Origin of the sequence: Desulfobacula sp. (genome assembly GCF_030145145.1) — a bacterium.
Classification (GTDB): Bacteria; Desulfobacterota; Desulfobacteria; order Desulfobacterales; family Desulfobacteraceae; genus Desulfobacula.
This window is the reverse complement of sequence record NZ_JAQYWD010000006.1, coordinates 115,344-173,014: the sequence shown is the minus strand read 5'-3', so window position 1 is coordinate 173,014 and position 57,671 is coordinate 115,344. Positions and strand designations below refer to the sequence as shown.

54 protein-coding genes and 1 pseudogene (2 of these 55 cut by a window edge) are annotated in these 57,671 nt (G+C 47.4%); 26 read left to right on the top strand and 29 right to left on the bottom strand.

What is annotated here, in order from left to right; all coding sequences use genetic code 11:
- From Q1Q15_RS05005 to Q1Q15_RS04995, 3 genes are all read left to right on the top strand, one after another.
- A protein-coding gene (locus tag Q1Q15_RS05005) for an MIT C-terminal domain-containing protein (RefSeq protein ID WP_300457308.1) crosses the window boundary here: on the top strand, positions 1–325 show its 3' portion. It extends 158 nt beyond the left edge of the window; the window shows 325 of its 483 coding nt (coding positions 159–483); the start codon falls outside the window, past its left edge; the stop codon is at positions 323–325.
- Between the two features lie 586 nt (positions 326–911).
- Positions 912–1,451, top strand: coding sequence for a hypothetical protein (locus Q1Q15_RS05000; RefSeq protein ID WP_300457306.1), 540 nt, complete (start codon positions 912–914; stop codon positions 1,449–1,451).
- A 376-nt stretch (positions 1,452–1,827) separates the two neighbouring features.
- Positions 1,828–2,349: a molybdopterin-dependent oxidoreductase gene (locus Q1Q15_RS04995; RefSeq protein ID WP_300457304.1), complete on the top strand. Its 522-nt coding sequence runs from the start codon at positions 1,828–1,830 to the stop codon at positions 2,347–2,349.
- A gap of 186 nt (positions 2,350–2,535) precedes the next feature.
- On the opposite strand, the gene Q1Q15_RS04990 is transcribed toward Q1Q15_RS04995, so the two are convergent.
- The 9 genes and pseudogenes from Q1Q15_RS04990 to Q1Q15_RS04950 all read right to left on the bottom strand — a co-directional run bounded on the left by Q1Q15_RS04990 (position 2,536) and on the right by Q1Q15_RS04950 (position 13,593).
- A complete protein-coding gene (locus Q1Q15_RS04990) occupies positions 2,536–6,003 on the bottom strand; it encodes a PAS domain S-box protein (protein WP_300457302.1) in 3,468 nt (1,155 codons plus the stop codon).
- A 462-nt stretch (positions 6,004–6,465) separates the two neighbouring features.
- Positions 6,466–6,597: pseudogene (locus tag Q1Q15_RS04985) on the bottom strand (multidrug resistance efflux transporter family protein); the annotation flags it as partial.
- Positions 6,598–6,992: 395 nt separating this feature from the next.
- Positions 6,993–8,315 (bottom strand): hypothetical protein, encoded by a 1,323-nt coding sequence (locus tag Q1Q15_RS04980; protein WP_300457300.1) that lies wholly within the window; start codon positions 8,313–8,315, stop codon positions 6,993–6,995.
- 338 nt (positions 8,316–8,653) lie between these two features.
- Positions 8,654–9,955, bottom strand: a complete 1,302-nt coding sequence (locus tag Q1Q15_RS04975) for a TRAP transporter large permease (protein ID WP_300457298.1) — start codon at positions 9,953–9,955, stop codon at positions 8,654–8,656.
- 232 nt (positions 9,956–10,187) lie between these two features.
- Complete coding sequence (locus Q1Q15_RS04970; protein ID WP_300457296.1) at positions 10,188–10,691, bottom strand: TRAP transporter small permease; 504 nt, start codon at positions 10,689–10,691, stop codon at positions 10,188–10,190.
- A gap of 41 nt (positions 10,692–10,732) precedes the next feature.
- Complete coding sequence (locus Q1Q15_RS04965; protein ID WP_300457294.1) at positions 10,733–11,752, bottom strand: TRAP transporter substrate-binding protein; 1,020 nt, start codon at positions 11,750–11,752, stop codon at positions 10,733–10,735.
- A gap of 81 nt (positions 11,753–11,833) precedes the next feature.
- The gene (locus Q1Q15_RS04960) at positions 11,834–12,409 is read right to left on the bottom strand and encodes a cupin domain-containing protein (RefSeq protein WP_300457292.1); all 576 of its coding nucleotides are present in this window, start codon (positions 12,407–12,409) and stop codon (positions 11,834–11,836) included.
- A 219-nt stretch (positions 12,410–12,628) separates the two neighbouring features.
- Positions 12,629–13,354, bottom strand: a complete 726-nt coding sequence (gene purN, locus Q1Q15_RS04955; RefSeq protein ID WP_300457290.1) for a phosphoribosylglycinamide formyltransferase — start codon at positions 13,352–13,354, stop codon at positions 12,629–12,631.
- 20 nt (positions 13,355–13,374) lie between these two features.
- Positions 13,375–13,593: a hypothetical protein gene (locus Q1Q15_RS04950; protein ID WP_300457288.1), complete on the bottom strand. Its 219-nt coding sequence runs from the start codon at positions 13,591–13,593 to the stop codon at positions 13,375–13,377.
- 88 nt (positions 13,594–13,681) lie between these two features.
- Here Q1Q15_RS04950 and polA point away from each other — a divergent pair, with 88 nt between their 5' ends.
- The 3 genes from polA (at position 13,682) to Q1Q15_RS04935 (ending at position 18,655) form a co-directional block, all read left to right on the top strand.
- Positions 13,682–16,363, top strand: a complete 2,682-nt coding sequence (polA, locus tag Q1Q15_RS04945) for a DNA polymerase I (RefSeq protein ID WP_300457287.1) — start codon at positions 13,682–13,684, stop codon at positions 16,361–16,363.
- 91 nt (positions 16,364–16,454) lie between these two features.
- A complete protein-coding gene (locus Q1Q15_RS04940; RefSeq protein WP_300457285.1) occupies positions 16,455–17,552 on the top strand; it encodes a hypothetical protein in 1,098 nt (365 codons plus the stop codon).
- A gap of 272 nt (positions 17,553–17,824) precedes the next feature.
- Positions 17,825–18,655, top strand: a complete 831-nt coding sequence (locus tag Q1Q15_RS04935) for an NAD(+)/NADH kinase (protein WP_300457283.1) — start codon at positions 17,825–17,827, stop codon at positions 18,653–18,655.
- Between the two features lie 10 nt (positions 18,656–18,665).
- On the opposite strand, the gene leuD is transcribed toward Q1Q15_RS04935, so the two are convergent.
- The 4 genes from leuD to Q1Q15_RS04915 all read right to left on the bottom strand — a co-directional run bounded on the left by leuD (position 18,666) and on the right by Q1Q15_RS04915 (position 21,797).
- Positions 18,666–19,190, bottom strand: coding sequence for a 3-isopropylmalate dehydratase small subunit (gene leuD / locus Q1Q15_RS04930; protein ID WP_300457282.1), 525 nt, complete (start codon positions 19,188–19,190; stop codon positions 18,666–18,668).
- Entirely contained in the window at positions 19,190–20,488 is a 1,299-nt protein-coding gene (locus tag Q1Q15_RS04925; protein WP_300457280.1) for a 3-isopropylmalate dehydratase large subunit, read from the bottom strand. The genes leuD and Q1Q15_RS04925 overlap by 1 nt, the downstream gene beginning before the upstream one ends.
- Positions 20,489–20,504: 16 nt before the next feature.
- Positions 20,505–21,089, bottom strand: a complete 585-nt coding sequence (locus Q1Q15_RS04920; protein WP_300457278.1) for an XRE family transcriptional regulator — start codon at positions 21,087–21,089, stop codon at positions 20,505–20,507.
- A gap of 69 nt (positions 21,090–21,158) precedes the next feature.
- Complete coding sequence (locus Q1Q15_RS04915) at positions 21,159–21,797, bottom strand: YigZ family protein (protein ID WP_300457276.1); 639 nt, start codon at positions 21,795–21,797, stop codon at positions 21,159–21,161.
- A gap of 98 nt (positions 21,798–21,895) precedes the next feature.
- Here Q1Q15_RS04915 and Q1Q15_RS04910 point away from each other — a divergent pair, with 98 nt between their 5' ends.
- On the top strand, positions 21,896–22,723 hold the full coding sequence (locus tag Q1Q15_RS04910) for a purine-nucleoside phosphorylase (protein WP_300457274.1): 828 nt from the start codon (positions 21,896–21,898) through the stop codon (positions 22,721–22,723).
- 103 nt (positions 22,724–22,826) lie between these two features.
- Positions 22,827–23,726 carry an exopolyphosphatase gene (locus Q1Q15_RS04905; RefSeq protein WP_300457272.1) on the top strand — a complete coding sequence of 300 codons (900 nt, stop codon included), beginning with the start codon at positions 22,827–22,829 and terminating at the stop codon, positions 23,724–23,726.
- Here Q1Q15_RS04905 and Q1Q15_RS04900 read toward each other — a convergent pair.
- The 15 genes from Q1Q15_RS04900 to Q1Q15_RS04830 form a co-directional block, all read right to left on the bottom strand.
- The gene (locus Q1Q15_RS04900; protein WP_300457271.1) at positions 23,723–24,019 is read right to left on the bottom strand and encodes an MTH1187 family thiamine-binding protein; all 297 of its coding nucleotides are present in this window, start codon (positions 24,017–24,019) and stop codon (positions 23,723–23,725) included. The two genes, Q1Q15_RS04905 and Q1Q15_RS04900, sit on opposite strands and share 4 nt — an antisense overlap.
- 244 nt (positions 24,020–24,263) lie before the next feature.
- On the bottom strand, positions 24,264–27,269 hold the full coding sequence (locus Q1Q15_RS04895; RefSeq protein WP_300457269.1) for an aminotransferase class III-fold pyridoxal phosphate-dependent enzyme: 3,006 nt from the start codon (positions 27,267–27,269) through the stop codon (positions 24,264–24,266).
- Positions 27,266–28,480: a pyridoxal phosphate-dependent aminotransferase gene (locus tag Q1Q15_RS04890; protein WP_300457267.1), complete on the bottom strand. Its 1,215-nt coding sequence runs from the start codon at positions 28,478–28,480 to the stop codon at positions 27,266–27,268. Before Q1Q15_RS04890 ends, Q1Q15_RS04895 begins: the two co-directional genes overlap by 4 nt.
- A gap of 376 nt (positions 28,481–28,856) precedes the next feature.
- Positions 28,857–29,279 carry a PQQ-dependent sugar dehydrogenase gene (locus Q1Q15_RS04885; RefSeq protein ID WP_300457311.1) on the bottom strand — a complete coding sequence of 141 codons (423 nt, stop codon included), beginning with the start codon at positions 29,277–29,279 and terminating at the stop codon, positions 28,857–28,859.
- Positions 29,245–29,514 (bottom strand): hypothetical protein, encoded by a 270-nt coding sequence (locus Q1Q15_RS04880; protein ID WP_300457266.1) that lies wholly within the window; start codon positions 29,512–29,514, stop codon positions 29,245–29,247. The genes Q1Q15_RS04885 and Q1Q15_RS04880 overlap by 35 nt, the downstream gene beginning before the upstream one ends.
- Before the next feature lie 143 nt (positions 29,515–29,657).
- Positions 29,658–30,017, bottom strand: coding sequence for a hypothetical protein (locus Q1Q15_RS04875; RefSeq protein WP_300457264.1), 360 nt, complete (start codon positions 30,015–30,017; stop codon positions 29,658–29,660).
- Positions 30,018–30,080: 63 nt separating this feature from the next.
- The gene (gene mnhG, locus Q1Q15_RS04870; RefSeq protein ID WP_300457262.1) at positions 30,081–30,416 is read right to left on the bottom strand and encodes a monovalent cation/H(+) antiporter subunit G; all 336 of its coding nucleotides are present in this window, start codon (positions 30,414–30,416) and stop codon (positions 30,081–30,083) included.
- Complete coding sequence (locus Q1Q15_RS04865; protein ID WP_300457260.1) at positions 30,409–30,750, bottom strand: cation:proton antiporter; 342 nt, start codon at positions 30,748–30,750, stop codon at positions 30,409–30,411. Before Q1Q15_RS04865 ends, mnhG begins: the two co-directional genes overlap by 8 nt.
- Entirely contained in the window at positions 30,747–31,223 is a 477-nt protein-coding gene (locus Q1Q15_RS04860) for a Na+/H+ antiporter subunit E (protein WP_300457258.1), read from the bottom strand. The genes Q1Q15_RS04865 and Q1Q15_RS04860 overlap by 4 nt, the downstream gene beginning before the upstream one ends.
- Positions 31,223–32,710: a proton-conducting transporter membrane subunit gene (locus Q1Q15_RS04855; protein ID WP_300457256.1), complete on the bottom strand. Its 1,488-nt coding sequence runs from the start codon at positions 32,708–32,710 to the stop codon at positions 31,223–31,225. Before Q1Q15_RS04855 ends, Q1Q15_RS04860 begins: the two co-directional genes overlap by 1 nt.
- 5 nt (positions 32,711–32,715) lie before the next feature.
- On the bottom strand, positions 32,716–33,117 hold the full coding sequence (locus tag Q1Q15_RS04850) for an NADH-quinone oxidoreductase subunit K (RefSeq protein WP_300457254.1): 402 nt from the start codon (positions 33,115–33,117) through the stop codon (positions 32,716–32,718).
- 1 nt (position 33,118) lies between these two features.
- Entirely contained in the window at positions 33,119–33,517 is a 399-nt protein-coding gene (locus tag Q1Q15_RS04845; RefSeq protein ID WP_300457252.1) for an MnhB domain-containing protein, read from the bottom strand.
- On the bottom strand, positions 33,518–35,791 hold the full coding sequence (gene mbhE, locus Q1Q15_RS04840; RefSeq protein WP_300457251.1) for a hydrogen gas-evolving membrane-bound hydrogenase subunit E: 2,274 nt from the start codon (positions 35,789–35,791) through the stop codon (positions 33,518–33,520).
- A 1-nt stretch (position 35,792) separates the two neighbouring features.
- The gene (locus Q1Q15_RS04835; RefSeq protein ID WP_300457249.1) at positions 35,793–36,623 is read right to left on the bottom strand and encodes a universal stress protein; all 831 of its coding nucleotides are present in this window, start codon (positions 36,621–36,623) and stop codon (positions 35,793–35,795) included.
- 314 nt (positions 36,624–36,937) lie between these two features.
- Positions 36,938–37,801, bottom strand: coding sequence for a cytochrome c3 family protein (locus tag Q1Q15_RS04830; protein ID WP_300457247.1), 864 nt, complete (start codon positions 37,799–37,801; stop codon positions 36,938–36,940).
- Positions 37,802–38,148: 347 nt separating this feature from the next.
- Between Q1Q15_RS04830 and Q1Q15_RS04825 the strand changes: the two genes are divergently transcribed.
- From Q1Q15_RS04825 to Q1Q15_RS04785, 9 genes are all read left to right on the top strand, one after another.
- Positions 38,149–38,784, top strand: a complete 636-nt coding sequence (locus Q1Q15_RS04825; RefSeq protein ID WP_300457245.1) for a flavodoxin family protein — start codon at positions 38,149–38,151, stop codon at positions 38,782–38,784.
- A 243-nt stretch (positions 38,785–39,027) separates the two neighbouring features.
- Positions 39,028–39,534 (top strand): PsbP-related protein, encoded by a 507-nt coding sequence (locus Q1Q15_RS04820; protein ID WP_300457244.1) that lies wholly within the window; start codon positions 39,028–39,030, stop codon positions 39,532–39,534.
- Between the two features lie 301 nt (positions 39,535–39,835).
- On the top strand, positions 39,836–40,090 hold the full coding sequence (locus Q1Q15_RS04815; protein ID WP_300457242.1) for a hypothetical protein: 255 nt from the start codon (positions 39,836–39,838) through the stop codon (positions 40,088–40,090).
- The gene (locus Q1Q15_RS04810; RefSeq protein WP_300457240.1) at positions 40,087–41,802 is read left to right on the top strand and encodes an AarF/ABC1/UbiB kinase family protein; all 1,716 of its coding nucleotides are present in this window, start codon (positions 40,087–40,089) and stop codon (positions 41,800–41,802) included. The genes Q1Q15_RS04815 and Q1Q15_RS04810 overlap by 4 nt, the downstream gene beginning before the upstream one ends.
- Before the next feature lie 236 nt (positions 41,803–42,038).
- Positions 42,039–42,413, top strand: coding sequence for a hypothetical protein (locus Q1Q15_RS04805; protein WP_300457239.1), 375 nt, complete (start codon positions 42,039–42,041; stop codon positions 42,411–42,413).
- Positions 42,414–42,512: 99 nt separating this feature from the next.
- Entirely contained in the window at positions 42,513–43,325 is an 813-nt protein-coding gene (locus tag Q1Q15_RS04800; protein ID WP_300457237.1) for an alpha/beta hydrolase, read from the top strand.
- Between the two features lie 33 nt (positions 43,326–43,358).
- Positions 43,359–44,396 carry a DUF2235 domain-containing protein gene (locus tag Q1Q15_RS04795; RefSeq protein WP_300457236.1) on the top strand — a complete coding sequence of 346 codons (1,038 nt, stop codon included), beginning with the start codon at positions 43,359–43,361 and terminating at the stop codon, positions 44,394–44,396.
- 247 nt (positions 44,397–44,643) lie between these two features.
- Positions 44,644–45,030 (top strand): CGGC domain-containing protein, encoded by a 387-nt coding sequence (locus Q1Q15_RS04790; RefSeq protein ID WP_300457234.1) that lies wholly within the window; start codon positions 44,644–44,646, stop codon positions 45,028–45,030.
- A gap of 161 nt (positions 45,031–45,191) precedes the next feature.
- Positions 45,192–46,769, top strand: a complete 1,578-nt coding sequence (locus Q1Q15_RS04785) for a glycerol-3-phosphate dehydrogenase/oxidase (RefSeq protein ID WP_300457232.1) — start codon at positions 45,192–45,194, stop codon at positions 46,767–46,769.
- A 19-nt stretch (positions 46,770–46,788) separates the two neighbouring features.
- On the opposite strand, the gene Q1Q15_RS04780 is transcribed toward Q1Q15_RS04785, so the two are convergent.
- The gene (locus Q1Q15_RS04780) at positions 46,789–48,483 is read right to left on the bottom strand and encodes an FAD/NAD(P)-binding protein (RefSeq protein WP_300457230.1); all 1,695 of its coding nucleotides are present in this window, start codon (positions 48,481–48,483) and stop codon (positions 46,789–46,791) included.
- A gap of 386 nt (positions 48,484–48,869) precedes the next feature.
- Between Q1Q15_RS04780 and Q1Q15_RS04775 the strand changes: the two genes are divergently transcribed.
- The 9 genes from Q1Q15_RS04775 to Q1Q15_RS04735 all read left to right on the top strand — a co-directional run.
- Positions 48,870–49,715 carry a 3-hydroxyacyl-CoA dehydrogenase family protein gene (locus Q1Q15_RS04775; protein ID WP_300457228.1) on the top strand — a complete coding sequence of 282 codons (846 nt, stop codon included), beginning with the start codon at positions 48,870–48,872 and terminating at the stop codon, positions 49,713–49,715.
- A gap of 13 nt (positions 49,716–49,728) precedes the next feature.
- Complete coding sequence (locus Q1Q15_RS04770; protein WP_300457226.1) at positions 49,729–50,499, top strand: enoyl-CoA hydratase-related protein; 771 nt, start codon at positions 49,729–49,731, stop codon at positions 50,497–50,499.
- Between the two features lie 2 nt (positions 50,500–50,501).
- The gene (locus tag Q1Q15_RS04765) at positions 50,502–51,233 is read left to right on the top strand and encodes an FCD domain-containing protein (RefSeq protein ID WP_300457224.1); all 732 of its coding nucleotides are present in this window, start codon (positions 50,502–50,504) and stop codon (positions 51,231–51,233) included.
- Positions 51,234–51,293: 60 nt separating this feature from the next.
- Entirely contained in the window at positions 51,294–52,853 is a 1,560-nt protein-coding gene (locus Q1Q15_RS04760) for a carboxyl transferase domain-containing protein (protein ID WP_300457223.1), read from the top strand.
- 141 nt (positions 52,854–52,994) lie between these two features.
- Positions 52,995–53,795 carry a methyltransferase domain-containing protein gene (locus tag Q1Q15_RS04755; RefSeq protein ID WP_300457203.1) on the top strand — a complete coding sequence of 267 codons (801 nt, stop codon included), beginning with the start codon at positions 52,995–52,997 and terminating at the stop codon, positions 53,793–53,795.
- A 15-nt stretch (positions 53,796–53,810) separates the two neighbouring features.
- A complete protein-coding gene (locus Q1Q15_RS04750) occupies positions 53,811–54,662 on the top strand; it encodes an HD domain-containing protein (protein WP_300457201.1) in 852 nt (283 codons plus the stop codon).
- A gap of 167 nt (positions 54,663–54,829) precedes the next feature.
- The gene (gene cooS / locus Q1Q15_RS04745; protein ID WP_300457199.1) at positions 54,830–56,710 is read left to right on the top strand and encodes an anaerobic carbon-monoxide dehydrogenase catalytic subunit; all 1,881 of its coding nucleotides are present in this window, start codon (positions 54,830–54,832) and stop codon (positions 56,708–56,710) included.
- Between the two features lie 29 nt (positions 56,711–56,739).
- The gene (locus tag Q1Q15_RS04740; RefSeq protein ID WP_300457197.1) at positions 56,740–57,246 is read left to right on the top strand and encodes a 4Fe-4S dicluster domain-containing protein; all 507 of its coding nucleotides are present in this window, start codon (positions 56,740–56,742) and stop codon (positions 57,244–57,246) included.
- A 1-nt stretch (position 57,247) separates the two neighbouring features.
- Positions 57,248–57,671, top strand: partial view of an FAD-dependent oxidoreductase gene (locus Q1Q15_RS04735; RefSeq protein WP_300457195.1) — the 5' portion only. 827 nt of this gene lie beyond the right edge of the window; 424 of the gene's 1,251 nt are visible here — the first part of the coding sequence; the start codon lies at positions 57,248–57,250; the stop codon falls past the right edge of the window.

The window sequence follows — 57,671 nt, the reverse complement described above, 5'->3', positions numbered from 1 at the left end:
TAGGTTATGCGAGACGATTGTACGACATTCAACAATCCGAAAAATAAATTTGGTAACATCATTTGATGAGAATACGAATGTTTCTGAAATGAGGGACAGTCTTGATGAGCTTAAACAAAGCCTGCTTGAAATTGATATTGTCTTGGACATAAAACTCGATCAAAATCTGCATGATCGTGAAATCAGGCTGGAAAATGGCTGGACAATAAAAATAGGTAGAGGGCTTGATTTCTATCAGAAACCGAATAGTTGGTTTGAATTGGGTGTGAATGATTTGTCATTACGAAAATGTCTTGAAACCAAGGTGGATATTTTTAAAGAGTAAAGACCCAGTATTTTAATTCGTATCCACTTTTAAGATTGCGGGAAAAATGAATTATGGAATTCAAACTCATCGACCACTTTTGGGCAGAAGTTTTTCAAGATATTTTAAAAAGAAATCTCTATAAATAAAAGGTTATCCGCCAAAAGCCGCTAAAGATATCAATGATATCAGATCAAATTATGATAGAATTCCTGAAATTATAGCAGATCAAACTGAGGTAGGTTGAGGCGAGGACTACTTGCAGGACAAGATCCTTTTGTCAGGCGATGAGAACCCAAGACTTTCCCTGTTAAACCTGCCTGATTTGAAATCTTGAGTAGCGACCATGTATACCATCATTGCAGGGATTTTTGATCAACGACAAATATTTTTCCTGCGGGAATTCTATATACCGCTGGTCAGGTTTCAATTTGCTGAATTTTTATTACGATTATTGCATTGAGACGGTGGGTCGTGTAACGTGAATCTGAACTATACATAAAAATTATTTACGATGGTTTCTTTCACTCCTGAATTTGTAAAATATGCATGTATCAAAGATACCATCTGAACAAAACCTTAATTCTTATCAATAAAGGAGGTATCTATGGCCCTGATCAATACCGTGTCACTCGAAAAGGCGGAGGGCAAAATGAAAGAAGCCTATGGCATGTTCATGAAAAATTTAGGTGTTATTCCCAGACCCTTAGAGATGATGAGTGCCAGCCCGGCCATTTTCGATAATCAGTTACAAAGGATAAATTATTATACAAATCATCCTACGCTCAGCTTTGCCCTGCTATCTCATATCCGCTATTTGGTAGCCCATAACTTGAACTACAACTTTTGCATGGACTTCAACAAACATATTTTAAAAAAGCAGGGTTTGGAAGATGAAGATATTCTCAAAATAGAAGCCGATCCAACAAAGAATCTGTTAGAAAAGAAAGATTCAGCTATGTTGGCTTTCGTTGTCAAAGCTGTCAAAGCCCCGAGTTCAATAGATGCTGACGATATTAACCGGCTAAAGGAAATGGGTTGGGAGGACAGGGATTTAGTTGATGCCTTAGCTCATGGGGTCAATATGATCGATCATTCGATCATGATGGAAGTGTTTCAGATGGACCAGAATTGTATGGTCAGTTGATAAAACCAGATACATGGGCGATACCGGATATCATTCATAGGCATCATCAAAAAAAGGTTTCTATAGGCTTTAAAAGTACAGAAGATATAAGGTGATCCTCTCCAAGAAAACTGGCACCAAAGTTAAGTTATTTTTTCCTGGTCAGCCGGATTTGTCCCGATACCTGTCAAACGGTCTTGATTCATCGCGCTGCTTCCGAATTTGCATTTTTTCGTATCCCCTCATCGGGAAAAATGCTTTCAGAGGTCCCCCTTTTCGGACAGCTTGACGGTCTGTGTTTCAGACGTACTTTATAGACAACTGTTTTTTCTAATTTTTTGTCAAACCCATTTTGACTTCTCGATCCCTGCTTAAATCCTCAATTAATGGAGGCCGAATGGAAAACAACAAGTTGTCACGACGTGAATTTATGGCGCTTTCCGGTGGTGCACTGGTTCAGATCGGCCTGCCCGGAACTTTTGTTAAACTCTCGCATGCTGCCAATGATGAGTTGGCCGACCAGTTAAGGCCGGATGGCAGGCCGCGGTTACCACCCGGGCAGATGGCGGTTGAATCCATTCAGCCAATGGGAGGGATCTCAGGCCCGGGCCTTGATCCCAAATGGCAGCTGCAGATTAAAGGGGAGGTGAAAAAGTCCACGATTTTCAAGTGGGACGACCTCATGAAGTTTCCTCAGACCGACCTTATCTGTGATGTCCACTGTGTCACCGGATGGACACTTCTGGATTCCAGGTGGCAGGGCATCAGGTTGAGCCATCTGATGGATGCGGTCGATGTCAGTAAAAAGGGAACAGAATTCTTTTTGCAAAAAAAAGCGAGGACTACCTATCGACTAAGTCCAGTTTTTCAGATGGATAACGACCATAGACTTTCCCTGTCAGTCCGGGTGTTTTTATAAAAACAATTCAAATACAATATGTAATATCGCCCACGGGTTTTCTTAAAGCCCGGACTTTGAATACTAATCTCCTCCGGTAAAATTTTGATTGCGGTCAGCACTGGAAAAAGAAGTCAACGCCTTTTGATTAAGTGCGTACAGCGACTGTAGATAGACAAAATACTCACCGTCAACCTGCCAAATTATCTATGGATTTTCGTATTCATCCAACACTTCCCTGACTTTCGCAGCCAAATCTTGCCTTGAGAATGGTTTTTGGATAAACTGCATATCGTCATCCAATACTCCGTGATGGGCAATCACGTTGGCAGTGTACCCGGACATGAAGAGACATTTAAGATCTGGAAAGTGTTTATACATTTCTTTAGATAGTTCTCGACCATTCATGCCAGGCATTACAACATCGGTAATGAGCAGATGAATCTGTTTGGCATGTGATTTCCCAATTTTTAAGGCCTCCATAGGATTCGATGCCGCAATTACACTATAACCCAAGCGTTCGAGCATCAAGGTCGCCATTTTTAAAATGGCCTCTTCATCCTCCACTAAAAGGATAGTTTTCCAGCCTGTTTCATCAGTTTTTTTTGATACCGGCTTTTCGGCCAGATGTACTTTCCCTGCATGCCTTGGAAAATAGAGTCTGAAAGTTGTTCCTTTGTCCACTTCGCTGTAAACATTGATGAACCCATTGTTTTGTTTTACAATTCCGTATACGGTTGCCAATCCGAGACCTGTTCCTTCGCCAATACCTTTTGTAGTGAAAAACGGTTCGAAAAGGTTTCCTAATATTTCCTTATCCATGCCACACCCATTGTCGCTGAACGCAATCATTACATAATCACCAGGCACAAAACCATTGTATTTGAGGCAATAGTCCATGTCAAAAATTACATTGTCAGTCTCAATCGTAACTTTTCCGACATCTTTTATAGCATCTTTTGCATTAACGCATAAATTGGCCAAAATTTGATCAATCTGGGAAGGATCTATCTTGATCGACCAAAGGTTTATTTTGGGTAGCCAAGCAAGGTTGATGTTCTCACCGATCAACCGTCTCAGCATTTTCAGCATTCTCTCGATAGCTTCATTCAGGTCAAGCTCTTTAGGTGAAATTGTTTGTTTGCGAGCAAAAGCTAATAACTGGCGTGTAAGGTTGGTTGATCGCTCGGCAGCTTTATAAATTTCATGGAGGTTTTTAATAACTGGATTTGTTTTATCTAAATCTTCCAAGATCATTTCAGTATTGCCAAGAATAATACTCAGCATATTATTAAAATCATGCGCAACTCCACCTGCAAGCCTTCCAATCGATTCCATTTTTTGGGCCTGGCGAAGTTGTTCTTCCATTTTTTTCAGATCTGTAATGTCGGTTGCGATTTGGATTCGGACCAAGCGGCCGTCAATCCATTCTATTGCCCGGTCATAATTGACGTACCATTTCCCTGTTTTTGGATTTTTACCCTGCCAAGAAATAACACCTGTCGGGATACCATTTTCATCGATAAGCTTATCATTGTTACAGTGTTTACATGGTTTTGATTCTCCTCTGAAAGCATGCCAACATATTTCACCTGTCAGGTCCAGACCAAAACTATCAATCATGTGCTTGTTCATGAAAAGAATCTCATGAGTTTTCATATCTGCAACATAAATAGTGGCGTCAATACTTTCCAACACAGTAAGGAATCGTTCATGGGATTCCTGCAGTGCCTTCTCTGCCTGCTTACTTTCAGTGATGTCAAGCGCTGTAAAAGTAACACCAGCACTTAAATCATTGATTTCAATAGGTGTTGAACTCATTAAAACGTTAATAAGTTCCCCGTTTTTACGCTTCATTACTGTTTCGACAGTCCCTGTCCCTTTTACCTTTATTTGTTCATATTTCTCCCGACCCACTTTTTCAAATTCATCAACTGAAGGATAAATAAGTACCGACTGCTGACCGATTAACTCATCTCTTGAAAAACCCAGCATTTCACAAAATTTATCATTGACTTGCCTGAATACCCTGTCATGTATGACTCCAATACCCGTCGGCGCAGCTCGGAAGATGCTTCGCATATAAGCTTCACTTTCTTTAAGTGCTGTTTCAGCCCGCCGGCGCTCTGTCAGATCAACACCTAAACATGTAACATCAACGATATTCTCATTAATATCTTTGGTAAGCACATTAGACCAGGACACATTTATGTGTACACCATGTCTATCAAGGATCTCATTTTCATAAGTGGAAAATCCAGTGGTAGTCTTTTGCCTCATTACTTCAAGGAAAAACTTTCTCACCTCTTCTCGAATATGTTCGGGGATGAACATATCAAACCAATCCTGGCCGATAACCTCTTTTTCCTCCCAACCTGTCAATTTCAAAAAATGTGTATTTACAAAAGTTATCTTAGCCTCAGGGTTTAGAGTAATGCCTATTTGAGGTGTGTTAACAAGAACATTTCGCCATTTTAGTTCAGAATTGATCAAGGCTTTTTCTGACTTTTTACGATCTGTTATATCAATGATTGATGTTACCCGGACAACTCCTTTATTTTTATAAGGCATTGTCTTTGCTCGAATGGAAATTGGGAATTTTTGGCCATTTTTACGCATTCCAATTGCATCATAAGTATCAAATTTATTCTTTAGCATGTGGTTTTTGACAATTTCATGGCTTTCCGGGGCAATGATATCTGTCCCAAAAAGCCCTATTAATTCTGAAGGATCTTTGCAGCCAAACATTTCAGCAGCGGCCTTGTTTGCTTCTATGCAGAACCCATCTTTTGTGAAAAAAATTGCTTCCATTGAAGCTTCCGAAAGGTATCGGGTACGCTCTTCACTTTCCTTGAGAGCAAGTTCTGCTATTTTTTGCTTGGTGATGTCCTGGAAGGTTCCCTTCAGCCTGACAGTTTTCCCATCAACGATCTCTGGATGGCATATGCTCCGTGTCCACAGATGTTTTCCTTTGGCGGTGATGAATCGGATCTCCATGTCATAGGACTCACCGTGATCAAGTGCTCGTTTAATGACTTGTTCAAGCTGTGGCCTGTCTTCAGTGTGAAAGAAACTGATCGCTTCCTGTAAAGGTGGATTTTGATCCAATGGAACATCATGAATGCGATAGGTCTCATCAGTCCAAGTCAACTCCATTGTATCTGCATCCAATTCCCATCCTCCCACTCTGGCCATACGGCCGGTGGCGTCGAGGAGCGCTTTGTTTTTTTTCAATGCAGCTTCTTTTTGTTTCCATTCAGTGATGTCGCGGGCAATTGCAAAAGTGACGCCTTTTTTCAGGTCGGGATGAGATACCCAACTCAACCATCGATAACTTCCATCTTTGCACCGATATCGGTTGTCAAAATTGATTACCTTTGCACCACTCTGTAGCTTCTTCTCAACCACCGATAGTGTTGAATCAATGTCATCAGGATGAATAAATTTAAAAAATGACTTTTCTAATAGTTCTTCTTCAGAGTAACCAAGGATATCTGTAAATGCAGGATTGATTCTAAGAAAGGTTGCAGTATTGATTTCAGCGATACAGATCATATCAAGGGACATGGAAAATATCTGCGCAAGTTCTTCCTCAGTCCGCTTATGTTCCAGTTCAACCTGCTCTAATCCTTGGACTCTTTTTTTCAGTTCTTCGTAGGTGGACTTTTTAGACATGATTTTGACCTATAATTATGCTGGAGGACGATTTTTTACATACTTGCATTAGCCATAATCCTTCAAAGGTTCAAGAATTCTACCAGTATCTTTAAGCACGTTTGATCAAATTCACGTTACAATAAATATTATAATAATGCAAAAAACTTCATAGGTTTGAATCGAATTACTCGCGACTATAGATGGTATCATCCGTCATGAGCAAAATTCCAAATAGAGCGACAACTTCCAAAAAAAGAAGTGCTGGGTGCTCAGCATCAGGACGGTGGTGTGGACTTTAACGTGAAATCCGGGTTTTCTATGATAGAAAAGCTACCCAAGACTTTCCCTGTGAGTTCGCGCTTTATCTCAAATTGTTTAAACCACAATATGGAGGCTTTTTCAAATTTCAAGAGTCAATTATTCTTGCAACTATTCATTAACTTTTCAAAGATTCAACCATTCAAACTGTATCCTTAAGGGTCAGGGGATATAACAAATGGTCAACTGCCAGGTGGCTGCTATGATCCATCCAGGCGAATGGTCTGCACTGAAACAGATGAACAAATAAAACATGCCAAACCCGATAGTGCCGACCACCATCCAGAACTGCCAGTTTTTAAAAAAAAAGTATCACACTGCTGGATGATCTGCTGACCAATATGACCAAGCGTAAATTGATCACGTCGGGCAAGCCCGCCTTGGCGGCCATTCTGTTATTCGGTAACCACGGATATTCCATTCATATCGGTAGGTTTAAGGCAAGTAAGGAAATCTGGCAGTACCCTTTGTCCTGACAGGCGATATTGAAAAATATGGCACCGGGTTTATCCGCATCCGGAAAAACCTCAAAAAGATGGGTGTGTTAAAAAGAATCGCCCAGATAAGGGCGGATATTGGGAAGTGCTTGTGAAACCATCTGAGAAGGAAAACCAGGGAGGGGTCTATATCAAGCAGTGCCCCCACCCTGTATTTCACCGTCACTTGTTCACTAAAAATTTATCAGAGCGTTATTTATACACTTTTTTTATGAGTTGTGTTTTATACTGGGCTTTTGGCAGTTCATCCACCAGTTCAACATTGGCTCTGAAAATTAATTTTTCTCGTATTTTTGTCTCAATCAATTTTTTTAATTTTTTTCCATCGCCCGGTTGGTCTCCTGTCTCCACTTTTAATTTCAGCGGTGGCTCCACAACCGGGCCTGGTGCTTCAAGCTGAATTTCAACAGCACCACTGACAAGAGGTTTCAATGATGACACAACATCCAGGATAGCCAGGGGATAAACATTGACACCTAAAATAGTCAGCATATCATCTGTCCGGCCAAGTACTTCAATTTTAAAACCTGTCCGGCCGCAAATACAGGGGGCAGTTGAAAGAATCCTGACATTATCCCGAGACCTGTATCGCATAAGGGGCATACCGCGAGATTCTAGAGAAGTGTACACCAGTTCTCCTTCAGCTCCTGCTTCAATAGGTATGGTTTCAAGTGTTTGTGGATGGATCAGCTCTACATGGACAATTCCCTGAGATAAATAATGCATGCCATTGCCACGATCTTCAAGACATTCTCCAAAAATGATACAGCTCATCTCACCCATTCCCATGCCTTCAATTGCTGTCGCACCGAAGCTTTCTTCAATCAGGGGTCTGATAAGCTTTGTGCCGCCCTCAGCCCCGCCGATAATTCTTCTTAGGCCAAAAGTTTTAGGATTAATATCGAGGCGTTCTAGCTTATCAAGCAGATAAGTCCAAAAAGAAACTGTTGCGTGCAGGGCATCAGCCCCCTGGTACTTGAAGGCGCTTATGACTCTGTCGACATTGAAACCGGTCGGAATGTTTGTTGCCCCGGTTTTTTCAATACCTTCTCTGAAGGTGTCTGCAATAAAGGGCGCCGTCGGGATATTGACCACCCGGCTGTTTGGCCGGATGCCACCGGCCCAGCAAAGCCTTGCTATGGCTTCGGCCTGAACATCATTTATGTCGTTACGGGTTAGACCGATGTAGGTCGGAACCCCTGTGGTGCCGCTGGATGAATACACACGTGATAGTTGATCTTCCGAGCAGGCCCGATGATTGCCTACCGGCGGGTTATATCGCTGTGCTTCCCGCAATTCATGTTTTTTTGTGAAAGGTAGTTTAACGATATCCTCAAGGCGCTTTATGTCTCCCAACTGAATATCTGCCGTTTTAAATTTTTCTTGATAAAGTTTAGAATTTTTGTATAGATATTCTAATTGACTAAGAAATTTTTTCTGGTGATGTCCATATAGCTCATCGTCCGAAAGTGTTTCCATCTTTTCATTAAATATCTTCCTATCGTTTAAATTCATCATTCCTCCATGGGTTTATTATTTTTTTCAACTTTTATGTTAAGCCCTTAATTTTAAAATATCTTTATAGATTACAGGACAATTGATTCTGTTTAATTTTTGATCGGGTACTTTATTCTCATTGCTGAATTTCTTTGATTGTATCCCACCTGATGCGAAGATAGAAGATTGGCAATAAAACTTGTAGGCATGATTCCATTCTCCAATCTTGTATGGCTAATACAAAAAAATGGGATAGTGCTGATGTCCACACCTCAATTTAAAGTTTGATATTCCCATTATTATTCAGGTGCATCAACTCTTTAAGCTACGCAAAGTAAGCGATTTGCTGATGAACCTCAATTCATGAGGTTCGGCAAAAATAGAACGATTTGAGGGAAAAAAATCAACAGAAAATTGCAGACGATCAAGGCCAGCAACATCGGCATCACTCCTCGGAAGATCGTTTGCAGCGAAACGTCTTTGGCAACACCATTGACCACATAAACATTGACACCCACCGGCGGTGTGATGACGCCCATTTCGCAGATCAGAACGATTGTAACACCAAACCAGATAGGGTCGTAACCCAGATTGATGACCACCGGGTAGAAGATAGGAATGGTCAGTAAGATCATTCCCAGCGAATCCATGAAACACCCGCCAGCCAGATAGATAAGGATAATCACCGTCATGATCGCCCATGCCGGAAGCGGAAGGGCCGCCACCCATTCAGCAAGCAAATAAGGAATCTGAGTTACCGCCAGAAAATGGCCAAAAATCGTGGCGCCTGCAACAATAACCATGACCATGCAGGCGGTTCTTACGCTCTCGTTGCCTGCAAGGAAGAATTTTTTCCAACTCAGTTGTCTTCTGATGACCGCCAGCGTCAATGTAATGAAAGCGCCAGCGGCGCCAGCTTCTGTGGGCGTAAAAAAACCGAGAAAAAGCCCACTCATGATCAAAATAAAAATAAACAACATCTCGATAGTCCCCGGAAGGGAGGCTATTTTTTCTTTGAAGGTCGTTTTCGGTCCAGCAGGACCGAGTTCTGGATTCACTCTGGTCACAATGTAAATGGTGATCATGAACATGGCAGATAACATCAGACCGGGCAATATTCCGGCGGCAAAAAGCCTGCCGATGGATTGTTCAGTCATGATTCCGTATATAATGAAGATCACACTGGGCGGAATGAGTATACCAAGGCTGCCCCCCGCGGCAATTGTACCGGTAGCCAGCCCCATGTCGTATTTGTAGCGCTTCATCTCAGGCAGAGCGACTGTAGTCATGGTCGCGGCCGAGGCGGTGGTTGAACCGCAGATAGCGGCAAATCCGGCGCATGCCAAAATGGTGGCCATGGCGAGTCCCCCGTGCAGATGCCCAATAAGTGTGTAGGCGGTATTGTACAGCCGGCGGCTGATGCCGGAATGATAGGATATTTGCCCCATGAAGATAAACAAAGGGACAACGGTCAAATTGTAAGACCCCCACGTGGCGAAGATATCGGATGCTAATACCCGCAATCCGGCTTCAAATGATACGATATATGTATAACCGACAAAACCGACCAGTGCCATCGCGAATCCAACCGGCATTTTTGAAAACAACAAAACAATCAGGACGATCAGACCGATAATACCTACCAATGTTGGATCCATGCATCTATCTCCTATCAATATTTTCCAAACTGAGTACTCTAAATTTCACAGTATTAGGATCAATAAAAACCGCCTGTCTAAAAACATTTGGACGAAACGATATTTTCTCCTGAATTCCAGCCAACTTGCAAATCGTTCAAGACGGTTTTAATCGCTTCTTGACACATTTCAGCCCAATTTTCCAAGGGTTTCAGCTCAATGGGTACTGCTGACTGACTTGGTATGGAACAAATCATTCTTGCCAACTGAACCATGGATCTCTCTTTCCATTTACGACCAGAAGCAGTTCGACAAAAAGAACGAGGCACACAACTCCGGTTGAAAAAGCAATGCCGTAAAGTACCGGGAAATAAGGTATTTTAAGCGTTAAAGAAACCTCGCCGGCTCTTTTCATATCACCGGCGTATCGAATTATTTCAAAGGTGATCAATACAAAAAGGCCCAGACTCAGAAATTGAGTAACCAGAAAAAAGGCTTTCCGAATTGGCTTTGAAAGCTTTTCTATGAGGATCTCTACAGCGACGTGGCTTTTTTGAATCGTGGTCTGGGCCAGAGCAAAACCGACAATGACCGCTCCAAGGAATCCAACAATCTCATAGGTACCCGGGATGGGATGACTAAACATCCGCATCACGATGTCCCCACATGTAAGGAACATCATGAAGATCAGACCAAAGACGGAAATGTGATTTATGGTAGTCGATAAAACCCGTACTTGTTTGATGATATGCCGCATGGGACATTTCTCCTTGGAGTTTCGGTACATTGCCCTAATGTTTAATTGCCAGATTTCAGGTACGCTTTGCAAAACTGCAATACCTCTTGGCCCGGCAGGCCTTGGGCCGATTTTTCCTTGACATAAGTATCCAGGATCGGTGCCAGTCGAGCAGTCCATTTGTCATTCTCAACATCGGACAGATTGATTATCTCTTTTTTCGCTTTAGTGAAGGCCTCTATTGCTCCGGCATCAAGCTGATCCCATAATTTCCATTGTCTGGCCATAAATTCTTTGTTGATTTCTTGAATACTTTTGCGAGTTTCCGGAGAAAAACTTTCCCATTTATTTTTGTTCATGACAACGTAGGCCACATTGACATAAGCCGACTTGAAAATCGTAGCATAATCCACCACATCAATGAGTTTGAATCCTTTAACCGCTTCGAATGGGCCGATATACCCGTTGACCACCCCCCGCTTCAAGGCATCATAGGCATCCGACATGGGCATAGACACGGGCACACCACCTAAAGCTTCCACCACTTTAGCGCTAGTGCCTGTGGTGCGGATCTTAAGCCCTTTAAGGTCGTCCAGATTTCTAACAGGCTTTTTTGTAAAAAGTCGATGAGGAGGTGAGGTGTGAAAATACATCAACTCGACATCGGCTAATTCTTTGGGCATAAATTTTTGAAAATATGCATTGGCCATACCGGTAGCCTGCATTGAGCTCTTGTAGCCCAGAGGCAGGTCAATTACCTCAGTAAGTGGAAATCGGCCGCCAGAATAACTGCAAAAACTAAGGGCCACATCGACAACCCCTTTGATAACGCCGTCAAAAGCTTCGGTCGGCCGCGTGAGGCTGTTTCCTGGAAAATAATGAACCTTTACAGCTCCGTTGGTCCGTTTTTCAACCTCCTTGCACCAGTCTTTTCCAAGCTTGGTGATCGGATGAACCGGTGGAAACATATTGGAATATCTAAGAGTAACGGTTTTTGCCTCAGCATTCCACGTCGAACAGATAAACGAAACAGCGATAATCATAACAAATTGCATACAGATGGTTAACAAAATACGTTTCATTTGACACTCTCCCTTTTTGGATTTCTGTTATTAAGTGAACGATCTCTGATGGCTCACCCTTTGTTTTTTTAATACCTCTATTTAAAACCGTTTATAATTATAAATAACTGCAAGAAGCAACGTCTTCTTTCCTCCGATAGCCTTTCCAGTATGGGGTACGCCTGCATCGAAATAGACGCTGTCACCTTCTTCCATAACATAGCTCTGGCCATCGTAAATCATTTCGTGTTTCCCCTCTAGGACATAGATAAATTCTTCTCCTTCGTGCTGAAACACCCCTTTTTCGTCAGCAGCCGGTTCAATCAAATACGGAATCATGTTTTTTCCGGCTTTGTTGTGTCCAAGTGATTTGTATTTATACCCATGGTGGGAATCTAGGGTTTTGACAACTTTGTCATCGTTTTTTTTGTCGAAAGATATCCTCAAATCTCTGGGAGATTCAGATTGCTTTTCTCTGTCAACGAAAAAGACTGTCAAATCAACACCAAACGCCATGGCGATTCGATTCACAGTCGAAAAAGGAGGCGCCGTTTTAGACCGCTCGACTTTGGAAAGATACCCCTTGGTCAGGCCTGTTAAATCTGCCAGCGCCTGGATTGTCATCTTATTCTGCTTTCTGATGCGGCGGATGTTTTCGGCTATAACTTCTTCTCTCATAATTTGTCATCCCATAATAATATTTAAAAGTCATTTTTAAGTGGCGCCCAAAAGGATTCCCTTAAAACGTGACCCTCAAATGTTTCTTATTGGGATACAAATTATCGTTCTATAAGTCAACAAAAAAATTATTCTGTTCGGTCCTGAGGGTGTTTGGTGCACCCGAGCATTTGATCTTTGACCGGGATTCCATCTTTTCAGCCCGCCGGCCGGCAGGTATCAGGCAAAGGACTCGGCAAATTTCTGGATACAGTGGGGGTAAAGCGCCCACTCTTTTTCAAGGCCTTTTCGCTTCACATCATCCAGGGTATCTGTGTCTTCAATTTCAAATGCCTTTTGCCCGATAATGGGACCCGTGTCTTCACCGTAATCGATAAAATGAACCGTACAGCCACCAATTTTACAGCCATATCGAAAGGTGTCCCCATATCCGTCCGTGCCCGGAAAAGCCGGCAGCAGGGCGGGATGAATGTTCATGATTTTGTGCTGCCCCGGCTCCGTGTTGATTCGGTCAATAAAATAGGGTGTCATCACCCGCATAAATCCGGCCAGGACCAGCAGATCCATCTCATAAGCAAGGACGAGATCCAGCAGTTTTCTTTCTGCAATGGCCCGGCTTTTTAAGAAAAACGCCACCTGTTCTTTTGATGCATCCGTGACCATCAATCGCTGTTTGGACACCATCTCTTCCAGATCAAAATCTTCGGGAAGATCCGTGTCTTTTATGCCGTGTTGTTTACAGTCCTTGATGATTCGGGCATAATCCACCACAAACGTATCAATCTGCGCCTTTTTTGCCCGTTCAAGCCCTTTAACACAAGGGGTGTCAGAGCCGGTAAAACAAATCTCGGCATCGATCCGGTTCTCCTGACAGGCATCAATAATTGCCTGGAGGTTCGTCCCTCCGCCGGATATCAACGTGCCAACAATGATTTTCCTTGCCATGTTCTCCTCCTTTAAACTGCCTATTGATTGCCGTAGCCGTTCTGTTCTCCGCAATCAGGACATTGCCAGGTAATCCCGTTGCAGGTCATGCCCCATTGATTCTCATACATGCAGTCCTGGCACATGGCAAACCCGCATCGGCAATTCCAGCAGAACATAACGGTTTGACCACAGCAATGACAGGTGTTTGATTTTTTATCCCGTCGTTTTTCTTTTCGGGTTCTGGCTTTCTGGTTCATGCTGCGAATATACTTCTCCTTTAATAAAAAAGATAGTATATATGCCGGTATTAAAAAAAAATTCAACCATAAAAAAAAGGGTGTACCCATGGCGGATCCAAAAAAAATATTTCTCATTGACGGCAGTGCTTTCCTGTACCGTGCATTTCACGCCATCAGAAGCCTGAACACATCAAAAGGCCACCCCACCAACGCAACCTTCGGGTTTGTCCGGATCCTGTTAAAACTATTAAAGGAAAACACACCGGAATATGTGGCCGTGATGTTTGATGTGAAAGGGCCCACGTTCCGGCATCAGCTGTATGATCAATATAAAGCCAACCGCCCCCCCATGCCCGAAGAACTCATTGTCCAGATTCCGGATATCAAACGGGTGATTGCGGCATTCAATCTCTGCATTGTGGAAAAACAGGGATTTGAAGCGGATGACCTGGTGGGCACGTATGCACGACTGGCCCAGGAAAAAGGATTTGAGGTGGTCATGGTCACCGGGGACAAAGACTTTATCCAACTGGTCACCGACCGTTGCACCCTTTGGGACCCCATGAAAGACACGATAACGGACATGGATAAAATCCAACAGGACATGGGGATCAACCCCTTACAATTCATTGATCTCCTTGGACTTGCCGGAGATACCTCGGACAATATTCCCGGGGTCCAGGGCGTTGGGCCCAAAACCGCCCTGAAGCTGATTGCCGAATATGGGTCCATTGAGACCCTTTATGAAAACCTTGATGCCCTTAAAAAAAAGAAAAAATTACATGAAAATCTGTCCGCCAGCAGGGACATTGTTTTTTTAAGCCGTGATCTGGCCACCATTGATACTGCTGTCGAAGTCGATACACCACTTGAAGCATTCAAAATACAGGCCTTTGATACAAAAAAGGCCTTTGAGTTGTTCCAGGAACTTGAGTTTAAAACCCTTGCCACGGAATTTGCTCAAGAAGCAGATCCCTCTGAAAAAACATATCAACTGGTCACAGAGACCAAGGCCCTGGAACATCTGGCCCATGTGCTTGAAACCCAAAAAATATTTGCCATTGATACGGAAACCACTTCCAAGAATCCCACCGAGGCCAATCTTGTGGGGATTTCCTTTTCGTTCAAGAGACACCAGGGATTTTATATCCCCGTCGGCCACACGGTTCCAGGGGATATCAAACAGGCCGGCAAAGAAGAAATATTAAGGATATTCAGGCCGATCCTTGAAAATCCGGAGATCAAAAAAGTGGGACAGAACATCAAGTATGACTATATTGTTCTGTCCAGGTTCGGCATCACGCTCCAGGGAATTGCCTTTGATACCATGATTGCCTCATATCTTTTAAATCCTTCCATAAGGGGTCACAGCCTTGACCGGATTGCCATGAACCTGTTCGGACATAAAACCATTTCCTACGAAGAGGTGACCGGTAAGGGCAAAAACCAGATTGGATTTCAGGACGTCCCCATTGACCAGGCCGTCGCCTATGCTGCTGAAGACGCTGACCTGACCTTTATGGCCTACCAGCACTTTCAACGCGCCATAACGGATCAAAACCTGTCCGATCTGATGGAAACCATCGAGACCCCCCTGATCACGGTTCTGGCAGACATGGAAATGGCCGGTATCAAAGTGGATGAACCGGCATTAAAAACGCTTTCCAACACCTTTGACGTGGAGTTAAAACATCTGGAAACACAAATCTATGCCCTTGCAGGAGAGGAATTTAATATCAATTCATCTCAACAATTAGGGGTCATCCTGTTTGAAAAACTCAACTTGAAAACCATCAAAAAAACAAAAAAGAAAACCGGATATTCCACCGATGTAGACGTGTTGACCAAGCTGGCCCAAACCCATGAACTGCCGGAACGGCTGCTGCGATACCGAACCCTTGGCAAGCTGAAGTCAACCTATGTCGATGCCCTGCCCCAGCTCATCAACCCGGAAACCGGCAGGATTCATACCTCGTTTAACCAGACCATTACCGTTACCGGTCGGTTGAGCAGCTCCCATCCAAATCTTCAAAACATTCCCATCCGGAAAGAAGAAGGAAAAAAAATCCGGGAAGCCTTTGTTCCTGAAAAAGGCCGTATCCTGATTTCAGCAGACTATTCCCAGATAGAACTCCGCATCCTGGCCCATTTTGCAGAGGATGAAATCCTCATTGAAGCGTTTAACAAGGGGGAGGATATTCATACCCGAACCGCCCTGGAAGTTTTCCAGGTGCTGCCCGAATTTGTTACCCAGGATTTAAGAAGCCAGGCCAAGGCCATCAATTTTGGCATTGTCTATGGCATGAGTGGATTCAAGCTGGCCAATGACCTGAATATCAGCCGGAAAATGGCCAATGCATATATTGATAATTATTTTAAGCGGTATTCCGGCGTGAAAAAATTCATTGATACCACCATAGAAGACACCCGGAAAACCTGCGAGGTCTCAACCCTTTTCGGCAGAAAGCGGCGCCTGGATGATATCAATTCTTCCAATGTCAATCTTCGGAATTTCGCCCAGAGAGCCGCCATTAACACCCCCATACAGGGCAGTGCCGCCGATTTAATAAAACTGGCCATGATCAAAATGGCCGCCGCATTAAAGGCGCACAACCTGGCATCCAAAATGATCCTGTCCGTCCATGATGAGATCATTTTTGAAAGTCCGCTGGCAGAAAAACAGGCCTTGATTGACCTGGCAAAACAAGTGATGGAGCAGGTGTATCCTTTGAAAGTTCCCTTAACGGTGAATTTCGGGACGGGTGAAAACTGGGCCCAGGCCCACTAATAACGAAAGCCTTGTTTGTTAAGGCACAGGAGAGCAGCATCATGCCGGGGCCAATTGTCTAACTATCCCTTTCCACGGAGTAATATAAAAAATGATCATCAATGAAATTTTAATTTTAATTATTGAAGCAATGGCAGTATATTTTCTGGTTCTCTGGGCGCATTCATTGCGCCATCGTTTCGGCTATGTGCTGTTTTATGCATTGATGGGGGGTGTCACGGCCATCATGTCATGGGTTACTGATGCAGGAACGGCCGTTCAGGTTGGCGGAATAACCTTTGTCATCGGTTCCACGGTATTTTACACATCATTGCTGTTGAGTGTTTTTGTTGTTTATGTGTTTGACGGTCCAAGAGATACGAGGATTGCTATATCTACAATCGTTGGCGTTTCGGCAATCGTTCCCATTATCGCTGCCGTTTTGCACATCCAGATGGACTTGATTGGCAATGCCAGAATCGCTTATGTCCCTTTACCAAGCCTTCGCATTAATCTATCTTCGGTTTTGGCTGCGCTGGTTGATTTAATATTCCTGGCCATGACATGGGAGTTTCTTGGAAAACCAAATCTTAACCTGAAATTGTGGTCCCGGGCTTTTTTAACATTGCTCGGGGTGATGTGGCTGGATGTATTTCTTTTTGCCACCATGGCCTTTGCAGGCACACCTTCATATCTAAGTATAATGAAAGGCAGCTTAATCAGCCGATTTGTCATCTCCTTGTTCGCATTTCCATTTCTTTGCGGTTATTTGTATTGGCAAAACAAAAGAACAGGGGTTGTAATTGAAAATCGACCGGTATTGGCAATTTTAAAACAAGTCGCAGAAATTGAAATTGAACTTTCCCAAGCACAACAGGAAATCGAGAGACGTAAGCGGGTGGAAAAGGAACGCGACGCGATCATTCAAGAACTGAAAAAAACTCTGTCTGAGGTAAAGACCCTGCGAGGCCTGCTTCCAATCTGCTCACATTGTAAAAAAATAAGAGATGATAACGGATATTGGAATCAGATTGAAGCGTATATCCAGAAGCATTCAGATGCAGAGTTCAGTCATGGTATCTGTCAAGATTGTGTCAAAAGATATTATCCTGACCTATATGACGATATATATGAGCCTGAAAAGGTTGAGATTAAACCGCCCTTTTCGAGTATTACGGATAACGTGTCTTGCGCCAAGACAACAGATTAAATCTGTTGTTGTTTTTAAAGATGGTAATGCCCTCGATATTTAACCGTGAATAAATTGGGCATTAAAGTTTATAAAGCGTCAAAAGGGACGGTGCAAGACACCGTATCAAATTGTTTAAAACCAACACAATGCCTGAAATGACGTTAAAGCAGACCTGTGGTGGTCATGCCGGTGGATGTGGACATTTGTAAGCTCAACCTTTAATCTTGACTTTCTGATGGATTTACGGCAATAAAAGTTGCAAATCACATGACGGAGGCGATGAACAAATCATGAGTGCAAAACGGATCGGGCTGGTCATTAAAAATGATGAACCGGCTGAAAAAAAGGCCCGGGAGCTTGAAAAATGGCTGGGTAACCAATGTATTGTCATCGATATCCAGCGCTCTGATCTGAGTGACATTCCGGATGATCTGCTGTGCCTTGTCATTCTGGGGGGAGACGGCACGTTTTTGAGTGTTGCACGATTCATCGAAGACCGGAACATTCCCCTGATGGGGGTTAAATTCGGGGAAGTCGGGTTTCTGGCAGAAACCACCGAAGACAATCTTTACCAGGCCGTCACGTCCGTAATGGAAGGCAAACATTTCATTGAAAACAGGACCCGCCTGGATGTGAAAGTGATGCGCGACAATGAGCAGATTGTGGATGTGGATGTTCTCAATGATGCGGTGATTAACAAATCCGCCCTGTCAAGGCTGGCATCGTGCGCGGTATATCTGGATTCAACCTATTTGACAACCTACAGGGGGGACGGTCTGATTATCGGAACACCCACCGGATCCACCGCATATTCTCTGGCCGCCGGGGGACCGGTTGTCCACCCGTCTGTTCCCTCCATTATCCTGACCCCCATCTGCCCGTTCACACTGACCAACAGGCCCTTGCTCATTCCCGACACAACAAAAATAGAAATCCGACTGGAAGGCAGCCCTGAAGATATGATTCTCACCCTGGACGGCCAGGAGGGATTTGAAATGGATCCCGGGGACAAAATTTACATCAAAAAAAGCAGGAATGATATCCAAATGATATCATTTGAAGATCAATCCTACTATAAAGTGTTAAAAACCCGCCTGAAATGGAGTGGCGGCAGAAGCTGATGGCAGGACTTTAATACTGTGTATCAGCATACTCCACCCATCCGCCGGTCCGGACAAGGGCTTTATCAAATTCTGAAAGGTTAAACTCAATTTTTTCCATTTGTGCCGCCCCTTGAATCGTGATCAAGGATGCGTCGATATCCACCACAATCTGGGCACTGACTTTTCCAAACGTGTCGAAAACGGCACAGATCTGATCCGGGGAAAGTTCAATGGCCAGCATACCGCAATTGAACATGTTCTGCCTGAATATTCTGGCAAAACTGGGGGCAATCACCACATGGATATTGTTTTCCTCCAGGGCCCAGGGCGCATGTTCCCGGGAAGAGCCGCAGCCAAAATTTTCCCGGGTAACAATGACCGATTTGCCGGCAAGATCGGTTGCGGGATCAAACCCCTCAAGTTTTAAATCTTCGAGCAAATGCGGCTTCATGGCTGATTTTTCTATTTCTGTCAGGTATTTGGCCGGAATAATTTCATCAGTGTTGATATCTGAACGATCCAGAAACAATACATTTCCTTTAAATTCTTTCATTAGTTGCTTCCTTGTTCACAAAATAGATTGGCGTTTGCGATTTCACCTTTAATGGCGCTGGCGGCTGCTGTGGCCGGGCTCATCAAATGAACCATGCCCCCCTTGCCCATGCGGCCGTTAAAATTTCGATTGGTTGTGGATGCTGCCACCTCACCATCCGCCAGTACCCCGTTGCTCATCCCCAGACAGGCCCCGCAGGTGGGGTTTGTCACACAAAAGCCGGCATCCATAAAGATTTTGATAATGCCTTCCGCCAGGGCCTGGGAAAATATTTTGGGCGTGGCAGGAGACACAATTCCCCGGACATGGTCGCTGATGGTATGGCCTTCCAATACGGTTGCGGCAATTCTCAAATCTTCAAGCCGCCCGTTGGTGCAGGAACCGATATACACCTGGTCGATCCGTGTTCCCTTCATCTGGGATACCGGCTTGACATTGTCCGGCTTATATCCAAAGGTGGTTAACGGTTCAAGGTTGCTGACATCAATAGTTTTGAGCTTGGCATATATGGCATCTTCATCCGAATTAAACCTTGAAAAAGCTTCCAGGGCTGCGGACTTGTCAGCATACTCGTCTTTGATAAACGCCCAGAGATAGTCCACCGTTGTCATGTCAGGAAGACAGATCCCGCTGGTGGCACCTGCTTCCACAGCCATGTTGGAAAGGGTCATCCGCTGGTCCATGGTCATTTCATCCACAATATTTCCCCGAAATTCAATGACCATATTGGTGGCCCCGTTGACGGTTATCTCTTGAATCACTTTAAGAATAATATCTTTGGCATACACCCCGTTTGGCAGGGTTCCCACAATGTCCATCCGATAGGTGTCCGGTTTTTTAAAGGTACACACGCCTTTTAAAATACCCACTTCCAGATCGGTTGTCCCCACCCCGGCGGCAAATGCGCCAAATGCCCCGTGGGTACAGGTATGGGAATCTCCCATGATAATGGTGAACCCGGGCTGAACAAATCCCTTCTCCGGAAAAATGACATGACACACACCGTTATGGCCGATGTCAAAAAAATCCTTAATCCCGTGCCGGTTTGCCCAGTCCCGGAGAATCTTCCCCTGCAGGGCGGTTTTAGAATCCTTGGCAGGGGTGACATGATCAATCACTGCTTTAATTTTATCCGGATCAAACACCCGATCCTTTCCCCGTGCCACAAGATCCTGAATGGCCGTGGGGGTTGTAATCTCATGACAAAAAACCCGGTCCAGTTTTAACACACTGACATCGCCAAAGGGTTCGTCCACCAAATGTGTTTCAAAAATTTTTTCTGCAATGGTTTTTCCCATTTGTTTCTCCAAATATTTAGGTTGTTTTCTCGCCAAAATAGTCTTCCCCATCTGCGGGTGTCACCACCCAATAGGCCTGGAATACCTGATCAGATGAATTTTGAATCACATGGGGGATCTGTGAAAAAAAAGACACGGCATCGCCTTTATGAATTTCGTATGACTCTTCACCAAAAACAAGCTGTGCCGATCCTTTAACCACAATGCCCAACTCCCGTCCCAGATGCCCGTTCTTTGCATCCCCTCTCAACTGGCCAGGTGCCAGCTCCAGAAAAAAAGCATTAAAAGAATGGTTCCCTTTGGCCTGGCTGTCACCGCAAAGTTTTTCATATTTAAACCCTTTTCGTTGATACACCTTTCGATCCCCCCTCCGGATAATTTCAACCCGGGAGCGGGTGGCATAGTCTTTGAAAAATTTATCCGGCGGAACACCATACACCTCTAATACCTGGAGCAAGGTGTCCAATGAAGGAGATATCCGGTTCCTTTCAATTTGTGACAGCAGGCTTGAACTGACACCGGCTTTTCCTGCAACTTCTTTAATGGTAAGGTGCCGTGAATTTCGAATTGCCCTGAGAAGTGCACCAAGTTTTGTTTTCATGGAACCTCTTTTTTAAGTATACTTAATTTATATTTAATAATACTTAAAAAAAGTCCCTTGTCAACCTTTTTAAAGAATGTTTTTTCCCGGAGGGATCATATAAAATTTTAATTTCCCCCGGGATTGATATTCTGACAGCAGCGGGTCCACCCTGGTGGTATAATCGTTAATACAAATGTCAACCTGGTGAACGATTTTATCCGTATAGGCCGTATCAATGATCCGGTTTACATCCGTTATGAGCTGATTGAGCAGGGTATCATTAAACCCATAGGACACCTCAATGACAATGCGCACGGTCTGGACCTGCCGGGTTAATTTTTTCAGGGCCAGGGTATTTTCCACCGCTGTGGAATAAGCGTCAATCAACCCCCGGATGCCGAGCTTGACACCGCCAAAATGCCGGGTCACCACCGCTGCAATATGGGTCATGTGATGACCCTGCAGGGTGTTGAGCATGGGTTTTCCCGCAGTCCCGGCAGGCTCGCCGGCATCAGAACAATGAAACACCTCCCCTTTTTCTCCCAGGATATAGGCCCAACAGTTATGGGTAGCGGTTTTATTCTCCCTGGCAATTTGGGAAATAAATGTTTTGGCTCGGTCAATGGAGTCTACATATTCCAGGGTACAAAGAAAAACAGATCGTTTGATTTTTGTTGTGGCTGTCCGTCGATGTCCAATTGAGTACAAATAGGTTTCATCTGTCATTTTTTCATTCCTGCCCCCGACTGAACATCTCCCCTGAATTGACCTTCTGGTTCGCATATAGTATAAATTCACTGAAAAGAAAAGAGGGCCTATAAAATATGAAGACAGACCGACAACAGGTCAGTGAAACCGCTGATTTTTTAACCCCTTACCTGACAGAGTTGCCCGTCATCGGGATCTTAACCGGCACCGGGCTCTCCGAGACCCTGGAGACCCTTGATGTGTCCTCCGAATTTGACTATTCACAACTGCCGAATTTTCCGGTCTCCACTGTGGAAAGCCATAAGGGCCGATTGATATACGGCAAAATTGCCCAGACCCCCCTCCTGATGATGCAGGGCAGATTCCACCTGTATGAAGGATATTCACCCGCCCAGGTCACTTTTCCAGTGCGGGTCATGCAGGAACTGGGCATCCGGATATTGATTTTAACCAATGCGGCCGGGGGGATCAACCTGACGTTTTCTTGCGGGGATATCATGCTCATCACCGATCACATCAACCTCACCGGCCAAAACCCCTTGACCGGAACCAACGAGGACGCCTGGGGCATACGGTTTCCGGATATGACGCAGGTGTATGACCCTTCCCTCATGGACCTGGTGCAAACCACCGCCCGAAACCACCAGATTGCCCTCCAGGCCGGTGTGTATGCAGGCCTTTCGGGCCCCAGCCTTGAAACACCGGCTGAAACCCGGTTCCTGAAAACAATCGGCGGTGATGCCGTGGGGTTCTCTACGGTGATGGAGGCCATTGCAGGCGTTCATGCCGGCATGAAAATCCTGGGCCTGTCATTGATCACCAATATCAATGACCCGGATGCACCGGTTAAGACCACTTTGGCATCTGTCCTGGAAACAGCCCGGAGTGCTGTAACGCCGTTCAACAGGTTATTGTGTGATGTGATTGCCCGGATCCGGGCCTAACGGTCATCTAAAAAGATCCAGCAAAAAAATAGCCTTGAAAAGTCCTTGTTTATGCTTTATCAATACCTATATCAATAACCTTTGAACCGAAAAGAGTTGCGCCATGAGAATAGTCACCCGACCCGATTTTGATGGAATTGTCTGTGCGGTACTGCTTCGCCAGACCGAAAATATTCATACGGATATTCATTGGGTCGAACCCCATGAAATCCAATCCGGCACCGCCCATATTTTAAAAGGAGATATCCTTGCAAACCTTCCCTATTCCCCGAATTGTGCCTTGTGGTTTGACCACCATATCTCCAACTCCCCCAAAAAAGCCTTTGCCGGTGCCTTTGATATCGCTCCATCGGCTGCCGGTGTGGTTTACACCTATTATAAAAAAAAAGGACGACTGGACAGCCGGTATGATGAACTGATATTGAATACGGATATCATAGACGCGGCAGACCTGACCCGGGACCAGGTGCGCCACCCTGAAAATTACCCGTATATTATTCTGTCCATGACCATCCAGAACCATGACTATACGGATGCACCCTATTGGGAAAAACTGGTGGGGCTTTTAACGGAAACACCCATTGACCGTATACTTGAAGACCCGGAAGTAAAAAATCGCTGTACCAGGGTCATTGAAGAAAATGCCGCCTATGAGAGCCATTTAATGGCCCACACCCAAATGCACCACAACATCTCCGTTACGGATTTCAGATCCCTTGACACGGTCCCCGGCGGCAACCGGTTTCTGCCCTATACCCTTTTCCCGGAAAGCATTGCCAGTGTAAAGATCCGATTTGATGGTCCTGAACACGAGCAGGTGCTGGTCAGTATCGGCCACAGTATTTTTAACCAACAATGCCATGTCAACGTCGGAAATCTTCTGGCCCGATTCGGGGGCGGCGGTCACGCCGGGGCCGGGGGCTGCACATTACCTGCTAAAACCGCTGACAAAATCATTGAAGAACTTCTCAACACCCTGGTTCAAAACAAAAAAACCCCTTAAAGTTTGCTTTTTACGCTGGCAACTTTATCCGCCATGGTCTGTTCCCGGTCTATCCGTGTACCGGCCTTTATGGTGGTTGTTATTCTGGGGGCCCCCATGTCATGAATTTTTTCATGACATTTTTTTACCACGTCAAATACCGCATCCCAGTCGCCTTCTATATTGGTTCCATAGGCGTGAAGCTCCGACTTGAGACCTGCTTCGTTGATAATTTCATGACAGACAGCCACATATTTTGACACCGACAGCCCCACACCGATGGGGACCACACATAGATCAATAATGACGTTCATTTCTAAACCCTTTCAGTTATACTTTCCGATTCTGCTCATTATAGCCGGATCAATTCCTCCTTGCAACGGCAGATTTAAGCGCGCTTCTTTCCAACCCAATATGAAAAACACTGAAGTTATTCAACACCCCTTCTAAATTTAGCCCATATCAAGATCAAATAGATCCGTCTCCATTTCTCCTGTAGCACAAACATCACCGGTGAAATGCCAGAGTTGAGGTATATATATTGCTCTTGTCTTATAATCACATCAGGGATTGGGCCTCATCCAGAACCTTGTCCATCACCTCAAGGATGTAATCAATATCTTTATCCTCAATGGTCATGGGCGGTCTTATCTTTAAAATATTATCATAAGGACCTTCGCTACCCATCAGAATCCGGTGTTCCCGCATGCGATTTTTAACGTAATCAGCCAAAACAGTGCCGGGTTCACGGGTCTTTATGTCTGTCACCAAATCCAGGCCGATAAAAAGTCCGTAGCCGCGAACATCCCCAATAATCTCATATTTTTTCTGTAACCCTCGCAGCCCAGTTATAAGTTTATCCCCCATCTGTTTGGCGTTTTTCTGCAAGTGCTCATCTTCAACAATGTTGAGCACCTCAAGACCCGTTCGGCATGACAGTGTGGAGCCGCCAAAGGTGGAGAAAAACTCAGGCCCTTTGGCAAAACTGTCGGCGATCTCTTTTGTCGTGACCACAACACCCAAAGGATGGCCGTTGCCGATGGGTTTGCCCAAAACGACAATATCGGGAACGGCGCCCTGTTCCTCAAAACCGAAAAAGTAGTCTCCAAGGCGCCCCAGACCGGTTTGCACTTCATCGGCAATACAGACACCGCCTGCTTTCCGAATTTTTTCATAGACCGCCGGCAGGTAGCCTTTGGGCGGAATGATCTGGCCGCCAACACTGGGAAAGGTTTCGGCTATGAATCCGGCCAGTTTTCCGTTGCAGGCGCTGATGCCGGCAAGCGCCTCATCCACCAGATCGGCATACTTTTGTGCGATATCTGCCTCTCCACGCCGGAAGCGGCCCCGGTAATCGTCGGCTACCTCAACCAGGTGAACCCAGTCGGAGGGACCAACTCCGCCTTTGGCGTTAAACTTGTAAGCCGAAATATCAATGCAGCCGGTGGTGTTGCCATGATATCCGTGATCAGGAGTGATCATATCCTTACCACCGGAATGAGCCCGGGCAAGCCGTAACGTTAACTCGTTGGCTTCGGAACCGGAGTTGACAAAAAAGCAGATTGACAATTGTTCAGGCATGTAGGAAATGATTTTTTCGGCAAAGGCGATCTGGGCCGGGTGGAGATATCGGGTGTTGCTGTTCATGCGCTGTAATTGGTCTGCTGCCACCGCCTGGATACGGGGATGGGCATGACCCACGTGGGGAACATTGTTATAACTGTCCAAAAAGGGTCTTCCCCACTCATCGAACAGGTGGGTCTTCCAGCCGCGCAGGAACATAACAGGGTCGGTGTAGGTCAGTTTAAGGTTTTTCCCGAACCTTGCCTTCCGTTGGGCCAGTATCCCGGCCTTGGAGGGCGGCTGGTAAGCAAGGCTTTCATGATCAAGATTCAGGATGGCCGCCGGGTTGGGGTAAATCTTAGACCAGAAGTCAAATTCATCCGGGTCTACGGCGCCGGGCCAGTTGGGATCAGCATGGATCAGGCCTGTCTGAAAGTGCAGGTGCGGCGCCCATCCGCCATTGTGCTGTGGTTCGCCCAGGGCGGCAAAAGTCTGTCCTTTTTCAATGGGTTGTCCCGCAGTGAGGGCCCCAATCGATTCCGGATTCAGGTGGCCGTAAAGCGTAAAAAATGGCGCACCCGTTTCTGTCTCATGATGCAGGATGACAAGACCGCCGTAATCCAGATGGCCCTTTCGGTTCTCAACAGCGGCCACCCTGGCGTTTAAAGGTGCGTGAACACGTGTGCCGGCCGGGGCAAAAATATCTACGCCGATATGGACTGTTCGGCGGTTACTGGCCTTGAAGGGGCCTTTGTAAAAGGCTTTGTCCGTATAGATCAGTCGGGGTTCTGCGTAATATCCCAAATGGAACCCGTGGGTTTCAACACCAAGGGTTGCGGCCTCCTCAGGGGTTAGATCGAAGGGATTCTGCGGCAGGGTGCTGTCGGCCACGGACAGGCTGGTGCGGGGCAGGCTGTCCAGGGGCCGGCCTAAAACCTGGGCAAAGCCCCCACGAATATCACCCAGCCAGTCAATGACCGATTGAGCGCTGTCGGTCACTCCGAATCCGCAAGCAACACGCAGGCGGGCTGCAATCAGGTCCGGGTTGACCGTGGCGCATTCCAGAAACGCCCAGGCAGGGCCCTGGGAAATCAAGACATAAGGATCATCAGGCTTTTCCTGGGAAATCAGTGTAGAGTTTACCACGGAAACAGCCAGACGCAGGCGTAAAAGGGGCCAGATCATGTCGATTTCTTTGGGGGATAGCGGGTAAGTGCTGTGAAATCCCTGTACCAAATCTTCTATCGCTTTTTCCGGGTCTGGGTGGTCCAATACCACGTAAGCTGCTGCTATGGCCAGGTCACAGGCCACTGGAGCCGCGCACATGTCCCCTAAATCTATGATCCCTGAAATAGCAGGTGGTTCGAGTAGGCTGCCTGTCACCAAAATGTTGTAATCGTTGATATCGTTGTGGATGGCCTGTACAGGCAGGACGTCAAGATCCGACTTGATTCCGGCAAAATCATCCAGGATTTGTCTGATTATCTTTTGCCGGGTTGTATCGGCAATACTGCCCAGGTGATCTTCAATCCAGCCACCCGTTGGCAGGTGCCATTTGAATTCCCGGCAAAGCCCGGGATGATCAAAGCCTGTCAGCTTCTTGTCCATGGCACCAATGGTTTCTCCAAGTCTGCGGATAAGTTGAGGGGTCTTGGGTTTAAATTCAGCCCAGGTTTTTCCATCAAGGTTTTCAAGCACCCAGAGAATCCGGTCACAGCCTTTTTCGTCTTTGCAAGTTTCAAAAAGCAGGCCTTTTTGAGATGGCACAACAAGCGGTAAAGAAAGCGTATGAAGGTGATTTAGTGCACGGCACTGCAGGTCTACAAGATCAACCTTGCAACCTTGCCGCATCACTTTGAGAATATGGGTGGAATCGATCCGAAAATTCAGATCATACTCGCCGTCAAGTTGCGTAAACCTGCCTTTGATGCCCCAAAGGTTTTGAACCGCCTGCTGCCAGTAATTTGTCATACTCAAGATGTCTTCAATCTTCTGCCTCATTTACCGTAGACCTCCACCATTTTTACGATCCGCACTGCTGCCGCGATTGCCGCAGCGTGGTCTTGTGAAAAGTTCAGCCGGATGCTGCCACCTGAATCGGGCGCAAATTCTGTTCCAGGCGTAACTGTCACACCTGCCTGATGACGAAGCAGCCGTATAAATGTATTTGGTTGAACATCAAGGGGAGGCAGTTGTGGGAAAAGATAGCTCCCGGCTTGTGGCGTTGCAGTCAGGAAGCCGGCGGCCCGGAAAATTTCCAGTAATTCATCTCTTATGGCTTCATGGTCACGAATCCGTTTTGCCATCCAGCCTGAAGGTTCCAGAAACCAGTTATCAAGCACCGCTTGATTGTAGCCTGCTGCCCGCAGAGAAACAATCGCCTGAAGCCGTTCCATTCGGTCGATCAATCCGGATGTACCGAATGCGGTTCCAAGGCGGAATCCACTGAGAGATTCCGTCTTCGATGGGCCCATAATCGTGATAAGATTTTCCGGTTGTTTATCACAGGCGCGAAGATGCGTATAAACTTCACCACTGTATAGCATCCTGGCGTAAAGTTGATCCACAATTACGGTCACATTATGTGTTGCTGCGAGTGCTGAAATTGCGGCGATTGCGCTGCTTGAATATACCAGACCTGTCGGATTGTTCGGTGTCGAAAAGACAAAGACCTTTGTGCCGCCCTTAAATGCAGCTTCAAGTCTATTAAGATCGGGGCCGTTTTCAGATGGGGTTTCCTGGTACTGCAGAGTTATGGGTACAATTTCACCGCCGAAAAATTTAACAAGTTTCCGGTTGGCAAAATAATCGGGTTCAACCACAGCAACTTTCGTCCCTGACGTGACTGTTGCACCGAGAGCCAGAAACAGTGCACCTTGAGTTCCGGGCGTTATGATCAATTCGCTGGCTGCTGAAACGGACCTGCCTGTAAACGTGCCAAGACGGTCGGCCAGTCCTTCCCGGATCCGGGCCGCACCGCGATACTCAGTGTAGGCTTGCTGCCCGCCTCTCAAAAAGCCATCTTTCCATGCATCTGATGATCCGGGTGTTGGAGGAAAGGCATCTACATCCCCATGTGAGAAGTCAACCGGAATCCCGTCAAATTTTTCACCGCGCATAATGTCATTGAGATCGCCTATTTCTTGTCTCACCTCTTGACCCGGTGCATTGTCTGCCTCAAGCGCTTTAAATTTTTCATCAAGTGTCATCATATTATTCTCCCATCATTAAATCTGCTTTATAATCTCAGCCACCATTTCCAAACAAGCGGTTCATCCGTTTCATTTGGCAGCCTATCCAGACAAAGGCTTCTTTCTCTCTTTTAGAAATCATCGTACACCACTTTGGGTTTTTTGCGAACAGATTATGGCAGGAGCCCTATGTGTCAGGATAGTTGTCGCATGAACTGAAATAAATACTAATAGGGACTCCGGAGGCTTATTCATGGGATCTTCACCAGAACGAAAAGAAGCTGTGCTTAAAAAAATGATGCCGCCCCTCAACCGGCCCATCAGTTAACTGGCCGTTGAAGAGCGTTCATCGTGACCATTTGACAAGAGCGATTGCTGAACATCTGCGTCTCGTTGCTTACTTGTGTGGCGTGAGCCGAAGCAGCCGACCCCCTTTTTTATCCTCCAGAACCCATATGGCCCCTTTGGGTCCCTCTTCAACCTCTCGAATACGTTTATCCATGGCAAACCGTTCGACCTCATGGGCTTTGTCACCTTCAATCCTGATCCGTACCAGTGACTTTGATCTGAGACCGCGGAGAAAGGCATTATTCTGCCACTTTGGAAACATGGCGCCTTGGTATATGATCAGGCCTGAGGGAGCAACGGTTGGCACCCAGTATATCTCTGGAGCATTGAATTCAGGACGCGTATCATGATCGGGAATGGGAATACCGGAATATTGATCGCCCCAGGATACAATCGGCCAACCGTAATTATCGCCCCCAATGATCCGGTTGAATTCATCACCGTGTCTGGGCCCCATTTCGTGTGTCCACAGTTGTCCCTGTCTGTCGAAAGCAATACCAAGCAGGTTGCGATGCCCGAGAGACCAGGAGGTCTCCGCTCGGTAAAAAGGTCATGGCCCAGGGTTCATTGAATTCGCCAAAGCTCTCGCTGCAGAGCCTTGAACCCGCATTGCCGTTAATTGTGTTATCAACAGAATTGGCATAGGTGCTGCAGGAAAGCAGAAGCAATAAAAGGGGCAGGTAACGTATTAAACGTGGTGACTGCATAAATTTCTCCTTTTTAAGGTGAGCCGTGAACGCTGAACATCTGCGGCTTGCAACCATAGCATGTTTTTTGTTTGAATCAAGTAAGCTGTCCCCGGAATTAGGGAATTACGGAATTCGGAATTACGGGCGGATCGAATCAGTATTCATGGAGATTTATCCTCCTTCCATTGATTGATGATCTCCAACAGTTCACTGACAAAGGCACATCTGCATTCATTGGAACATGGATTCATGATATTTTCATTCATACACCGGCCAGGACATTTTCGGGACGCATTGCTTTTACGTTCTGTATAAATCGGTCCGTCATACAGATCCAGGAACAGTTCTGCTTCCATGGCAATGGTAGTATTGCAGGAATGATTGAACAGGAACATTCCTGTTTTCAGATCCTCAAAAAATACCTGGTATCCGATGACGTTTAGACTTTTATCGGATAAGAATGTCTCCCTGGTTTCCCATTGATAGCCGCATTTGTTGCATATTTTAAATATTCCGGTCATGACGGATCCTTTTTTCATGGAAAGAGGTGTTAAAGCGATTGTCCCGTGCAAGTCCACTGACGGTTAACCCGGCCATCCCCCATTCCCCTTGAGTTCATCAATCCAGGTGCGGTCGGAAATCGCCTCCCCGCTCCGGTAAGAGGTGCGGGCAATAAGATGCGCCGCCACCGGAGCAGTGAACAGCAGAATTGCAATGATACTGACGGCCCTGAGGGAAATTCCCAGCTCCTGATAAAAGACAGCATGCGCAATCACCAGAAGGCCTGCACCCAGTGATCCTGCCTTGGTGGCAGCGTGCATGCGCGTCAGGGAATCCGGCAGACGGATCACGCCCAGTGCCGCCACCAGGCAGAAAAAGCTGCCGATGATCAACAGAATGCCGGTCAGATACTCAATCATCAGAACCTCCTTTGGTTGAATCTGGTGCGGACTGGGGCGGGTGCAGACCACTTTTCCGGCCGCTTTTATGAATAAACCGCACCAGTGCGATGGTGCCCAGAAAGGCAATACAGGCATAGGCAATGGCAACATCCAGGTAGGTGGATTTTCCCGTATGGATGGAAAGAATCACCAGGAAAGCCACCACCAGAACAGACAAAAGATCCAGGGCAATAACCCGGTCTGCAGCACCAGGCCCTTTTGCCAACCGCCAAAGCAGCATGACCATGGCCGCCAGCAGCATGGCCATGGCTATCTGGCCGGCTCCGGATAGAAATAGATTGCCAGTCATCATGATCGCATCACCTCCAGTATTCTTTTTTCCAGGCCATTTTTTATATCGGCCCGGGCAGCTGCAACATTCTCAAGAAACATGACATGAACAAACAGCGTTTTCCGGTCTTCAGACAGGTCCACACTCAGGGTACCCGGTGTCAGGGAAATAAGGTTGGCAACCAGGAAAATTTCCAGGTCTGTCTCGGCATCCAGAGGGATTCCGATAATACCCGGACGGCTGATATGCCCGGGTGTGATCACATCCCAGAGAACCCTCAGGTTGGATACAAAAAGTTCTTTGAGAAAATAGGTGATCAGATTAACGGTTTTGGGCAGTTTTTTAAAATAACGCGTATCCTTGTACAGGGGACTGGATAGCCATAAAATCCCATAACCGAGAATACATCCGAACATAAAGACACCAATACGGGCGCTGCCCGTAAGAAGGGTGAATACAGCGGCAAATACAATATTCAATATGAAAAGGGGCATCAGCCACCTCCTTTGACAGCCAGAATATACTGTACCGGGTTCATCAGCTGCTCCCCCGCCACCAGGGCCACACGGCAAACAGGCTCCATGAACAACCCGATCAGAATGGTGATCAGAGCAAGACCCAGAACCGGTGCCATCATCCAGGCAGACAGGGGCTTGACTGCGACCAAAGTGGCATCATTGCCCGGTAAAGGTTTCCAGAAGGCTTCCGACCAGATTTTGATCATGGAAAATACAGTCATCAGTCCAACGAGCGCGGCCACTGCGCCGAGAATATAATGCCGGCTTTCCAGGCAGGCATAAATGATCAGAAGCTTGGCCCAGAAACCGGATAAAGGCGGAAAACCGGCCAGAGAAAAAGCCGGGATGAAAAACCCGGCGGAAAGAAGACCATGGGTTTTATACAGGCTGCCGATATGTTTCAGGTCAAAAGACCCGGCTGCTTTTTGGATAAGACCGCTCACCAGGAACAGGTTGGCTTTGACAATAATATGATGGACCAGATAAACCAGGGTGCCGGCCAGAGCCAGAGGGGTGAACAGTGAAAGTCCCAGGACCATGTATCCCACTTGACTGATGATGTGAAATGACAGGATGCGGCGAATTTCCATCTGTGAGGCTGCTGCAACAACCCCGGAGACCATGGTGAGCACGGCCAGGACCATGAGCGTGGGTTGGGTCATGGAAGTATCACCGGCAAACACCAGGGTAAACAGGCGGATCATTGCGTAGACTCCCACCTTTGTCAGCATGCCGGCAAAAAAGGCGGAAACCGGTACCGGCAGGATATGGTAGGATGCCGGCAGCCAGAAGAACAAGGGAAACAGGGCGGATTTAATCCCGAAAGCCGTTATCAGCAGCAGGGCCAAACTGTTCACCAGGGCGGTATTTTCCACCAACGCCATTTTTTCATGAAGATCTGCCATGTTCAGGGTTCCGGTGAGGCCATAAATCAGTCCGATGGCCGTGATCAGCAGCAGGGTTGACAACAGGTTCATGGTGACGTATTTGACCGTACCGGTCATCCGGCCGGGGAAATGACCCATGACCATAATGCCGAAGGATGCCATGAGCATCACCTCAAACCAGACATAGAGGTTGAACAGATCTCCGGTAAGAAAGGCACCGCAGATAGCGGCGGTCAGCAGCTGCATGAATGGGTAGAAGCCGGCCTGGATCTGGCTGCTGCCGATATCCTTCCGGGCATAGACAATCACTGCCGTATGGATCACACCGGTGATCAGCACCATGACCGCACTCAGATAATCCGCCACCAGGCAGATTCCGGCGGGGGCCGGCCAGCTGCCCACCCATAAGGCTATGGCCTGCCGGTCCAGAATGGCCACCATGAGCAGGCCGCTGGCAAACACATGGACCAGGGCACCAATAATAGCCGCTGTATTGGCCTTTTGTTTATTCAGCCGGGAAAAACCCATTGCAATGGCAACCATCATGGGCAGCAGAATAGGAAAAATGAGCAGCATTTTCATCATCCCTTTTTTTCCGGTATATTGATGTTGCTGGCCAGCGGGCCGGTATCAGGCAATTCACAGAGAAATGGCGGCTGATCCGCATCCAGGGTCCGGGTCTGATCAAAGGTCCGGGCCAGGAGAATCAACAAAAATGTGGTCATGGCAAATCCAATCACGATGGCAGTAAGGATCAGGGCCTGGGGCAGGGCATTGGCTGTTTGACCTGCCAGAATTGTCTGTCCGGGATTAATCAGGGGCGGATCCGAATAGGTCAGCCGGCCGGCCGTAAAAATCAGCAGATTAATGGCATTCCCCATGAGGGTGAACCCGAAAACAAACCGTACCAGAAGACCGGAGAGCATCAGGTAAAGTGCCGCAGCAATCATCAATCCGACAAGCAGGGCCATGAGGGCTTCCATCTTAATTTTCCTCCAGGGCCAGCAACACAGCCAGAATCGCTCCCAGAACCGCCAGAAAAACACCCATATCAAATATCATCGGCGTACCCAGGGCCAGGGTGTTAAACGACCACCAGGCACCGGTCAGATATGGTTTTCCCATAACAAGGGCCGGTAGACCGGAACCTGCACCCAGGGTCAGGCCTGTGGCGGAAATGATTTCAGGCCGTATGCGGATGGCCTGCCGAAGACGTCCCGGTCCTTCAGTAATGGCAAACAGGGCAAAGGCGGTACCGGTTACCAGTGCTGCCGAAAACCCGCCGCCGGGTTCATGATGTCCCCTTAACAGGAGATATACGGCAAAAACCAGCATCAGCCCGACCATCAAACGTGTCGCGGTTTTTAGAATAACTGATTCCATTTATTCCTCCTTTTTTCTGCTGCGCATCAGGGCCACGCCGGCCCAGGCCGCCAGCACCACCACGCAGATTTCACCCAGGGTATCCAGGCTCCTGAAATCCACCAGAATCACATTGACAATATTCCGGCCATGGGCGGCAATATAACTGTATTTTTCAAAAAAATCGGTCAGGCTGCGGTCCAGGGGCGCTGTCAGCACCCCCATGAGAAATGTGGTCACCAGCAGGCCGATACACAGAGAAAGGACGGCATTGAACAAATTCCTGGTCCGGGCTCTTTTGCGAACGGTATCAATGGGTGGCAGCCGGAACAGCACCATGGAGACGATCACCACGGTCAGGGTTTCCACAAGCAGCTGGGTCAATGCGATATCCGGTGCACCGAAAATCAGAAAAATAAGGGCCACGCCGGCTCCTACCCCCCCCAGCCCGCCGATGGCGGCCAGCCGTCGCCGGGCTGTCACCACCACGCCGGAGGACAGCAGAATAAACCCGCAGAGTCCCGCGGCAATCCAGTCGTCATTGATGCCGGGAACAATGAAAACAGAAGGGATGTGAACAAACCAGGACCCTCCGACAATTACCGCCAGCACCATCAGTATGATGGAAAGATAGGTATGCAGTGAACCGCTCTGGAGTGTTCGGGTAAACCCGCCGGCACTCCAGAGAAACAGATCCAGGGTGCGCTGGTATATACCGGGGGTGGTGATCCACAGGCGGTCCAGGCCGGTTTGAATAAAATGGCGCAGCCGGATGCGGAACCAATAGATCAGTCCACCGGTGGTCAGCGTGATCATACTCAGCAGCAGCGGAAGTTTGAATCCATGAAATAAAACCATCCGGATTTCCTCCCGGGCCGGATGATAAGCAAACACAGCCGGTTGAACCAGGTTGGCGGAGACCCATTCCGGAATTATGCCGAACAGAACGCCTATTCCGCCCATGATGGCCGGACCCAGCCGCATGGTCCAGGGCACCTCACAAATCTGGGCCGTCATCAGGGGACGACGGCCCAAAAACGGTGTTATCAGGATGATGGCAGCCACAGCCGTCATCAGGGCATTGGAGGCCAGTGTCGCGGTGGTGGCAAATACCGGGAACATCTCTTCGGCCAGGGCCCCTTCGTACATGATTTCTTTTCCGATGAATCCAAAAAATAAGGGGAACCCTGCCATGGACAGGGTGGCGGTGGCCACGGCCACAGCCGTCAGGGGCATGGCTTTCAGCAGCCCGCCAAGGTGGCGGAGATCCCGGGTCCCGGTCTGATGATCAATACTGCCCACCGCCAGGAACAGGGAGGCTTTGTAAAGGGCATGAACCATGAGAAACGTTGTGGCGGCGGTCAGTGAAAGAACGGTCTGCCCGCCGAGGAACAGGGTCAGAATCCCCAGCGCCATCATGGTGGTATAGGCCAGGATCCGTTTGAGGTCATAGGGACCCAGCGCCTGGACAGCCCCCCATACTGCTGTGGTGCCTCCCAGGAGGACCAGGGTTCCCGTCCACAGGGAGGTCCCCCCCAGCAGGGGATGAAACCGCATGAGCAGATAAATACCGGCCTTGACCATGGTGGCAGCATGCAGAAAAGCACTGATGGGTGTCGGGGCGCTCATGGCATTGGGCAGCCAGAAATGGAAGGGAATCTGGGCTGATTTGGTCATGGCACCCACCAAAACGCAGATAAAAATTGCCGGATACAGGCCATGGTTGCGGATTTCATCCCCGGATAGCGCCCATTGGCTGAGTGTCATGGAACCTCCGGCTGTTTTTAAAAGCAGGATGCCGAAAAGTAGAAAAAGCCCCCCGGCGACCGTGATCAGGATGGCCTGGCGGGCATGCTCCCGTGCAGTGGTGTTTTCATGATCAAACCCGATGAGCAGGTAGGACAGGATGGTGGTGGCTTCCCAGAACACAAAAAGCAGCAGCAGATTGTCAGCCGTAACAATCCCCAGCATGGCGATCATGAATCCATGCAGGTAAACAAAAAAGCGTCCAAGGTGCTGCTTTCCGGCCATGTAACTGGAAGCGTAAAGGCTGACAAAAAAACCAGCCATGGTGACGATCAGACAGAATAACAGGCTCAGTCCATCCAGACGGAACCGCAGGTACAGATCCAGGCTGGGAACCCATGCCCATTCAACCAGGAACACCTCCCCCTGAACCACTCCGGGCCAGGCCAGGCAGAGCATTCCAAACAGGGCAAGCGGCAGGACACTGGAAAAAAGCCCTGCTCTGCAGCAGTCTGGAACCTTGTCAATACAGGGCGCTGTTAGAGGCATCTTACCGAGACAGGAACAAGGGTATTTCCGCGGAATGAATCAATTCAAGCACCGTATCCCCCAGCAGGCTCCGCTTGATGATGTTCCGGGAACTGTTCCCCATGACGATCAGATCAACCTGATGATCCCTGGCATAGGGTATCAGGTCCGACCGCGGGTTTCCCTCGGCCAGATCGGTTTTGACGTCAAAGCCATAGGCCTGGCAGAAATCCGATGCTTTGTTCAGGAGGAACGGATCTGATTCCTTTTGATGTTTGAAGTGAACCATGCGGAGATTCACCCCGGGCCATGGGTTCAGATGAAGATAATCACGAATGGCTTTTGCTGATTCCATGGAACCGCTTAACGCCATCAGCACGGTCTTTATGGGATGGTAATTTTCAGCCACGGCCAGAATGGGCCTGACACCCTGGTGCAGCAGTTTAATAATGGCCTTGTCCGGATCCGCGACAAATCCGTATTCAAAAATACTGCGAAGTCCAAAAATAGTTAGATCGTTGAACCGTGCTTCCCCAATCATGGTCTCGAAGGTGTCCCCTTCTTCATACTGGATCCGCCGGCAGACCACCTGGTTGTTACTGCAGTGTTCCTTGAACAGGGATATGGCGTGTTCAGTACCCTCCCGGGTGACCTTGAGCTTCTTTTCCCGCATCCGCTGGGCATAGACATCCGCTCCCACAGGTACCGGACCCACATTGTCCAGTTTACTGGTATCCACGATGGTTACGCCCGTCAGCTGTGCCTGGTGAATATTCCCCAGTTCCGTGGCACATTGGGTAGCCACTGCTGTGAATGGGGTACCGCCCAGTCCGACTAAAATTCGTTTGATCATAATTCCCATCTCCTCTGAGGCTCAGTATTATTGTGGAATAATGTATCATTCGCTTTTCGAAAAGATATACTTAAAATATTTTATATCCCCGAAAGAGTCAAGAGTAGACTTGAACCCTTCACAATTCGACATTGTTGAGTTTACAATAATCCATATACTCGCACACATGGTCAGCAAAACCAACACCTGCTTCTCCGTATAAATTGTAACCGGCATCAGGGCAGACGGTTCGGTGGGCCGTATAAAAAGGAAAGGGGCGGCTCCAGCGATTATCTGCTGGTGCCTTCCCTTTTTTTACGATTAAAAGCGGTTATCTAGTTTTCAACGTTGTGGCATCCGCCACATTTGACCGGTGCCTTGCTTTCGGCGGGTGCCGGCTTGCCGGCTTCCATATTAATTTTTGTCAATCGCTTTTCCTGTTTTTTAAGGTCTTTGTGGCACTGGTAACAAACTTTGTGATATGCGGTCAGATAATATTGAACGTTAACCGGATCATTTATATCACCAGTGCTTTCATCCGGCAGGGCCTGGTCATGGCAGTCAGCCGTCATGCAGCCTTCTATTTCACTGTCACCATCCCAGTCATGATGGCAGGTCTGGCATTCCTGGTCAAAGTGACGTCCGTGGGGAAAATTGACTGCCAGGCGTTTGGTATAAGCCTCTTCAGGTGCTGAAAGGATCATGTCACCCAAGGGCAGGGTAAAAGACTCAATGGCGTATTCATTTTCCGGTATTGTATTCGTATGACACCCTGCGCATTCAACCGGCGCGGCCGCTTCCTTAGGATTTTTTCTTTCTTTTTCACTGAGTTGTTCCCGATGACATCCGCGGCAGGCTTTGTGATACGCACCTGTAATTGACATAACCTTTTTGCCCTTGGACGGTGTTGCCGTTGGCGGAGAGGGCATCAATTTTTCATGACAGCCGGAAGTCATACAGCCTTGAATCGGGCTGACACGATCCCAGTTGTGATGACAGTCTATGCAGGAATACGGCAGGTGAGTGGAATGAGAAAAACTGACTGGTTCTTTTTTGGTCGTAAAGTGAGAGGGAACTGTTATGGTAATATCTTTTACCGGAACCTCTATGGAACTTATTGGTTCCCGGGCAATTAATAAAGAAGTATTCGCTAAAAGCATTACAAGGGTGATAATAATTAATAAGACGCTCCGTTTCATTTTTTTCTCCAATCAAAAATTAATTATGGCCAAATAATAAGTTATTCAAATCAAATTATCAGGCATCATATATAATTTTAATATTTATTTAAAGAAATACTTGACACTTCCTTAGAACAAAAAAAATCGATCAATGAAAGGCTCATTCTGGCAGATCTCCACTGGATATAACCATCGGGCAAAATTTTGACACAAGCTTTTTGGGGATTCCTGTTCCGGTGTAAAGATAAATATCCTTGATTTTGCCATGGCGCAAAGGATATGGATAAAAACACGATTCAAGGCACACTGAAAATTAATATTGCGTTTTAAGTGACCCCCCCTTTAAAAAAAGGAAAGGATAAATTATGAAACTGGTTGCCATTTCGTCAAGTCCTGTGAAATCAGGTAATAATGAACATCTAACATCCCACATGGTCAAAACAGCAGAGCAGCTTGGATGTGAGGCAGAACAGTTTAACCTGTATCAAATGAGTATTAAACCCTGTATTCACTGCAATGCGTGTATCAGCAAACAAAAAGAAAACAAATACTGTGCCCTGGATGATGATGCCCAGATAATTTTTAAGGCTGCTGAAAACTGTGACATATTGTTGCTGGCAAGTCCTGTTTATCATATGCGGACCAATGCCCAGATGGCAGCGCTGATGGATCGGATGCGGGTCTTTATATTTGGAAACATCTCTGCCGGAAAGATGGAAAATAAAATAGGGATAAGCGCTGCCGTGGCCTGGAAACGTCATGGCGGTTTTGAAACCACGCATCTGTCACATATGTATATGTTTTATAATCTGGATATGCTGCCTGTTGGATGCCATCATTCCATCAGCCCTCTTGGTGCTTCTGCTGTTTCCAGTCATCATGGCCACGGACAATTTCAAAAAGATATCCGGGTAGGCGTAAAGGATGATAAGGCCGGGCTTAAATCAGGAGAGATGCTGGTAAAAAGAGCTTTGGATGTCGCCAAAACAATGCAAAAATAAAGCGCCTGGTTTTATCTGGCAGCAGGACGATTGGTCCCCTTTTTCTTATGACTCAACTTTCGGGGTTGGCCATTTCTGCCTGGGGTCAGGCTTTCTTTATGGCACTTTTTACCCGTATGGTCATCAAATAATGATAAAAAGCATGGCGCCTGATAAAAGATTCAGCCGCCAATAAAAAAAGCCTGACCCCGTCCATTAAAGCTGAAGACCAGTTGAATTATGACAAAAAAAAGGAGGAGGAACATGAAGACAATCTGTACGGTATTGATATGTATCCTGTTGATATTTAACTTTTCAACTGTTATGGCCATTCCCCTTGAAAAAACATTTACCGATGAGACATATGGTTATCAAATTCAATATCCGGCAAAATGGAAAGCCCGTATATATCGTTCCGGCATTGTTATCGCTGAAATTAACAGTCCGACAGAAACTGCCGGATTTCAAATTCGATTTACCAAGTCTGATAAATCCCATGCTGAATACAAACGCACATATATAGCAAAATACAAAAAAGATCTGAATGCCATATTGATAAACCAAAAAGAACGAAAAATAAACGGGATGGCGGCGGTTGAATATAATTTAAAGGGCGGCCGGAATGGAACATTCTATTTGAAAAGTTATATAATCTTTAAAAATCACAGTGATAATATATTTATTATTCAGGCAGGAAGCCCATTCAGCCAAATGGGTGAAACAGATCTATTGTTCAGTCTGATGGCAGAATCATTCCGGATTTATGATTAACGCTTACGCCAAGGAAAATTCAGTTGTTTTATTTAAATTTTTTTCCCATGCCCCCTGGACCTATTCACTGGATCGCAAACTTGTGTATCAACCGTCCATTCTTAAATAGCAGACCAAATCAATTATTGGCAAGACTGGGAAGACTATGCTATCCTGCTTTACAAATGCCGGGTGCACGGAATCCGCACCATGGATAAACACGTTTCGGAATTTTCCCCGACACTGCCCCTGACATAAAAGGAACGGTGTTGATGACCGAAACGATCCGATAAATCAAACGATTAAACCAGGAGGTGTCACGTTGAAAGATGGCAATTGCCCCAAATGTGGTTCAGGTGAAGTTTATTCCGGTGCTGACCTTCTTTTGAAAGGAGGACCCTTTGCCAGTAATTCCATTCCGGTCAGCCTTACCAGCCTTGCCCCCATGGACAATTATGTCTGTGTCAACTGCGGGTATGTGGAGCGCTATATCTCAGAGCCGTCCAAGCTCAAGGAGATCTCTAAAAAATGGGATAAGGCAGCATCTGACAAAAATGACGAGCAATCCGGAGAATGAAACTGCTTAAATTGAGTTTAAATTTAAGGCTCCTTTGGCGGCTTTTTACCATTATCAGGGTCATGGTCTGGTTCGGTGTGAAAGATACTGCATCCCTCATGATCAGGCCGGTTAAGCGTCTTCTCCGATTACCTGAAAAAGACAGCCCGGTTCTGGAGACCGAATTTCCCTCCCCTGGGATGATCCGTCTTGCCATGGAAAAACTGGGCCCCAGTTTTATTAAGCTCGGACAATTGCTCAGCACCCGGGATGATCTTTTGCCCCCGGAATATGTCAGCGAGTTTAAAAAACTCCAGGACCAGGTCCCCCCCCTGCCCCTGGAGGTGATTGCCCGGGTGCTGGAGAGGGAACTGGGTCGACCCTTGAAGCAGATTTTCAAAACCTTTGCCCCGGAGGCCATTGCAGCAGCCTCCGTCGCTCAGGTTCACGAAGCCTGGCTTTTTTCCGGAGAAAAGGTGGCCGTAAAGGTAATCCGGCCGGATATCACGCCTGTTATCCGCAAAGATATCCGCCTGATGTACTATATGGCAGGGAAACTGGAAAAATGGTTTGAGGCCGGGCGGATACTGGGTGCGGTCAATTTGGTGAAAGAGTTCGAACGGACGATCTTTAATGAACTGGACATGTTTGTTGAGGCGGGAAATATCGAAAAATTCGCGGATAATTTCAAAGACACCCCCACCATGCATATCTGCAAGGTATACCGGGAATTTACGACACGGTCCATCCTGGTGATGGAATTTATAGAGGGATTCAAGGTGGACCAGGTGGCGGACATAATATCCCATGGTATCGACCCGAAGGAAATTGCCCGGATCGGTCTGCAGTCATTTTCCCGCCAGCTGATGGAATTCGGTTTCTTTCATGCAGATCCCCATCCCGGTAACACCATCGTCATGTTTGACGGCCGGGTAAGTATTATCGATTTCGGACTTGTAAGCTATCTGGATGATGAAATGATGGGGCAACTGGCCAATTTGTGTCTTGGTTTTGCAGACCACGACTTTGACCTGGTGATGGTGGCGCTCCAGGATATGGAATTCTTCGACAAAAAAAGAATCCATCAAAAGGCGTTCAGATCTGACCTGAAGGACATCAGCGAACCGTTTTACGGACGATCCCTGACCACCATCTCTGTCAAGGAAGTCTATGACAAGGTGATGCAGCTGGTTCGAAAACATCGGCTCACCATACCCAGAAAGGTTCTTTTGATTCTGAAAACCTTTGTTCAAAACGAAGCCATCGGCAAAAAACTGGGCAGCAATACCAGCATTCTCAAGGTTGCCAGGCCCTATGCCGAAAGTGTGTTCAGAAAGCGCATGGCGCCTGAAAGGCTGGTGAAAGATATCGGCAAAGAAGCAAAAATGGCAGCCGGCTACTTACGGAGCATGCCAAATCACCTCAATAAAATCCTTGAGAATGCAGCCGAGGGGAACTTTTCCATAAAGGTGAAACACACGACTGCCGATAAGCTTCATCAAACCCTGGAAAAAGGGCTCAACCGGATGGTCGTGGGCCTCATTGTCGCAGCGTCAACCATTGCAGCGTCCATGATTCTCAACTCCTCCCAAACCGTGATGGAAATCGATCTGCCTGTTTTTGGACTTGCCGGGGTTCCCCTTACTGCCCTCCTTGGCGTGACCGGGTATGTTATCGCCACATTTCTCGGGCTCTGGCTCATCGTTTCCATACTGAAATCAGGCCGGCTGTAACTATTATTTTCTTTAAAAAAATAACCTCTTGAGTCTTGTGTGAGGCCCAGTTTTACAGGTTTTGAAATTGCTTACGAAGAGATGACTCAGGTCACGCTTCGGGAATCTGTGGCAGACATGACCCAACGATTCTGAAAAACAGGCAGAAATTCACACTTGTGATTCTTCATCTGAAATCATATAATATCGTTTTTAATTTAAAATAGATGGTCTGACTTTGATATAAAGGGGTGTATATGATCAATGATCTGATGGTTGCAATCACAGTACTCGCAAACGGATATGATGTGAACATTACAGTTAACGGCAGGGATATTGGTATTACGGGAGGAAAATCCGAATCACTGAAACTTTTTGGTGAAAATCATTCAATGGTTCCGGTGTTACCTGAAGATATGAAAAAACTGGTCTGTTTAAAAAAAGGGGCCAATGAGATCTTTTTTAAATTCAGATGCCGGGATATCGAATCCAAGTCTGACTTGATCATTGAATTAAAAACCAAAGAGCAATTTGTGACCGACGAGTGTCTGATCTCTTTGAAAGAACATCTGGATCTTGGAAAAGAAAACACCGTTCATAAAACATTCACTCTACCCATAGCGACGTTATGATTGCCCAGTGACTGCAGGCGTTAAAAAAAGCGCCTGCATCCTGATCGTTTGCCCCTTGAGGATGATGCCCCTTAACCCGTCATTGCAACCGGATGAATCATGAAATTGATAGTAAACGTCATCTGCTGCGGTATTTTAGGCTATGGCCTTATTCTGGTGATATTCTATTTTTTCCAGGAAAAATTTTTATTTTTCCCGGGTGAAACCCCTTTTGGGGATTGTCCTGAAATGGAAAAGCGCGATATCAGGGCCGAAAATTCAGGCGGTCTCCGGTATTATCTTCAAGCGAAACCCAAGCCGGATAACTGGATTCTTGTATTTCACGGGAATGCGGGGAATGCCTGTGACAGAACGTATTTTTCGGACCTGCTAAAGGCGTTTAATTCCAATCTGGTCCTGTTTGAATATCCGGGGTACGGCAAGGATGCCAACACGCCAAAGGAATCTTTGATCCTGGAACAGGCCCATGCGTTGATCCTTCATATCAAAGGAAAAAATCCTGACCGTCTGCCCATCTATCTGATGGGTGAATCTTTGGGGACCGGGGTGGCAACCTTCACGGCATCCCGCACAGATGTCAACGGTTTGATTCTCATTTCCCCATATACCTCCATCGCACGGCTTGCCCGGCATCACTATCCATGGGTTCCGGTAAAATATCTATTAAAACATCCATTTCCGGCAGACATCTGGGCCGGCCGGACAAGGGCACCGGTTCTCCTGTTCCATGGTATCAATGATGATATCATTCCTGTTGCGTTTGCCCGGCAGCAGGTGTTGAATTTCAAAGGGGAAACAACCCTGGTTGAACTGCCGGACTGCGGACACAATGATATCATTGGTCTGGCTGGAAATCGTATTCAAAAAGAACTGCATGATTTTATGTCCAACAAAGAAAAAAAGAAGCACTGATCAACAGACTTTCAAAGATGCGGAGGTAAAACAATGGCAAACATCGTTATCTGTGCAGATGGCACATGGAATCGCCCGGAAGAAGATATTGAAAAGAATTTTCCAACCAATGTACTGAAACTTGCCCGTGCCGTCAAACCTTCTGCCGACGGTGTCAAGCAGCATGTTTTTTATGACTGGGGGCTGGGTTCTTATCACAACAGTGTAAGTGCGGGTGCAACCGGTCGTGGCATCCATAAGAACATCCTGGATGGGTATCGCTATATCGTTCAGAATTATGATCCCAATGACCATATTTATTTGTTTGGTTTTAGCAGAGGCGCTTACACCGTAAGGGCATTGAGTGGTCTGATGAACAACTGTGGTATTTTGAAAAGACCCGATGCCAACCTTATTTCCAAAGCCTGGGGAATCTACAAAAGTCCGTTGGCGAAAAATCGACCCAACGAAGATGCGTCCCGGCTTTTTCGAGACGTCTATTGTCATTCTTCCAGGAAGGTACATTTTGTGGGTGTCTGGGACACGGTCGGCGCACTGGGAATCCCCTTTAGTCTGATGGGGCTGTTCGAGAGCCATGATGAATTTTATGACACCAAAATGGGTTCAAATGTCTCTATCGGCCGACACGCATTGGCAATTGATGAAAAAAGAGAAGATTTTGAACCAACGGTTTGGACGCCTAAGCCGGAGATGGATCTGAAACAAGTCTGGTTTGCGGGAGTTCATTCAGATATTGGCGGTTCGTACCCGCCTGACAAACAAACAGGGATCAGCGCATCAGATACACCGCTCAGATGGATGCTGGACGAAGCGACAAGTGCAGGATTAAAAATTGAGCCTCATATAAGAGACTCCCTGACAGACGGCACAAAGGGAAAACTTCACAAATCACGCAAGCATGTGTACCGATTGAAATCCCCCTTGCACCGGCCATTGATGATTGATGGCAAGCCCACTAAGATTCATCCCAGTGTCAAATCTCGTTATTTAGCCGACACCAGCTACCGTCCACCAAGACTGAAAAAACTCGTTGATCAATTCGGCTGGGACAATATAGATGTGGGGCAATGATATTTGGCCCTGAAAAAATCTCTATACGCAATTTAATCATTCGATGAATGGGGGGAAGATTCGTGCAAAGGATATGGACGCATTCATGCGACCACCGGGCTGTCTCATTGAAGGACACGCCCTCCTATTTTTCTTAACCCACTGAAATAAAATAACATTCAATTTTTATATAAAAATGGCACAAACCTTGCTTTTATCCTTATTTATTTAGAAAAATCGTTAATTTTAAAATTTTCAGGAGACGTATATGACAAAGGTCGCAATTATTCGATGTGAAAAAAATGAAAACAACTGCCCCATGACCAATTGTTTCAAAACAATGATGGAAACCACAGAAGGATTTGCCAGGTATGACACCTGTGAACCGGCAGGGGTTTTCACCTGCAGATGTCCCGGGGATAATGCAGTGAACCATGCCAAAATTTTAAAATCAAAGGGAGCAGAGGTAATTCACTGGTGCACCTGCAGCTTTGCTAAGAAAACACCCGCCGGCTGGGATGATAAAAATGGTGGCTTTTGTGATCACCTGGAGTCCATTGCACAAAAGGTGACCAAAGAGAGCGGCCTGCCCTGTGTCCTGGGAACGGCCCATCTGCCAAAGGGGTATTCCCCTGAAATCATCTCGCAGGATTAACATCGCCTAACCCGGTTATTGAATTACTGAACACAGGTATTATTATTGGGGTAATTGTATCAAAGAAAATAGCCAATAACGGTCGGCATTTTTCAAATAACCTGGAGATGATCCCAGAAAAATGAACCCACCAGAGCATACAGCAAAAGGGAGATAAAGGAATGCAACGAGATTTTCAGCTGAACCGGCTCAACCAGAGCCCGGATAAATTATGGGATATTGTCGTCATCGGCGGCGGAGCAACAGGCCTTGGCATTGCTGTTGATGCTGCTTCAAGGGGATATCGGACCGTGCTTCTGGAACAATCAGATTTCGCCAAAGGGACATCCAGCAGGAGTACAAAACTGGTTCACGGCGGTGTCCGCTACCTTGCCCAGGGAGACGTCTCCCTGGTGCTGGAAGCGTTGCACGAGCGGGGATTGCTGCGCAGGAACGCCCCCCATCTTGTAAAAAACCAGGCCTTTATCATCCCGAACTACGACTGGTGGGAAGGACCGTTTTACAATATCGGCATGAAGGTCTATGACATGATGGCAGGCCGGCTGGGACTGGGGCCATCGGAAAAAATTTCCAGGGAAGAGACCCTGGAAGCCATACCCAACCTGGATGAAAAGCACTTGAACGGGGGTGTCATCTATTATGACGGCCAGTTTGATGACAGCCGGCTGGCCGTCAACCTGGCACAAACCGCCGTGGAAAATGAAGCGATTGTCCTCAATTACATGCGGGTCACAGGTCTTCTCAAAGACAGCAGCAACCTTGTCTGCGGTGTTGAAGCCGTGGACACTGAATCCGGAGAACCGGTTACCGTCCGCTCCCGCGTGGTCATTAATGCCACCGGCGTGTTTGTTGATACGATTCTTTCCATGGATGATGCCGGGGCTGAGGCCCTGGTGAGGCCGAGCCAGGGCATCCACTTTGTTCTGGACAAATCGTTTCTCCAGGGCGACTCTGCCATCATGATTCCAAAAACATCGGACGGACGGGTCCTGTTCGCAGTTCCCTGGCATGACAAAGTGGTGGTCGGGACCACGGATACCCCACTGGCGATAAAAGATATCTGTCTTGAGCCTAGAGCCCTGGCAGAAGAAATCGAGTTTATACTGACAACAGCAGCCCAGTATCTTAAAAAAGATCCCCGGAAAAGCGATGTGCTCAGTGTATTTGCCGGGCTGAGACCCCTGGCTGCCCAGCAGGACAGCCAGCGCCAGAGCACCAAGGAAATTTCCCGAAGTCACCGGCTCATGGTCTCCTTATCCGGCCTGATTACCATTACCGGGGGCAAATGGACCACTTACAGGAAAATGGCCGAAGACACGGTCAACAAGGCATGGATGGTGGGAGGACTGCCGAAAAGAAAGTGTGTCACCGAGTCCATGCCCATCCACGGGTATGTTAAAAATACCCATTTCGATTCTCCCGGTTATTTTTACGGCTCGGACCGGATCCATATCAACGCCATGATCCAGACCGAGCCGAGCCTGGGTCAACTGCTGCATCCGGATTATGAATATAACCGGGCCCAGGTGGTCTGGGCTGTCCGCAATGAAATGGCTCGGACCGTGGAAGACTTTTTGTCCCGAAGAATCAGGATGCTCCTGCTCGATGCCCGGGCCAGCATGGCCATGGCCCCGGAAGTGGCGAATATCATGGCCCGGGAACTGAAACGCGGCCCAGCGTGGATACGGTCCCAGCTGGCAGACTATCAGGCGCTGGCCCAGGGGTACATTTTAAGCTGACCCCCCGCAGTCAATCCGATCATTTTTGAACGGTCTTCAACACGTCATCAATAATGTGTTTCGACACCGTATCTGCTGCAATGGCACATTGATATGCCATGCTGGTATTGATAATCTGCCCACCGGTCATCACACCAACCGCATACATTTTATCTGAGGCTGAAATGGTTTGCCCGGGACCTTTGGTCATGACACGGTAGGTGTCAGGATCAATCCATACGCCACCAGGGTTGTGCTGTTCTGCCGGCAAAGAAGGATCTTGATTTTCAAGGAGCACAAGCCCGGAGGATATCATCTGTTTCGCCAGTTTTGAAGGATTGGTCTGATACGCGAGAGACTGTCCCCTTGCATCGACAACAAACGGATACCTTTTTTTCACTGGTTTACCGGCCGCATCCGGATAACAGAATTCAAACCCTTGATCATCTGTAATGGGGTTCAGTTCGTAGTGAGCAGACAATTTTTCAACCTTTAAAACGCCGGATGTCATTAATGCCAGCAATTTTTTCGCATTTAACAGCGGGATAACAGCGGCATGGGCCATAAATATGGATTTATAGTGTTTCTCGAACCGTTTACGCTGTGAGGCGGTTAAATTTAAATAGGCCTTTTTGATCACCGGTATTGACTGGAACAAAATAGTTTGCCATAAAATGTCGCCGCCGGGATTATCCCCATTTTCAGCATCTTGAATATTCGCCAGGAGCATGGACACTGCATTTTTTCCGGTGGCAATGACCTGTTTCCAGTTTATGGAAGCATCATATGCAAGGGCCAATTCTTTTTGCAGCAGCGAGAACAGATCTTCCAGGACTAACCGTTTCGCTTTCCTTTCTACCAAACGATTGATCTGCTGAACAGAAAAAAATTGATTTTGATAGTGTCCTGTTTTGCCCCGGACCCTCGGCAAAATACCGGTTCTCGAATACATGGTCGCCGTTCTGGAATGATGGGCGGGTATAAAGGTTAATCGGCCATTGGTTTGCCATTCAAACCTGCCGTCGGAAAAAAGGGTTAAGACTGTATCTATTGCACTCAAACTGGTTCCAATAATGGCAACCCGTGAGCCTTGGGGAATTTCCTCGATCAGTCGGTTCGCCGGCCAGGGGGAATCAAAATACCCTATTTGCTGATGTTGTGTGATCCAGTGTCCGGTGGCCAGGATGATCCGTTCACTCATAAAGGCGTTCACCGTATGGGTGTTTTTATCAATCGTTTCTATTGAAAAGCCATTGTCTTTGGAATGTATCCCGGTCACCGTGCACTGGGTATGCAAAGACACCGAGATCCCTTCATTTGCTGCCATTCGGAGGGCACCGTCAAATCGATCTTTAAGGTATTCCCCCATGATCATCCGGGGCAGACACTGGCCGTATAACAGATCAATCCCATTCTCCGTAAACCACTGGTCCAGTTCTGGATATTTTAACTTCAGGTCGATGTGATGTTTCCTGAGCCAATCTGTAAAATCAGTGTTACACGATGCAACAATACTCATTTCCCGGCCAGGCATATTGCTGATATGAAAAGGGTATATCTGGTCTTTGGCATAGGGAAAACCAGGACCCGGCTGCCGGCTTTGGTCAAGGATCAGCAGGCTGATTCCAGGAGATGTCCTTTTCGTTTTCGCCTTACGACACGTCATGTTTCGAACAAATTGATAGACCAGAGAGGTCCCAGTCAAACCGCATCCAATAACGGCCAGGGTATGCATATGGCCCCCTTGTGTTTAATCTCTTTTGTTTACAGTGATTTCAGTAACAGATCGACACCCTTTCATATTATGGTTTTTTGTATACCATGGCCCTTTTTTTTAAACAAGAAAAGACCCGCGTATTTTTCCCCGGCTCTTCGTCCAGCCCTTTGCTGACACGCCGCCCAACGGCAAAAAAGCAACCAGGCGATACCGGGGATAAAAATTGACATATCATATTTATATGTTATACATATAAATATATTTTGGTTTCCTGTCAGCCTTTTGCAGGGAAATGGTGTTTATCGAGACATAAGCATGTGTTTATTCGTCCTGAATACGACCACGCAAACGGCTAACGTGTGAAAGCACCCCGGGAAAACCACTGAAACATCAGGAGAAAATCAATGAAAAAAATTTGGGTCATTGGATCAGGAATAATGGGGAGCGGTATTGCCCAGACCTGCTGTCAAGCCGGTTATCATGTGTCGATAATGGACACAGACGGCCCCTGCCTTGATAAGGCCGTACACAATATTGAAAGGGCGTTGCAAAAGCTCGAAAAAAAACAATTGCTCGACCAAAAGGCCGCTGATATTTTTGCTAACCTTAAAAAAGAAACCAGTTTCAACGGGGCGGCAACAGCAGATATGGTCATTGAAGCCGTATTTGAAAATATAACCCTTAAACAGGACATTTTTAAGGCACTCGAATCCATCTGCGGGCTGGATACCATTTTTGCCACAAACACCTCCGCCATTCCCATTACAGATATTTCAGCTGCCATTGCGCATCCACAACGATTTCTGGGTCTTCATTTTTTCAACCCGGTTCACAAAATGAAGCTGGTAGAAATTATAAAAAGCCTTGCCACTTCAGAGGATACCGTTGAAACAGCCAGACAGTTCGTTTTCACCCTTGCAAAAGAACCGGTTGTGGTCAACCGGGACAGTGCCGGATTTATTGTCAACCGGATAAACGGCATGGCTTTTCTGGAGGCATTGAGACTTCTGGAAAAAGGTGTCGCCAGCGTGGAAGATATTGACAAGGCCATCCGGCTTGGTCTGGGGAACCCCATGGGGCCGTTCGAATTGATGGACCTGGTGGGACTTGATGTGGTTTTGAATGCCCGGCTGAACATCTACAATGAGACAAGGGAACCCGCTCATTTTCCCCCGGGAATATTGAAAAATATGGTGAAAGCGGGGTATCTCGGCAGAAAAACCGGGAAAGGGTTTTACGACTATACGTAAAGGAAGCATGTTTATGGGGCAGGTAACACTTGAAAAAAAAGACCGAATGGCTGTCATCACCTTGAATCGTCCGGAGAAACAAAACGCTCTGACGGCCAGCGCCCGTCAAGAACTTTTCACGATTTTAAAAGAAATTGACGGCAATAACCAGATACGGGCAGCCATCATCACCGGTGCCGGAGACGCGTTTGCCGCAGGCGCCGACATACGGGCAATGGAATCGTATTCCATTGAAGACGCGGTGCAGTCTTCCCGGCAGGGGAGCACCCTTTTTTTATTCCTGGAAAATATGCCCATCCCTGTCATCGCAGCGATCAATGGCTGGGCCCTGGGTGGCGGCCTGGAACTGGCGCTGGCCTGCGACATCCGTATCTGCAGCCCAAATGCCAAATTCGGGCAACCCGAAGTCAAGGTCGGCATTCTGCCGGGGTATGGGGCCAATATACGATTGCCACGCACCATCGGCATTCCCAGGGCCAAAGAGATGATTTACTTTGGAAAAATTATTACCGCTGCCGAGGCAGAGACCATGGGCCTGGTGACCCGTGTGATCCCCCGGGAGCAATTGATGCAGACCGCATTGGATATGGCAGAACAACTGGCCCGGGGACCTGCTTCAATCGCTCTGGCCAAGCAGGCCATCAACTCGGTCATGGATCTGGATATGGACCGGGCGTTAGCAGTGTCTTCCCGGCTGTATGGCGATGCCTACAAGACCCGGGATGCCCGGGAAGGCATCCGGGCCTATCTGGAAAAAAGGCCCCCTGTATTCCAAGGAAATTAATCATGTTTAAACGATTAAATCAAACCCCTTTGTATGAAAAGATTACCAACGAGATAACAGAAGCCATCTTCAGGGGGGATCTGAAACCCGGCGACAAGCTCCAGTCTGAACACGAATTGAGCAAGACCTTTGGCGTGAGCCGTGTCACCATCCGGGAAGCCTTATTGTCCCTCAAACAGCATGGTATTATTCAAGTCCGGCAGGGGGCAAAGGGCGGCGCATATGTAAAAAAAATGGTGATGGATGATGTGGCGGTTCAAATGGGAAAAATCCTGCAGATGAGCCATATGACCCTTGAACAATTGAGTGACGCCCGGAGCCTTCTGGAAAGCGTCATTATCACCCGGATGATAGACCCGTCAGAGACGGCAGCCTATATTGAGCGGATGGAAGAGACCATTGTTCAGGCTGAGCATCACCTGAAACACGGAAATGCAGAAAAAAGACTTCAATCCAATATTCAATTTCACAGCATCATTTCAGAAATGACCCAAAATGCCTTTATTATTTTAATGCATAAGATTGTACTGAATATGGAATATGATTTTTTCAAACAGGTAAAAGCATCCACTGCCATGGCAAGCCGGACCATCCAGGAGCACCGGCAAATCACACGGGCATTGAAAAACAAGGATTTTCAACAGGCCGGTAATCTTTGCGCGCGCCATATAGAGGAAATCGACAAATTAATCTCCAGAAAATCCAAAAACCAATCACTGTTAAAAAATGACTGATGGAAATTCAGATCACGCCGTCAGCAGGCGAAGGTGAAAACAACCATAAGGAACAGCCATATGTGGGAAACTGAAATTGAAGAACTTAAACAAAGGAAACGCTTTGCCCGTCAGCTGGGGGGGCAAAAAAACATTGATCGTCAACATGCCAGTCAAAAACTGACCGTGCGGGAAAGGATCGCGGCATTAACTGATAAAGGGTCGTTTAAAGAAAGGGGTCAGCTTGCCGGTGTGGCCACGTATGACAACCAGGAATTAACCCATGTGGTGCCCTGCCCGTTTATCATGGGAACCGCAACCATCCATCAGCGGAAAGTAGCGGTTCACGGGGATGATTTCACCGTCAAAGGGGCTTCCGTCGGCCGATTATACAAAAGCAAAGGCGCTTATTTTGTCAAAATGGCCCGGTCTTTGAAACTTCCGGTTATCCGGCTGATTGAGGGGGCGGGGGGGTCCATAAAGGAAATCCTTGAAATCGGCTATTCAGAACTGCCCAGTTCAGGCGATGAATGTGTTCAGGACAGGGTGGATATCATGTCAGAGGTTCCGGTGGTATCTGCCGGGTTTGGTTCAGTGGCCGGACTGGGGGCCTTGTACATGGTCCAAAGTCATTTTTCAGTCATGGTCAAAGAAAAATCCCATGTTTTTGTTGGCGGCCCCCCATTGGTGAAAGCCGCCTGCATGGGGGATCATATCACAAAAGAAGACCTGGGGGGCTATAAGCTCCATACCTGCTTGACGGGTGTTGTGGACAATGCAGCGGAAGATGAAGCTGATGCCCTGGATCAGATCAAAACATTTTTATCCTACCTGCCCTCAAATGTCTGGCAGATGCCGCAACGGAAAATGCCTTTAGAGGATTCCCCGGACCGCATGGAAGAAGACCTGGCTTGTGCAATCCCCAAAAATGTCAGACGGGCCTATGACATGCGTCACATTTTAAAAAAGGTTCTGGACCGGGGGTCCGTTTTTGAAATCGGTAAATACCAGGGCCGATCGCAAATTACGGCACTGGCACGGTTGAATGGATACCCGGTGGGCATACTGGCCAATGACCCTGCATTTTACGGGGGCGCCTTCAACTATGATGTGGCTGAAAAATTTCAGCGGTTCATTGACATGTGTGATACATTTCACCTGCCCATCATCAATTTTGTTGATCAGCCGGGATTTGCCATCGGGGAAAAAAGTGAACTTTACGGTACCATTCGCAAGGGTGTCCGGGCCAGTTTTTCCATCGTCCAGGCCACGGTGCCGCTATCGGTCATTTACCTGCGCAAATGCTTTGGCGTGGCAGGGGCTGCCCAGAAAACGGGATCGCGCCTGAGTTGGCGATATGCATGGCCGTCTGCCATTTTCGGGAACATTCCAGTGGAAGGCGGTGTTTATGCGGCCCACAGGTCAGAGATCGAATCTTCCGATGATCCCGAAGCCTGCCTGAAAGCGCTTCAAGACCAATACAGGGCGGTCAGCTCTCCGTTCAAAACCGCAGAAGCCTTTGGTCTTGAGGACATCATCGATCCCAGGGAAACGCGACCCATCTTATGCGACTGGATTGATATGGCCTATGAGGTGGAGCGTCACCATCTGGGCATAAAAAAAAGAGGGATGCGCTGTTAACTCAACTTTTGGTCATTCGCTTTAAGTTGAAATTAATTAAAAAATATCCTACAAAAGATCAACACTGATGTTACCGTTTTTAACCTGGCAAAAGGAACCGTTTGAATGATGTTCCCCACATGGGCTGAAAAGAGATGACCCGTGAATGATTTTAATGTTTTTATTGATGACCTGCCCTTATGGTCCGCGCCATTTGGCCTGAAACTGTTGGACACACTGATTTTCAAGAAAAATATCAATGTGCTGGATATCGGCTGCGGAGAAGGGTTTCCATTAATTGAAATCGCGGCCCGGTTCGGGGGAACCAGCCGGTTTTTCGGATTAGAGCCCCTGGCATCCCCCCTGGAACGGCTGGTATTTAAAAAGCAGGCGTACCACCTGCCCACAGTCCATCCCGTCCAGGGACTGGCAGAAACCCTGCCCTTTGATGACCAGTGTTTTCATCTGATTGTATCCAACAACGGCGTGAACAATGTCCGGGATTTGAACCAGACCTTAACCGAATGCCAGCGTGTCATAAAACCCCGTGGCCAAATGGTCATTGCCATGAATACCAGGCACACCATGAAAGAATTTTATGCGCTTTTTGAAACCATTTTAGTGAAGGAATCTTTAGGGACCGCTGTAGAAAAAATGAAAGATCAGATCCGGCAAAAACGATTGCCCCGAAAAGAGCTGGTCGTCCTGTTAAATGCTGCAGGATTCCGCATCCACCAGATCCTTGATGATGCCTTCACCCTTAAATTTACAGATGGCACAACCTTGTTCAACCACTACCTGATTCGACATTTTTTTTTAAACGGGTGGAAACAACTGGTCGATTCGAACAAAATAAACACCGTTTTTGATCAGATTGAGACCCGGTTAAATAACAGGGCCACAAAAAAAGGACACATCCGCCTGACAATCCCCTATCGCATTATAGACTGCCGGGCCAAATAAGCGAGTAAAAAAAACATGACCCGTATAGACATAGAAACGATGCAGTCTTTCAAGGACTGGTTCCATGAATACCTAATGACGTTCAGCCATTCACAAAAAGATGTACAAAAAAATATCCTGCTTAAAAAAATGCATACAATGCGGGTCTGTGAAGAAATTATAACTATCGGCAGCACACTGGGCCTGGGTGAGGAAGCCCTGATATTTTCAGAATTAACCGCCCTTTTCCACGATATCGGACGATTTGAACAATATGCCAGATATAACACCTTTGCAGACTACAAATCCGAGAATCACGCTGAACTGAGTGTGAAAATCTTAAAAAAAAACAATGTGCTCAATGGCCTGAACCCGTCCCTAACCGACCTGATTTACCGCATTGTATCCTACCATAACCGCGCCTGTCTTCCCGACGGGGAAACCGACCAGTGCCTGTTTTTTTCAAAATTGCTCCGGGATGCAGACAAGCTTGACATCTGGAAGGTCTTGACTGACTATTATCTTCGCCAGGACGGTGTTTCCAATCGTGCCATTGAATTGGAGTTGCCGGACACACCGGGTATCTCCGACAAGGTGTATGACGCGGTAATCAACAAAGAAATTGTCGACTCCCATCATATCCGGAATTTGAATGATTTCAAGGTGCTTCAAATCGGATGGATTTTTGATATCAATTTCAAACCGGCGCTTGATGCGGTCATTTCCCGTCACTATATCGAGTTGATCTGCAGTGTCCTGCCGGCCTCCGAAAGGGTGGACAGCATAAAAGCCGTGGTCCGCCACTATATTGAAAACCCGTTCGTGGACGAATTTGCGTCCCGCGCCCATGATATTCCAGGCGATTTTACCATGACGGCGCTTCTGTAAGATAGAACCCTGTCGCTGTTCATTATAAACGATCTCCCCAGTTCAGGATTGACCCGTTGACGACAGGGGTATATTTTCCTTGCAAAGCTTAAAATATGGCGATATAGCTTTTCTAGCGCAGAACAAAATGCGATCTTTTCCATTTAATAAAACCGGAGGCAAATATCATGGCTTATAACGAAAACATTTTGAATAAAAGTATTGATCCTGCCGTACACCAGATGCTGGCCCGGGCTGAGACACTGGGTCTGGAAACGGTCTGGGATCGTTACGAAAAGATGCTGCCTGAATGTGGTTTTGGTGAACTGGGCGTGTGTTGCCGTAATTGTAATATGGGCCCCTGCCGTATCAGCCCGTTTGAAGATCAAGGGCCCCAGAAAGGGGTCTGCGGCGCAACGGCCGACATCATCGTGGCCCGCAATTTAATTCGCATGATCGCTGGAGGTGCAGCCGCCCATTCCGACCACGGACGGGATCTGGCCCACACCCTTTTGTTGACCGCCCAGGGCAAAAGCGGCGGATATAAGATTAAAGACGAGACAAAACTCATGGCCCTGGCCAAAGAATATGGTATTGACGTCAACGGGCGAAGCAAGGAAGACATTGCCCTGGCGCTGGCCAAAAATGTCTACGCTGAATTCGGCAAGCAGGAAGGATATGTTCAATTTACCCGGCGGGCGCCGGACAAACGCCTGGCCGTATGGCAGAAGGCTGGCATCGACCCCCGGGGAATTGACCGGGAGATCGTGGAGATTATGCACCGCACCCATATCGGCGTGGACAATGACCCGGTCAATTTGATTCTCCAGGGACTCAAGGCATCCATTGCCGATGGCTGGGGCGGGTCAATGATTGCCACTGAAATATCCGATGTGCTGTTCGGTACCCCCACGCCGACCCGGTCAACCGTCAACCTGGGTGTTATCAAGGCGGACCAGGTCAACATTATTGTTCATGGGCACGAACCCGTGTTGTCTGAGATGATCATGGCAGCGTCCAATGACCCGGATCTGGTATCCCGGGCAACGGCAGCCGGTGCTGCCGGTATCAATGTGACCGGCATGTGCTGTACCGGTAATGAACTCATGATGCGCCACGGCATTCCCATTGCCGGTAATTTTCTGCAGCAGGAACTGGCAGTGATCACCGGCGCTGTTGAGGCCATGATTGTGGATGTCCAGTGCATCATGCCGTCCCTGGGGGACCTGTGCGAATGTTTTCATACCCGGTTTATTTCCACGTCGCCCAAGGCCAAATTTCCCGGCGCAGTTCATATGCAATTTAATGAAGAAAAAGCCCTGGAGATCGCCAAGTCAATTGTTGAGAGTGCTGTGGACAATTTTACCAACCGGAACCCGGCAAAAGTCTTTATCCCGGATGAAAAAACTGACTGCATGGCCGGTTTCAGCACAGAGGCCATTCTAGCGGCCCTGGGTGGCACCCTTGATCCCCTGCTGGATGCCATAAAATCCGGGGCCGTTAAAGGCATTGCCGGTGTGGTGGGTTGCAATAATCCCAAGATCAAACATGACCACGGCCATGTCGCCCTGGTTCGGGAACTGGTTAAAAACAACGTGCTGGTGGTCACCACCGGGTGTAACGCCATTGCCTGTGCCAAGGCGGGGCTCATGGTCCCCGAGGCGGCCAACACTGCCGGAGATGGTCTCAAAGGGGTCTGCCAAAGTTTAGGGGTACCTCCGGTATTGCATATGGGGTCCTGTGTGGATATCAGCCGCATCCTGACGGTTTGTGCTGCCATCGCCAATGCCCTGGACGTTGACATCTGCGATTTGCCGGTGGCGGGCGCTGCGCCTGAATGGATGAGTGAGAAGGCCGTCAGTATCGGGGCATATGTTGTTTCTTCCGGGATTTTTACGGTACTGGGAACCGTGCCCCCTGTGCTGGGCAGCCCATTGGTGACAAATATTTTGACCCATGCAGCCAATGATGTGGTGGGTGCGGCCTTTGCAGTGGAGACCGATCCGATTAAAGGGGCCGGTCTGATGATTGCCCATATAGAAAAGAAACGTCAGGCATTGGGCCTTTAATGCCCCCAAAGAGCAGAAAGGAGAAGGCAATGTCACAACCAAAAGAAATATTCGTTAAAACAGATCGATGCATGGGCTGCCGGTCCTGCATTATTGCCTGTGCTGTGGCGCATTCTGAAAGTAAGACACTTTTTGGTGCTGTCGCACAATCACCGGGTCCGAAAAACCGGGTCTATGTGGAATGGGTTGCACCGGACAAAAAAGTTCCCATTGTCTGCCGGCAGTGTGAAGACGCCCCCTGCATGTACGCCTGTATCAGCGGCGCCATCAGCCGGAATGAAAAGGGCATTGTGGTCACGGATCCAGACAAGTGCATTGGCTGCTGGACCTGTGTAATGGTGTGTCCCTATGGGGTCATCGGCCGGAACCTTGAAACCCGTAAAGCCTATCGCTGTGACCGGTGCCCGGATCGGGATATCCCGGCCTGCGTCAGTGCCTGTCCCACAGGGGCACTGGTGTATGATACGGTTCCGGCGTATTCGGGGGCGGTCCGAAAACAGGTTTCTCAAGCGCTTTCCAAAGCGGAAGGGGAATAACGTGACTGCCGATGACAGCCAGTATATGATCGTGGGGGGATGTGCTGCCGGAATGGCAGCGGCACACGCTATCCGGGAACACGACCGGCAGGGAACGGTGACAGTGATCAGCGAAGAACCGTGTGCCCCCTATTTCCGGCCCTTGATTCCCTTTGTGATCTCTGGAAAAAACCAATGGGAGCAGATGGCCCTGGAGGGGTGCGGGCCCTATACCGGATCCAATATTTTTGTGCGGACACACAGCCGGGTCGCCTCGGTGAACCCGGCTGCCCGGTCCGTTTTTCTGCAGGACGGCACCTGCCTGGGATATCAAAAAATTTTATTTGCCACGGGCAGCCGTCCCCATATGCCCCCGGACATAAAAGGGGTGGATGCTTCGGGTGTTTTTGCCTTAAGGACCCTGGCCCATGCAAAGGCCATGGCCC

Bases quoted from the DNA above. Each gene is read 5' to 3' on its own strand.
- Q1Q15_RS05000 (WP_300457306.1), top strand. From the start codon at position 912: ATGGCCCTGATCAATACCGTGTCACTCGAAAAGGCGGAGGGCAAAATG.
- Q1Q15_RS04995 (WP_300457304.1), top strand. From the start codon at position 1,828: ATGGAAAACAACAAGTTGTCACGACGTGAATTTATGGCGCTTTCCGGT.
- Q1Q15_RS04990 (WP_300457302.1), bottom strand. From the start codon at position 6,003: ATGTCTAAAAAGTCCACCTACGAAGAACTGAAAAAAAGAGTCCAAGGA.
- Q1Q15_RS04980 (WP_300457300.1), bottom strand. From the start codon at position 8,315: ATGAATTTAAACGATAGGAAGATATTTAATGAAAAGATGGAAACACTT.
- Q1Q15_RS04975 (WP_300457298.1), bottom strand. From the start codon at position 9,955: ATGGATCCAACATTGGTAGGTATTATCGGTCTGATCGTCCTGATTGTT.
- Q1Q15_RS04970 (WP_300457296.1), bottom strand. From the start codon at position 10,691: ATGCGGCATATCATCAAACAAGTACGGGTTTTATCGACTACCATAAAT.
- Q1Q15_RS04965 (WP_300457294.1), bottom strand. From the start codon at position 11,752: ATGAAACGTATTTTGTTAACCATCTGTATGCAATTTGTTATGATTATC.
- Q1Q15_RS04960 (WP_300457292.1), bottom strand. From the start codon at position 12,409: ATGAGAGAAGAAGTTATAGCCGAAAACATCCGCCGCATCAGAAAGCAG.
- purN (WP_300457290.1), bottom strand. From the start codon at position 13,354: ATGGCAAGGAAAATCATTGTTGGCACGTTGATATCCGGCGGAGGGACG.
- Q1Q15_RS04950 (WP_300457288.1), bottom strand. From the start codon at position 13,593: ATGAACCAGAAAGCCAGAACCCGAAAAGAAAAACGACGGGATAAAAAA.
- polA (WP_300457287.1), top strand. From the start codon at position 13,682: ATGGCGGATCCAAAAAAAATATTTCTCATTGACGGCAGTGCTTTCCTG.
- Q1Q15_RS04940 (WP_300457285.1), top strand. From the start codon at position 16,455: ATGATCATCAATGAAATTTTAATTTTAATTATTGAAGCAATGGCAGTA.
- Q1Q15_RS04935 (WP_300457283.1), top strand. From the start codon at position 17,825: ATGAGTGCAAAACGGATCGGGCTGGTCATTAAAAATGATGAACCGGCT.
- leuD (WP_300457282.1), bottom strand. From the start codon at position 19,190: ATGAAAGAATTTAAAGGAAATGTATTGTTTCTGGATCGTTCAGATATC.
- Q1Q15_RS04925 (WP_300457280.1), bottom strand. From the start codon at position 20,488: ATGGGAAAAACCATTGCAGAAAAAATTTTTGAAACACATTTGGTGGAC.
- Q1Q15_RS04920 (WP_300457278.1), bottom strand. From the start codon at position 21,089: ATGAAAACAAAACTTGGTGCACTTCTCAGGGCAATTCGAAATTCACGG.
- Q1Q15_RS04915 (WP_300457276.1), bottom strand. From the start codon at position 21,797: ATGACAGATGAAACCTATTTGTACTCAATTGGACATCGACGGACAGCC.
- Q1Q15_RS04910 (WP_300457274.1), top strand. From the start codon at position 21,896: ATGAAGACAGACCGACAACAGGTCAGTGAAACCGCTGATTTTTTAACC.
- Q1Q15_RS04905 (WP_300457272.1), top strand. From the start codon at position 22,827: ATGAGAATAGTCACCCGACCCGATTTTGATGGAATTGTCTGTGCGGTA.
- Q1Q15_RS04900 (WP_300457271.1), bottom strand. From the start codon at position 24,019: ATGAACGTCATTATTGATCTATGTGTGGTCCCCATCGGTGTGGGGCTG.
- Q1Q15_RS04895 (WP_300457269.1), bottom strand. From the start codon at position 27,269: ATGAGGCAGAAGATTGAAGACATCTTGAGTATGACAAATTACTGGCAG.
- Q1Q15_RS04890 (WP_300457267.1), bottom strand. From the start codon at position 28,480: ATGATGACACTTGATGAAAAATTTAAAGCGCTTGAGGCAGACAATGCA.
- Q1Q15_RS04880 (WP_300457266.1), bottom strand. From the start codon at position 29,514: ATGCAGTCACCACGTTTAATACGTTACCTGCCCCTTTTATTGCTTCTG.
- Q1Q15_RS04875 (WP_300457264.1), bottom strand. From the start codon at position 30,017: ATGACCGGAATATTTAAAATATGCAACAAATGCGGCTATCAATGGGAA.
- mnhG (WP_300457262.1), bottom strand. From the start codon at position 30,416: ATGATTGAGTATCTGACCGGCATTCTGTTGATCATCGGCAGCTTTTTC.
- Q1Q15_RS04865 (WP_300457260.1), bottom strand. From the start codon at position 30,750: ATGATGACTGGCAATCTATTTCTATCCGGAGCCGGCCAGATAGCCATG.
- Q1Q15_RS04860 (WP_300457258.1), bottom strand. From the start codon at position 31,223: ATGCCCCTTTTCATATTGAATATTGTATTTGCCGCTGTATTCACCCTT.
- Q1Q15_RS04855 (WP_300457256.1), bottom strand. From the start codon at position 32,710: ATGCTGCTCATTTTTCCTATTCTGCTGCCCATGATGGTTGCCATTGCA.
- Q1Q15_RS04850 (WP_300457254.1), bottom strand. From the start codon at position 33,117: ATGGAAGCCCTCATGGCCCTGCTTGTCGGATTGATGATTGCTGCGGCA.
- Q1Q15_RS04845 (WP_300457252.1), bottom strand. From the start codon at position 33,517: ATGGAATCAGTTATTCTAAAAACCGCGACACGTTTGATGGTCGGGCTG.
- mbhE (WP_300457251.1), bottom strand. From the start codon at position 35,791: ATGCCTCTAACAGCGCCCTGTATTGACAAGGTTCCAGACTGCTGCAGA.
- Q1Q15_RS04835 (WP_300457249.1), bottom strand. From the start codon at position 36,623: ATGATCAAACGAATTTTAGTCGGACTGGGCGGTACCCCATTCACAGCA.
- Q1Q15_RS04830 (WP_300457247.1), bottom strand. From the start codon at position 37,801: ATGAAACGGAGCGTCTTATTAATTATTATCACCCTTGTAATGCTTTTA.
- Q1Q15_RS04825 (WP_300457245.1), top strand. From the start codon at position 38,149: ATGAAACTGGTTGCCATTTCGTCAAGTCCTGTGAAATCAGGTAATAAT.
- Q1Q15_RS04820 (WP_300457244.1), top strand. From the start codon at position 39,028: ATGAAGACAATCTGTACGGTATTGATATGTATCCTGTTGATATTTAAC.
- Q1Q15_RS04810 (WP_300457240.1), top strand. From the start codon at position 40,087: ATGAAACTGCTTAAATTGAGTTTAAATTTAAGGCTCCTTTGGCGGCTT.
- Q1Q15_RS04805 (WP_300457239.1), top strand. From the start codon at position 42,039: ATGATCAATGATCTGATGGTTGCAATCACAGTACTCGCAAACGGATAT.
- Q1Q15_RS04800 (WP_300457237.1), top strand. From the start codon at position 42,513: ATGAAATTGATAGTAAACGTCATCTGCTGCGGTATTTTAGGCTATGGC.
- Q1Q15_RS04795 (WP_300457236.1), top strand. From the start codon at position 43,359: ATGGCAAACATCGTTATCTGTGCAGATGGCACATGGAATCGCCCGGAA.
- Q1Q15_RS04790 (WP_300457234.1), top strand. From the start codon at position 44,644: ATGACAAAGGTCGCAATTATTCGATGTGAAAAAAATGAAAACAACTGC.
- Q1Q15_RS04785 (WP_300457232.1), top strand. From the start codon at position 45,192: ATGCAACGAGATTTTCAGCTGAACCGGCTCAACCAGAGCCCGGATAAA.
- Q1Q15_RS04780 (WP_300457230.1), bottom strand. From the start codon at position 48,483: ATGCATACCCTGGCCGTTATTGGATGCGGTTTGACTGGGACCTCTCTG.
- Q1Q15_RS04775 (WP_300457228.1), top strand. From the start codon at position 48,870: ATGAAAAAAATTTGGGTCATTGGATCAGGAATAATGGGGAGCGGTATT.
- Q1Q15_RS04770 (WP_300457226.1), top strand. From the start codon at position 49,729: ATGGGGCAGGTAACACTTGAAAAAAAAGACCGAATGGCTGTCATCACC.
- Q1Q15_RS04765 (WP_300457224.1), top strand. From the start codon at position 50,502: ATGTTTAAACGATTAAATCAAACCCCTTTGTATGAAAAGATTACCAAC.
- Q1Q15_RS04760 (WP_300457223.1), top strand. From the start codon at position 51,294: ATGTGGGAAACTGAAATTGAAGAACTTAAACAAAGGAAACGCTTTGCC.
- Q1Q15_RS04750 (WP_300457201.1), top strand. From the start codon at position 53,811: ATGACCCGTATAGACATAGAAACGATGCAGTCTTTCAAGGACTGGTTC.
- cooS (WP_300457199.1), top strand. From the start codon at position 54,830: ATGGCTTATAACGAAAACATTTTGAATAAAAGTATTGATCCTGCCGTA.
- Q1Q15_RS04740 (WP_300457197.1), top strand. From the start codon at position 56,740: ATGTCACAACCAAAAGAAATATTCGTTAAAACAGATCGATGCATGGGC.